Origin of the sequence: Pseudomonas medicaginis (assembly GCF_965119365.1) — a bacterium.
Lineage (GTDB): Bacteria > Pseudomonadota > Gammaproteobacteria > Pseudomonadales > Pseudomonadaceae > Aquipseudomonas.
This window is the reverse complement of record NZ_OZ221631.1, coordinates 1,883,454-1,941,124: the sequence shown is the minus strand read 5'-3', so window position 1 is coordinate 1,941,124 and position 57,671 is coordinate 1,883,454. Positions and strand designations below refer to the sequence as shown.

34 protein-coding genes (2 of these 34 cut by a window edge) are annotated in these 57,671 nt (G+C 60.5%); 10 read left to right on the top strand and 24 right to left on the bottom strand.

What is annotated here, in order from left to right:
• The 5 genes from ACMTA2_RS08600 to ACMTA2_RS08580 form a co-directional block, all read right to left on the bottom strand.
• On the bottom strand, nucleotides 1-6,021 hold the beginning of the coding sequence (locus ACMTA2_RS08600) for a two-partner secretion domain-containing protein (RefSeq protein ID WP_413794515.1). Its footprint begins 7,299 nt before the window's first position; the window shows 6,021 of its 13,320 coding nt (coding positions 1-6,021); the start codon lies at nucleotides 6,019-6,021; its stop codon lies beyond the left edge, outside the window.
• A gap of 449 nt (nucleotides 6,022-6,470) precedes the next feature.
• Nucleotides 6,471-7,031, bottom strand: coding sequence for a hypothetical protein (locus tag ACMTA2_RS08595; protein ID WP_413795611.1), 561 nt, complete (start codon nucleotides 7,029-7,031; stop codon nucleotides 6,471-6,473).
• A gap of 488 nt (nucleotides 7,032-7,519) precedes the next feature.
• Complete coding sequence (locus tag ACMTA2_RS08590) at nucleotides 7,520-8,098, bottom strand: hypothetical protein (protein ID WP_413794514.1); 579 nt, start codon at nucleotides 8,096-8,098, stop codon at nucleotides 7,520-7,522.
• A complete protein-coding gene (locus tag ACMTA2_RS08585) occupies nucleotides 8,098-21,120 on the bottom strand; it encodes a two-partner secretion domain-containing protein (protein ID WP_413794513.1) in 13,023 nt (4,340 codons plus the stop codon). The genes ACMTA2_RS08590 and ACMTA2_RS08585 overlap by 1 nt, the downstream gene beginning before the upstream one ends.
• Before the next feature lie 25 nt (nucleotides 21,121-21,145).
• Nucleotides 21,146-22,852 carry a ShlB/FhaC/HecB family hemolysin secretion/activation protein gene (locus ACMTA2_RS08580; RefSeq protein ID WP_413794512.1) on the bottom strand — a complete coding sequence of 569 codons (1,707 nt, stop codon included), beginning with the start codon at nucleotides 22,850-22,852 and terminating at the stop codon, nucleotides 21,146-21,148.
• Between the two features lie 278 nt (nucleotides 22,853-23,130).
• Between ACMTA2_RS08580 and ACMTA2_RS08575 the strand changes: the two genes are divergently transcribed.
• Nucleotides 23,131-23,406, top strand: a complete 276-nt coding sequence (locus tag ACMTA2_RS08575; protein ID WP_413794511.1) for a hypothetical protein — start codon at nucleotides 23,131-23,133, stop codon at nucleotides 23,404-23,406.
• A 146-nt stretch (nucleotides 23,407-23,552) separates the two neighbouring features.
• Here the strand turns inward: ACMTA2_RS08575 and ACMTA2_RS08570 are convergent, their stop codons facing one another.
• Nucleotides 23,553-24,899 carry a DEAD/DEAH box helicase gene (locus tag ACMTA2_RS08570; RefSeq protein WP_413794510.1) on the bottom strand — a complete coding sequence of 449 codons (1,347 nt, stop codon included), beginning with the start codon at nucleotides 24,897-24,899 and terminating at the stop codon, nucleotides 23,553-23,555.
• A 193-nt stretch (nucleotides 24,900-25,092) separates the two neighbouring features.
• Here ACMTA2_RS08570 and ACMTA2_RS08565 point away from each other — a divergent pair, with 193 nt between their 5' ends.
• Nucleotides 25,093-26,391, top strand: coding sequence for a mechanosensitive ion channel family protein (locus ACMTA2_RS08565; protein ID WP_413794509.1), 1,299 nt, complete (start codon nucleotides 25,093-25,095; stop codon nucleotides 26,389-26,391).
• A 111-nt stretch (nucleotides 26,392-26,502) separates the two neighbouring features.
• On the opposite strand, the gene ACMTA2_RS08560 is transcribed toward ACMTA2_RS08565, so the two are convergent.
• The 4 genes from ACMTA2_RS08560 to ACMTA2_RS08545 all read right to left on the bottom strand — a co-directional run bounded on the left by ACMTA2_RS08560 (nucleotide 26,503) and on the right by ACMTA2_RS08545 (nucleotide 30,715).
• A complete protein-coding gene (locus tag ACMTA2_RS08560) occupies nucleotides 26,503-27,369 on the bottom strand; it encodes a carboxylate/amino acid/amine transporter (protein WP_413794508.1) in 867 nt (288 codons plus the stop codon).
• Nucleotides 27,370-27,490: 121 nt separating this feature from the next.
• On the bottom strand, nucleotides 27,491-29,344 hold the full coding sequence (locus ACMTA2_RS08555; protein WP_413794507.1) for an ATP-binding protein: 1,854 nt from the start codon (nucleotides 29,342-29,344) through the stop codon (nucleotides 27,491-27,493).
• 299 nt (nucleotides 29,345-29,643) lie between these two features.
• The gene (locus ACMTA2_RS08550; protein ID WP_413794506.1) at nucleotides 29,644-30,243 is read right to left on the bottom strand and encodes an FMN-dependent NADH-azoreductase; all 600 of its coding nucleotides are present in this window, start codon (nucleotides 30,241-30,243) and stop codon (nucleotides 29,644-29,646) included.
• Nucleotides 30,244-30,397: 154 nt separating this feature from the next.
• Complete coding sequence (locus ACMTA2_RS08545) at nucleotides 30,398-30,715, bottom strand: 3-phosphoglycerate kinase (protein WP_413794505.1); 318 nt, start codon at nucleotides 30,713-30,715, stop codon at nucleotides 30,398-30,400.
• 50 nt (nucleotides 30,716-30,765) lie between these two features.
• On the opposite strand from ACMTA2_RS08545, the gene ACMTA2_RS08540 reads away from it, so the two are divergent.
• The 4 genes from ACMTA2_RS08540 to ACMTA2_RS08525 all read left to right on the top strand — a co-directional run bounded on the left by ACMTA2_RS08540 (nucleotide 30,766) and on the right by ACMTA2_RS08525 (nucleotide 34,992).
• Entirely contained in the window at nucleotides 30,766-31,689 is a 924-nt protein-coding gene (locus ACMTA2_RS08540) for a PA3225 family LysR-type transcriptional regulator (protein ID WP_413794504.1), read from the top strand.
• Nucleotides 31,690-31,703: 14 nt separating this feature from the next.
• Nucleotides 31,704-32,507 carry an alpha/beta fold hydrolase gene (locus ACMTA2_RS08535; protein ID WP_413794503.1) on the top strand — a complete coding sequence of 268 codons (804 nt, stop codon included), beginning with the start codon at nucleotides 31,704-31,706 and terminating at the stop codon, nucleotides 32,505-32,507.
• A 4-nt stretch (nucleotides 32,508-32,511) separates the two neighbouring features.
• Complete coding sequence (locus ACMTA2_RS08530) at nucleotides 32,512-33,075, top strand: peptidylprolyl isomerase (protein WP_413794502.1); 564 nt, start codon at nucleotides 32,512-32,514, stop codon at nucleotides 33,073-33,075.
• An 84-nt stretch (nucleotides 33,076-33,159) separates the two neighbouring features.
• Entirely contained in the window at nucleotides 33,160-34,992 is a 1,833-nt protein-coding gene (locus ACMTA2_RS08525; protein WP_413794501.1) for an ABC transporter ATP-binding protein, read from the top strand.
• A gap of 225 nt (nucleotides 34,993-35,217) precedes the next feature.
• On the opposite strand, the gene ACMTA2_RS08520 is transcribed toward ACMTA2_RS08525, so the two are convergent.
• From ACMTA2_RS08520 to aceK, 8 genes are all read right to left on the bottom strand, one after another.
• Entirely contained in the window at nucleotides 35,218-36,354 is a 1,137-nt protein-coding gene (locus ACMTA2_RS08520) for a GNAT family N-acetyltransferase (RefSeq protein ID WP_413794500.1), read from the bottom strand.
• A 472-nt stretch (nucleotides 36,355-36,826) separates the two neighbouring features.
• Nucleotides 36,827-37,474: an RHS repeat-associated core domain-containing protein gene (locus ACMTA2_RS08515; RefSeq protein ID WP_413794499.1), complete on the bottom strand. Its 648-nt coding sequence runs from the start codon at nucleotides 37,472-37,474 to the stop codon at nucleotides 36,827-36,829.
• A 189-nt stretch (nucleotides 37,475-37,663) separates the two neighbouring features.
• Nucleotides 37,664-38,974: an OprO/OprP family phosphate-selective porin gene (locus ACMTA2_RS08510; protein ID WP_413794498.1), complete on the bottom strand. Its 1,311-nt coding sequence runs from the start codon at nucleotides 38,972-38,974 to the stop codon at nucleotides 37,664-37,666.
• A gap of 279 nt (nucleotides 38,975-39,253) precedes the next feature.
• Nucleotides 39,254-39,490 (bottom strand): anti-sigma factor family protein, encoded by a 237-nt coding sequence (locus ACMTA2_RS08505; RefSeq protein ID WP_003198910.1) that lies wholly within the window; start codon nucleotides 39,488-39,490, stop codon nucleotides 39,254-39,256.
• Complete coding sequence (locus ACMTA2_RS08500; RefSeq protein WP_413794497.1) at nucleotides 39,484-40,095, bottom strand: RNA polymerase sigma factor; 612 nt, start codon at nucleotides 40,093-40,095, stop codon at nucleotides 39,484-39,486. Before ACMTA2_RS08500 ends, ACMTA2_RS08505 begins: the two co-directional genes overlap by 7 nt.
• A gap of 188 nt (nucleotides 40,096-40,283) precedes the next feature.
• Entirely contained in the window at nucleotides 40,284-41,405 is a 1,122-nt protein-coding gene (locus ACMTA2_RS08495) for a beta-ketoacyl-ACP synthase III (protein ID WP_413794496.1), read from the bottom strand.
• A gap of 328 nt (nucleotides 41,406-41,733) precedes the next feature.
• Nucleotides 41,734-45,645, bottom strand: coding sequence for an ATP-dependent RNA helicase HrpA (gene hrpA, locus ACMTA2_RS08490; RefSeq protein ID WP_413794495.1), 3,912 nt, complete (start codon nucleotides 45,643-45,645; stop codon nucleotides 41,734-41,736).
• 216 nt (nucleotides 45,646-45,861) lie between these two features.
• Nucleotides 45,862-47,583 carry a bifunctional isocitrate dehydrogenase kinase/phosphatase gene (gene aceK, locus ACMTA2_RS08485; RefSeq protein ID WP_413794494.1) on the bottom strand — a complete coding sequence of 574 codons (1,722 nt, stop codon included), beginning with the start codon at nucleotides 47,581-47,583 and terminating at the stop codon, nucleotides 45,862-45,864.
• 130 nt (nucleotides 47,584-47,713) lie between these two features.
• Here aceK and ACMTA2_RS08480 point away from each other — a divergent pair, with 130 nt between their 5' ends.
• A complete protein-coding gene (locus ACMTA2_RS08480) occupies nucleotides 47,714-48,622 on the top strand; it encodes a DMT family transporter (RefSeq protein WP_413794493.1) in 909 nt (302 codons plus the stop codon).
• A gap of 121 nt (nucleotides 48,623-48,743) precedes the next feature.
• Here ACMTA2_RS08480 and ACMTA2_RS08475 read toward each other — a convergent pair whose 3' ends face one another.
• The 3 genes from ACMTA2_RS08475 to cysK form a co-directional block, all read right to left on the bottom strand.
• A complete protein-coding gene (locus ACMTA2_RS08475; RefSeq protein ID WP_413794492.1) occupies nucleotides 48,744-49,607 on the bottom strand; it encodes a DMT family transporter in 864 nt (287 codons plus the stop codon).
• A 341-nt stretch (nucleotides 49,608-49,948) separates the two neighbouring features.
• On the bottom strand, nucleotides 49,949-50,887 hold the full coding sequence (locus ACMTA2_RS08470; RefSeq protein ID WP_413794491.1) for an aspartyl/asparaginyl beta-hydroxylase domain-containing protein: 939 nt from the start codon (nucleotides 50,885-50,887) through the stop codon (nucleotides 49,949-49,951).
• Between the two features lie 349 nt (nucleotides 50,888-51,236).
• On the bottom strand, nucleotides 51,237-52,211 hold the full coding sequence (gene cysK / locus ACMTA2_RS08465; RefSeq protein ID WP_413794490.1) for a cysteine synthase A: 975 nt from the start codon (nucleotides 52,209-52,211) through the stop codon (nucleotides 51,237-51,239).
• 146 nt (nucleotides 52,212-52,357) lie between these two features.
• On the opposite strand from cysK, the gene ACMTA2_RS08460 reads away from it, so the two are divergent.
• The 3 genes from ACMTA2_RS08460 (at nucleotide 52,358) to ACMTA2_RS08450 (ending at nucleotide 55,691) form a co-directional block, all read left to right on the top strand.
• Nucleotides 52,358-53,434 carry a DUF748 domain-containing protein gene (locus ACMTA2_RS08460; RefSeq protein ID WP_413794489.1) on the top strand — a complete coding sequence of 359 codons (1,077 nt, stop codon included), beginning with the start codon at nucleotides 52,358-52,360 and terminating at the stop codon, nucleotides 53,432-53,434.
• 198 nt (nucleotides 53,435-53,632) lie between these two features.
• Nucleotides 53,633-54,478 (top strand): AAA family ATPase, encoded by an 846-nt coding sequence (locus tag ACMTA2_RS08455; protein WP_304550908.1) that lies wholly within the window; start codon nucleotides 53,633-53,635, stop codon nucleotides 54,476-54,478.
• A gap of 34 nt (nucleotides 54,479-54,512) precedes the next feature.
• On the top strand, nucleotides 54,513-55,691 hold the full coding sequence (locus tag ACMTA2_RS08450; protein ID WP_003198888.1) for a vWA domain-containing protein: 1,179 nt from the start codon (nucleotides 54,513-54,515) through the stop codon (nucleotides 55,689-55,691).
• Between the two features lie 105 nt (nucleotides 55,692-55,796).
• Here ACMTA2_RS08450 and ACMTA2_RS08445 read toward each other — a convergent pair whose 3' ends face one another.
• The 3 genes in view from ACMTA2_RS08445 to ACMTA2_RS08435 are tightly spaced (each overlapping or abutting the next) and all read right to left on the bottom strand, a layout consistent with a single transcriptional unit that may run on beyond the window.
• Nucleotides 55,797-56,717, bottom strand: a complete 921-nt coding sequence (locus tag ACMTA2_RS08445) for a 5-oxoprolinase subunit C family protein (RefSeq protein WP_413794488.1) — start codon at nucleotides 56,715-56,717, stop codon at nucleotides 55,797-55,799.
• Nucleotides 56,714-57,418: a 5-oxoprolinase subunit PxpB gene (gene pxpB, locus ACMTA2_RS08440; RefSeq protein ID WP_413794487.1), complete on the bottom strand. Its 705-nt coding sequence runs from the start codon at nucleotides 57,416-57,418 to the stop codon at nucleotides 56,714-56,716. Before pxpB ends, ACMTA2_RS08445 begins: the two co-directional genes overlap by 4 nt.
• Nucleotides 57,415-57,671: the 3' end of a 5-oxoprolinase subunit PxpA gene (locus ACMTA2_RS08435; protein ID WP_413794486.1), read on the bottom strand. 496 nt of this gene lie beyond the right edge of the window; the window shows 257 of its 753 coding nt (coding positions 497-753); the start codon falls outside the window, past its right edge — the gene reads right to left on this strand; its stop codon occupies nucleotides 57,415-57,417. Before ACMTA2_RS08435 ends, pxpB begins: the two co-directional genes overlap by 4 nt.

Here is a 57,671-nt window from a genome sequence, read left to right as displayed (position 1 = left end):
AATTTCGCCGCCCTGGTTGTTCAGGTTGCGCAAGCCGTTAAAGATCAGCGGGCCTTTGGCGGTGATCAGGCCATTGCGGTTATTCAGGTCACTGTTGCCCAGGTTCAGCGTGACCGCTTGCTCACCCAGCAGTCGACCGCCGTTTTGCGTCAGCGCCGCCAGGGTCAGGTTCATGTCGCCCTTGGCCGACACTTCACCGCCGTCGCTGGAGTCCAGGGAGTCAGCACCCAAAGTGAGACCACCTTGGGCATTGATCAGGCCGTTGGCGCTGTTGTTCAGCGCCATGGCATTGAGGAGCAGAGCGCCGCCTGCCAGCACGCTGCCGCCCTGGTTGTTCAGATCGCCGCTGTTGAGCGTGAGCAACTGCGCGGCGCTGATAAGGCCTTGGGCTTGGTTATCCAGCTGTTGATCGATCGCCAGGACGAGGTTACTGCGACTGGTGAACGTACCGCCGTTGTTATTGAGGCTTTGCGCCTGGGTATCCAGGGAGGCCGCGCCGATCAGGCCTTTGACGTTGTTCAGCGCCTGGGCGATGCGCAGGGTCAGGCCCTGGTTGCTGAGCAGCCGGCCGCCGTCGTTGTTGAAGTTTTTAGCCGCCAGGGTGAGCGCTTGGGCGCTGGAGATTTCGCCACCCTGGTTGTTCACGCCGTTAAGGTTTTTCAACAGCAACGAGCCGGGGGCGTTGATCAGGCCGCCTTGGTTGTTGAGCTGGCCGTTGTTCAGGTCCAGGCTCAGCGAGGTGTTGCTGAACAACTGGCCGCCCTGTTGATCCAGGCCGGAAACCGAGGCCGTCAGCGCGCCCTGGCTGCCGATGCGGCCGCCGTCCTGGTTGGTGACCTGGGCCGCGTTGAGGCTCAGGGTGCTGCCGCTGTTGAGGCGTCCGTTCTGGCTGTTGTTGAACGCACCGGTGGTGACGTTCACCGCACCTTTGCCGCTGATGCTGCCCTGCTGACGGTTGTCCAGCGCCGCGCTGGTGAGCAGCAACGCGCCGTCGGTCACCAGTTCGCCGCCCTGGTTGTCGAGGCGGCCCAGGCTTTTAACGGTGAGGTTGGCGGCGCTGGACAGGCTGCCGTCGGTGTTGGTCAGGTTGGCGGCGCTGACGTCGAGGGTACCTTCGCTACTGATTTGCCCCTGGGTGTTGATCAGGTCGCCACTGAGGTCGATGCGCTGGTTCTGCTGGCTGACCAGATAGCCGCCGCTGTTGTCCAGCGAATCGCCGTCAAGGCTCAATTGCGTCTTGGCACTGAGCAGGCCTTTGGTCCGGTTGAGCAGCTTGTCCACGGTGAGCTTCAACGCCTGCCCAGCGAATATTTGACCGCCATCGCTGTTGTCGAGGTTTTTGCTCACCAGTGCGACGCCGGTGTTACCGCTCAGCTCGCCGCCACGGTTGTCGAGGTCGTCAACGTTGATATCCAGCGCTTTTGTAGCGCCGATCAAACCGGCCTGGCGGTTGTCCAGGCTGGATGCCTTCAAGGTCAGGTCCGTGGTGCTGACCAGCGTGCCCTGACGGTTGTCCAGCGCGGTGACGGTAGCGTTGAGCCCCGCTTTGCCGGCGATGCTGGCGGCACGGTTGTCCAGGCGATCAGCGTTCAATGTCAGCGCGCCATCGGCGACCAGCGAACCGCGCTGGTTGTCGAGCAGGGTATCTACGTTCAAATCGAGCTGATCGAGACTGCTGATCAAGCCATCGCTGTTATCCAGGCTGGCGCTGTGGCTGTCCACGGACGCGGCCGAGATGATCCCTTTGGCGTTGTTCAGGGCCTGGACTGTCCTCAGGACCAGACCTTGATTGCTGAGCAGCTTGCCGCCGCTGTTATCGAGGTTCCGCGCCGCCAGGGTGAACGCTAGCTGGCTGGAAATTTCACCGCCCTGGTTGTTGACGTCCTTGAGGTTGCTCAGCAGCAACAGGCCCGGGGCGTTGATCAGTCCGCCCTGGTTGTTCAACTGGCCTTGGTTCATGTCCAGGCTGACGCTGGTGTTGCTGAACAACTCTCCTTGCTGTTGATCCAGCCCGGTGACCGATGCAGTCAGAGCCTGACTGCTGGCAATACGGCCGGCGGCGTTATTCACTTGGGTGGCAGTGAGCTCGAGGGTGTTGCCCGAGGTCAGGCGCCCGCCCTGGCTGTTGTTGAGAGCGCCGGTGCTGACATGGGTGGCGGCGCTGCCCGAGATCAGGCCTTTCTGGCTATTGTCCAGGCTGGCGCTTTTGAGGCTCAGGCCAGCGTCGGTGCTGATGGAGCCGCCCTGGTTGATCAACCCAGACAGGCTGACAATCGACAACGTGCCGGCACTGCCGAGGCTGCCGGCAGTGTTATCGAGGCTGCCAGCGTCGACGGTCAGTTCACCTTCGCTGCTGATCAGGCCTTTGTTATTCGACAATGCGTTGTCGAGTGTGATCACCAAAGCATTAAGGCTGCTGAGTGCGCCACCGCTGTTGTCCAGCGTACTGCCTGTGAGCGTAAGGCGGCCTTGGCCGTGAATCAGCCCCTTGGTCTGGTTGATCAGTTGCGCAACTTTCAATTCAAGAGCGCTGCCGGCAATCAGTTTGCCGCCGTCGCTGTTGTCCAGGCGTTGACCGCCAACCTTAACGCCAAGCCCTGCGGACAATTCGCCCGCCCGGTTATCGACCTGCTTAACCTGCAAGTCCAGCGCTTTTGTGGTGCCGACCAAGCCGCCGTTGCGGTTATCCAGAACGCTGCCGGTCAGGCTCAGGTTGCCTTGTGATACCAGCGCGCCGCCCTGCTGTTGCAGGGTATCGATCAGCGCGGTGAGGTCGGTTTGGCTGGAGATGCGGCCAAGGGCGTTTTGCACCTCATTGGCCTTCAAGTTCAGCGGGCCGACGCTGCTCAGCAGGCCACCGCTGTTGTCCAGCCGCGTGACTTCGACACCGACGCCGGCCTTGCCGGTGATGATCCCGTTGTTACGGTTGTCCAGTTGATCGACCGTCAATTGCAACGCCTTGTCGGCGCGGATGTTCCCGCCACGGTTGTCGAGCGAATCGCTGTGCACGGTCAGCAGGTCGACCCCTGTGAGGCGACCGCCGCGGTTGTCGAGGCTACCGGTTTGCAGGTCAAGTGCGCCCTTGGCGATCACTTCGCCCTGGCTCTGGTTGTCCAGCAGGCCGCTGATGCGTGCGGTCAGGCTGCCGTCACTGACCACCTGGCCAGCGTTGCCGTTGTTCAGGCTCACGGCCTGGATGTCCACGACCTTGCCCGAACCGAGCACGCCCTCGCGGTTGTCCAGCGCACCGCCCAGGCTGATGGTCAAGGCGTTATCGCCCAGCACCTGACCGTTGCGGTTATTCAGGGTCATCGCGTTGAGCCGGGTCAGACCGGCACTGGACACTTCGCCCTCCAGGTTGGTCAGCGTTGCGTCGACGTCCACGCTCAGGTCGGCGTCGCTGCTCAAGGTGCCGCCGCTGTTGTCCAGGCTGGCGGCGCGCACGGCAAGGCCATTGGCCGAGACCAATCCTTGGGCGTTGTTCAACGCCTGGGCGATGGTCAGGTTGAGGCCCTGCTTGCTGACGACCTTGCCGGCGCTGTTGTCCAGGCTGTTTGCATTCAGGCTGAAGGCCTTGTCGCTGGAGATCTCGCCGTCACGGTTGTTCACGGCGGCGAGGTTGTTCAACAGCAGCGCGCCGGGGGTGCTGATCAGCCCGCCCTGGTTGTTCAATTGCCCATGGTTGAGGTCGAGGGAAAGGCTGGTGTTGCTGACCAATTGGCCGTTCTGTTGCTCCAGCCCGGTGACGCTGGCATTCAGGGCTTTGCCACTGGCGATGCGGCCAGAGGTGTTGTTCACCTGACCGGCCTTCAGTGCCAGCGTGTCGCCGCTGATCACGCTACCGCCGAGGTTGCTCAGGGTCGCGGCGCTGTCGATGTTCAACGCACCGACGCTGGTCAACTGGCCCGCATCGTTATTGATACCGGCGGCTTTGACGCTGGCGCTGGTGTCGCTTTTGAGGCTGCCTTGGGCATTGAGCAGTTGCCCGCGCAGGTCCAGGTTCATCCCTTGCCGGGCGTAAAGCGAACCCTGGCGGTTATCCAGTTGCCCGGCATTGACGGCCAGGGCGCCTCGGGTGGAGATCAACCCTTGGCTCTGGTTGGTCAGGCGTTCCAGGGTCAGGCGCAGGTCGTCGTAGGCGATCAGTTTGCCGCTGTTGCCGTTGCTCAGCTCGGTGCCGGTCAGCGCCAGGGCACCCTGGCTCGACAGCTCACCGCCGCGGTTATCCAACGTGCCAACGGTGAGGCTGGCAGCCTGGCTTGTGGTGACGATGCCGCTCTGACGGTTGTCCAGGCTCGCCGCGTTGAGGGTCAGCAGTCCGGCCGAAGACAGCAATCCCGCCTGATTCAGCAACTGCGCCGACATGCTGGCGGTGAGCGCACCGTCACTGAGCAAGCGGCCTGCGGTGTTATCCATCGACGCAGCGCTGAGCTGCACGCTCTTGCTTGAAGTGATCCGGCCGCTGCGGTTGTTCACCTGGCTGCTGGCGTTGATAACCAACCCCTGCCCCGCCGCGACCAGACCCGCTACGTTGTCCAGCGAAGCAACGCGCAACGTAACGCCGTTCAAGCCGGTGAATTCGCCACTGGTGTTATTCAACTGCCCGACATTGGCCGTCAGGTTGCCGTTGCTGCTGACTGTGCCCTGGGTATTGAGCAGTGTGTTGGCGGTGACGTTCAGCGTATTGCTGCTGAGCACCCGTCCTTTACTTTGATTGTCCAGGGTCGCGGCGTTGACCGTGGTGGTCTGCCCGCCGCTCAGGGTTCCGCCCTGGTTACTCAGCGTCTGCGCCACGTTGGCGGTGAGGTTACGACTGGCAACAACGCTCTGACCATTGTTATTCAGGCTCTGCGCCGTCAGGCTCACATCCCCCGCCGCGTTACGGGTGTTATCCGCGTTGACCCCGGCCTCGATAATGCCGTTGTTGGTCAACTGCCCACCCGCGTTCAGCGTAATGCTGTCTCGCGCCGCAAGACTCTGCTGGTTGCTCAGGTTGCCCTGGGCCCGGGCGTTCAACGTGGTGCCGGCGTAGATCGGACCTTGGGCATCGAGGCTCGCGGCTTTGACGTTGATCGTGCCGGTGGCCGAGGTCTGCGCCAGGCTCAGGTGGCCGTTGGCATCGAGCTGAATATCACCGCCACTGGCGATCAGCTTGCCATCCAGCTTCACCCCAACACCGGCCTCGGTGCCCACCAGTTTGATCGCGCCGGCGTACATGCCGCCCAGGGCCGAGGAGTCGATAGCCAGTTGCGGCTTGGCGCTGCCGTCGTCGGCGCGGGCCGTGGCGCTCAAGGTGTCGGCGTTGACGTCGTTGCGCCCGGCGACGATGGTCAGGTTCTTGGCCTGAATCTCAGCGTTGATCTTGGCGCTGCGAGTGATGATTTCGAAACTGTCGACGTTGTTGGCGTTGAGGCCCGCGCCTTCGATCGCGACACTGCCCTGGTCGACCTGATAGCGACTCACCTGGCCGTTCTCGATGATTGGCTTGCCGGTGGTCAGGGTCGCCTTCGGGGTATTGATGAAGCCGCAGCCGTTGCAGGTAATGCCGTAGGGGTTGGCCACGATCACGCGGGCCGATTGCCCGGCCACTTCGGTGTAGCCGCGCAACTGGCTGGGGTTGCCGCCGTTGACTTCGTTGAGGATGGTGGTGGCGGCCGTGCCGTTGAGGTTCGGGTTGCCGATAATGATCCCGCCCAGTTGCGTGGACTGGGTGCGGGCGGTGGCGTTGTTGAGGATCACGCCGTTGCTGCCGACGTTGTAGTCGCTGAACTGGTTGTGGGACAGGCCGCTGCCGTTGGGCTTGGCGATGTTGACGATGGGCACGCCGTTGCCTGCCTGACTGAGGCCGGTACCCGGGGCGCTGACGACAATGCCGTCGGCCTGGGCCCACATCGGTTGCCAGAACATGACGTTGGCCAGCAGGAACGCCAGGCCACGCTTGGGCATGCCGAGAAACCGCTCGCGGTTTTTCAGGGCAGCAGAAGGTTGGCGGGCCAGGAAGGCGTATTGGCGGTCGTCCATGATCAGGTCTCGTTACAGCAGAAATTTGAAGGAATACGTCCGTGCGGAAGTCCCTAGGCAGCAAAGCCAGGCGCGACTTCGTTACCGAGGAGGCAGTATTTGCCCCCGGCCGAAAGCGACATCAAAATAGTGGCACGATATTAGATAGCCATTATTCTGGCGTCAATGAATGAAGACGGAAAAAAGGGCGTTTTCCAGGCCATTTGTTTGGGAATATAGGTTGGCTGTCAGGCCGTCACCGTGAGTAAGCTCACTCCAAAAGGGAGTCTTCGTCTTTCGGCAATTATGGCGGCTGTGCGCGGGAAACCTTCGGGTCTGCCGGCTCTCTATTACCTGTTCGCCAACCTGCGTACAGCTGTCCCCCATTCGTTTGGGTTGCGGGCGCAGGCTGCAGAGTAATGAAAGCGGGCGACTTGAAGATCGCCCGTTCCTCAATCCTTAAATCGAATTCAGAGGCCCGATACGCTCGCGACAGGGATACGTTCCTGTGGCTGAGTAACATCGTAGACATGCTGTTCACAGCGGCTGCCGACAAACTGAAACTCCACCAGATAGACTTTGCTTCTTTCCGGCGTGAAAGTGCTTCTGAGCGGGCCACAACGATAGCCACTGTTGATGCTGCTACCACTGGCGTAACCCGACACCTCGAACGGCTGATCAGGATCAGCTTGCACCTCTAACTGCGGAAAGTGTTTCAAGGTTGCGCTATGGACCGTTTCATTGAGCTTGGCAATCCAGCCGGACACCTTGCCCCGGCCGGTATCCACTACGGTTCCCTGCACATTCATGCGCTGGTCAGGATCCGCTGCACGTCTGATCGAAAACTCCACCGGATAGGTTGCACCCGACGCTTTCATGATGACCTTGGCGTGTTGGGGATCAGCGGTCACTTTGTTTTGGTGCAGTTGGATACCGTCTTTGGCCAAGGTTGGAGATGAGTCTCTGACGTTGGATTTACAGCCCGTCAATATCAGAATTAAGCCCAGCATTAGCAGTGATGTTTTTTTCATAAAAAACTCCAATTGAATAATTAAAAAAACCATTTCCTGCCTCTCTAACGCCCCGAGAAGACTTTCTTCATACAGGGCATCAAAACGCTAGCGCGAGAGGGAATTCAAGTGAGTTACTCAAGACTCATCCATGAAAAAACCATATTAATATATCATTACGGATACCATTATTTATGGCTGCGCATTTGAACATCTGCACCAGCTAACTTTTCGTCCCTACTAGACGATAACATCCCAAGAACCGGCTCTGGGATAAGTCGAGACAAGGAAAAATATCAGCATTGACTTACTTACAAAAAGGGGACTACAAAAAGGGGACAGATTTATTTTCCCGACTCAACTTTCGGCCTCCCCGGTAAAGCATTCTGGTCATATAAGGACCCTCCATCCGTGGAAGCTTTCAGCGTAGCAGAGCATTTAAAAATAAATCTGTCCCCTTTTTCCTTTTTCTCTTTTTCTTATGGGATAAATCGAGACAAGGAAAAATGTCAGCGTTGATTTACTGGTATCTCTTCCAGATCATCCACTTTAATCTGCGACTCTTCTAATACTGAAAAATCGTCAGAATTATCATGCAGGCCATGGGAAACCACGAAACTCTTGCCACTTGAAAAACGGAAACGCAGTCCCACTTCGCTGGGACACTGACGCTCTTTCGCACTCATCTCCCTGTGCTTTAGTATAGTTAAATCACTTACATAATCACCAACAATTTCCTCCCAGAAAACAGTAGCAAATCGTCCAGCTACAAAAATAGCGAACAAGTCATCATCGCTCTCCAATGAGTGGGATTCCGCCGAGCTCCTCGCAGCCTCATCCCAAACAATGACGCTATTAAGAGAGGGATCACTCGAAAACCCCAGAACTATACCATCTTCAAAATAAATGACTAACGGCCCAGCCGTTAAGGAGAAGGCCATTTCGTCCTGAATACCACAATTAACAGAAACTTCTGACGCGGCCCACCAACTGTACCTAACAAGCTTATCAACCCGCCTACCATTAGTATTACGCAGTAACTCATTCGCCATTGACGGCACCATAGAAGCCGTATTTTTAGCACTCATTATAGCGATCCATTCTTGTGTGCCGATTGAATTAACAAATCAATCATCCGAAGATTATTTTTTGACGGCGAAGTATTAAAATTTACAGCAAGAGGATCAGCAACCACAACACGCCCCTCTTTGCTAATCAAAAACTGCAGATCATTGATTTGAATGTTGCCATTTATTAATGCATTTCGAATTCCTTGAAGATCTGAAATGCTTCGTTCATTGAGGAGCGGCGAGTCGCCGACAATACGAACCTTCCCATCCACAAGCCTTACGATATCTTTCGACCCTTGAGCAAAAAGATCCATTAACATACCCGGGATGCCGTCAACACTCACCGCTTGAGGATTCACTGTAGGAACTCCTGCGTCACGCAGCTTGCCAAGCATTGCGATTTCTTCGGAAATCGTCTGCGAATCCGTACCATTACGCAAGACGCCCACAGCTTGATTATCTCCATAAGCATAGACATCCTTATTACCGCCGCGACCTAGCAAGTCTCCTAGATCAGAACGACCAAGATTTGAACCTGTATTGGCCGCAGTGCTTTTTGCCCCACTCCCAACTACACCCCCTTTCACCCCCCCAGCAGCCCCAGAACCAACAACATTCAGAGCTCCCATCACAATATTGCCAGCGGCCGCCCATGCATCTCCTTGATAGGCCTGTACCCCACCGTACGCGATCTGAAGCGCTCCGCTTTCAGCAGCGAGCAGACGAATGCCCGCGCCCAGGCTGCCGCTCATCAGGTACAGTGCCGGGGTCCCTACATCGGCAAGCGCTTGGTAATCCTGATTGATACGCAGAGTGCCGAGCGAATCAAGATAAAGCTGCTCGTTTTGGCTTAATGGGCGCCCCATCTGATCGATGATTCCGCCCGGATACAGCCTATCCAATGAGGCCTGCTTATCCGCACCGTAGCTGGCATAGGCAACGGTATCGCTTTGCTTTAACGGCCCGCTCCGTGTCATCGCATTGATTTTTGCTTGCGCCGCTTCCGGGCCATAAGCATTTATCAGTGCGTAGGTGTACTCCTGTAAGTAGGCGTTGAGCTGCGCCTTGTCAGCATCGGACATCGTGTCGCTGTGCAGACGATAACGTTCCAGCAATGCGTTGGAAATATGATCCAACCTATCCAGCTCGACCAGTTTCTTGGCAACCGAGACGCGGGTATCGCCGCTCAACCTTTGCTGCCGTAATTTGTCCAGTAACGTCTGATCAGCAGGGCTGAGGAAATTGTTTTCTACCGCATTCTTCCCGACTTGAGCCGCCGCCACGGCGGACAAAGCGTCCTTGCCTGTGACAGCTCCCCCAATCCCCGCAGCCAATGTAGCTAACGCAGAAATGGTTTGTTTTTGCTCCTGCGTCAGCGCTTCGTCGCTAAGTCCACCATAGAGTTCTTCCTTGATCAGGCGTGCTGTTAGCTCGGCAGCGACCGCGCCGGTTGCGCCCGCCAAGGCCGAATTGCCGCCCGCTCTCGCGATCACAGCTCCCAAAACCGCATGGGCCATCAAGTTGGCTGTTGCGTCCCCTTCGGTCATGTCCTTGACCGTCTGCGCCAGATAAGGCGCCGCAGCACCCCCTATGGCGCCGCCAATATTTCCACCGATCAATCCTTGAACGATTGCGGATACCGCCTGGCTGGCTTTTTGGAAACTACTGCCAACGCCATAGTCACTCTGAACCTGTTTGGCGACTTGTTCGCTGCTCGGATCAGCGACTCCGTTGTCGAGTAACTTCTGGCGTGCAGCCTTATAGCCCTCGCTATTCTGATCTTTAGCCTCGTTGATCTTCGCCGCCGCAACCGCATCCCCAACCCCTTTCACCAATTCGATCGAGCTTTTCACCAGCTCAATTCGATCCTTCATGGCGTCTTCATCAGGCTTGTCCAGATGCTCGTTGGCATTCGCCGTATCGCGATTCAGCCCAACAAGGTCCTGGGATCCCTCAGGATTACGAACGATGATCGTGCCTTCACTCACCGCACTGCGTGTATGGCTCTTGTCGGACTCGCTCAGGGAGATCCCGTACAACCCACCCACCGAGGCCCCTGCCCCAGCACCGCCGTAACTGGCCGAGACGCTTACACCTGCGGACTGGGCGTGGATTTCGCTGACGTTCTTGATGTCGGTGGCGATGAGCCGGTCAGTGACCAGCAGGTTTTTGTTCGCCGAGGCATCGCTGGCGATCCCACCGCCTTCGAGGGTGGTGGTTTTGCCCACATCAACGGTGTAACCACCCGCTCCGGCGAAGAGACCGGTCTGGTCCGTGACGCCTTTGTACTCACTGTTCATGTTGCCGGCCGCCAGATTGGCGGAAGCGGCGACAGGTGTGCCGTAGCAGAACGGTGGAATGCAAATGCTGGCACCGAAACCGCCGCTGCTTTGTTTGCTCTTCTGGTCCTGGGTGTCCTGGCGGGAAATGATGTTGAGGTTACCGTCGATCAGCGCTTTGATTTCATCGGCGTGAACCTGGGCGCCCGCCAGCGCGGTGTCTCCGCCGCTGCGCAGCAAGAGCGAACCGGTGTCTACTGTGCTGTTGACCTGCGTAACAGAACTGCCGGTACCCATGCCTTTTGCGAGCTGCGCGCCCAGGTCCAGAGTGAAGCCGTTTTGCTGGCCGATGTTGAAGCTGGCGCCGATAGCAGTTTTGTTGTTGCTGTTGTGGTTGGACCAGTCAGCGGTGTTTTGCGCGCTCTCCAGGATGATGTTGTTGCTGGCAAGCAAGGACGTGTTACCCGCCTTGATGCTGCTGCCGATTACGTGGAGATCACCATCGTTTTCCGCTGCATTGCCATTGGCAATAATGGATAACGTGGTGCCCGCGTTGAGCGTGCTTTGCTTCGCGGTTTGGCTGGCGTAGTCGCTGGTACTTTTGCTGTGGGTATTGGCGAGCTCGGTGCCGATTTTGATCAGCGAACCATTGCTGGCGGTGCCGCCCTGTTTGTTGGCGAAGCCGGTTTTCTGGGCGTTGGCGTCCGAAGCCATTCCGCCGAGGTTGTAGGCCGCGAGCGCAGCCTGGGCCAGTTTCACAGCTTTGAGGCGAGGATCATCCGTATCTTTCGCGGCTTTGACCGACGAGCGAATGGTATTGACCGTGTCGATGATTGCACCACCGACAACACGGCCGACGGCCAGGCTGTTGGATTTGTCGACGGTGCTTTGTGTTGCCGTTTCCATGCCCGCTGCGATGGTCACGTTCGAGCCACGCAGGCTCATGTCCTTGGTGCTGACCAGGTCGCTGGCGATGACGTTGAGGTCTCCACCCGCCACGAGGCTGACGTTGCCTTTGCTGGAACCGATGGTGCTGCCGGTCAGGGTTGTTTGCGCAGCGGTGCCATTGTGTTTCTGGCCGCTGATCGACAAGTGCTGGTTACCGGTGATGTCGTCGATGCCCAGCTTGTTGCCCGTCAAGATTCCGGTGAAGTCGTGATTTTTTTCCTTATGCATCTGCTCGCGCGAGAACGTGTTCTCTGCCGCGTCGATGGTCAGGTCACGTCCCGCGCGGACCGTGAGGTCATCGGTACTGACCAACGCTGAACCGGTGACGGTGGCATCGCGTTTGGCGATGACGGCGATGGTGTCGCCGGAGATCATGCTGCCGACGGCGGTGGTCTGAGTTTCGGCCAACTTGTCCTGGACCTTGCTCGACTTCAAACCACCCCAGCTGCTTTTACTTTGCTTGCGCTCGTGGCGTGCGCTGTTGGAATCGGTAACGGCGAGGATTTCCACGTCGTTGCCGGCGCTCAAGCCGACGCTGCCTTTTTCGGAGATGACATTGCTGCCTTTGATCATCAGATCGTTGCCGGCAGTCAGTACGTTATTGCCCCCGGAAGTGACCGAGCTGGCAACGTTGGTGACAGAGCTGGTCTCATCAAGCCGAAATTTCTTCCCGGAAGAAGACTTCTTGGTCTTGCTATAGAAGCTGTAATCCGAATCCTCAGCCGATTGCAGTATCAGGTTCGCGCCGGCCACCAGGTAAGCCTCATCCCCGGCATTGACCTTGCTGGCAATCAACCCCAGATCCTTACCGGCACTGAGCACCACATTCCCACCCGCCGTCACGCTGGTGGACACTTGGCTCACATGATCTTCCTGGGCTGTGACCTTCTTGCTCTTGCCGTAGGAATGCTGCTCATCAGCCGCCGACGCCAACGTCAGATCACCGATGGCGCTCAGGCTGACATCGCGCTTGGCATCGATCTGGCTGGCGACGACGGTGAGGTCGCGGCCGGCTTTGGCGGTCAGGTCGCGGCCTATGTCCAGGCTGGAGCCGTATTGGGTGATGGTTTCGTCGCGATGCAGGCCACGGGTGCCGCCGGCGATGCGTTCGGCGGCGGTGAGGTTGATGTCGTTCGCGGCGTTGAGGGAGGTATCGGCACCGCTTTTCAAAACACCGCCTACGTTATTGATATCGCGCCCGGCGTTGATGGCCAGGTTGTTGGCGGCTTCGATGCGGGCGGCGCTGTCGATGAAGTCGGTGCGTTCGCTGCGGTAGCCGCTGTCGCTTTCGTGGGTGGTGACGGTGCGTTCGTTGATCACGACGCCGTTGGTGGCGGTGAGGGTGACGTCGCGTCCAGCGATGATGCCGCCGGCCTTGTTGACGAGGTTGTTGCCCGCCAGCAGGTCGAGGCGGTTGCCGGCTTCCACCAGGCCGCTGTTGACCAGGTCGTTGGTGGCGGAGGCGGACAGGTTGTTGCTGGCGCGCAGGGTGCCGGCGTTGTTCAGGTCCTTGCCGGCGATCAGGGTCACGTCGGCGCCCTGAATCAACGCGCCGTTGGCGGCCAGGCGGTTGTTGGCGTTGGCCAGGTACAGCACCGGCACCAGCACTTGCTCGCCGTTGACCTCGACGTTTTCCATCCAGACGATGTCGTGGGTCAGGGCCGCGACTTGTTCGGAAGTGAGGCTGACACCCAGGGCCAGGTTAAGCTCCTGCTTGCTGGCGATGGCGTTGTTCATCAGGTACTTGAACATGTCCTCGTTGGAGGTCTGGCCGTCGATGAAGCGTTGCCCGGTGCGGGCGACCACGGCTTGCTGGATCAGGGTTTGCTCGTACAAACCATCGCCCAGGCGCTTGGCGCTTTGGTCCGGGTCGTAGCCGAGGTTATCGAGCAAGTAGTCCGAACTCATGAACTGCTTGAGGTCGGTAAGCACTGGGTTGGTTTCGATCAGGTATTTGTGTGGGTTGGCCGCCACGGTGCTGGTGGGCAGGCCTTGGACGCGATTGACCGTGAACGCGCTGGTACGGTTCGGCAAAATGCCGGCCATGGGGGCGCCCGAAGTGCTGGTGTCGAAACTGCTGGCCTGGTCGCCGACGCTGGTTGCCTGGCGCGCTGCGATGCTCAGATCAACGTTGCTGGCGGTGGGTTGAAGGATGTTGCCCAGTTGCAAATCTCTGGCTTGGCCAGCGGGCAGTCCTTGTTGGCGCTGGATCGTGCTCAGGCTTGCGCTGCCCATGCTCCAGCTTTGCGGCCCACTGACAGCCAGCGTGCTACTGCCCTGCCCACTCAGGCGGAACAGGCCGTTCTGGCCGGTGGGCAGGCTGAAACCGGGCAAGGCGACCGGGTTGACCTGCTGTTGCGCCAAGTTAGGGGGCAGTTGCTGGTTGAGGGTGATGCGGGTGGAATATTGACTGCCTGCCGCCGCCGTGCCGGTACGTGGACCACTGCCGACATAGCTGTAGCCCGGACGCACGACGCTGTTGTCGATGTTGTTCTGGGTCGAGATGTTGACGGCGCCGCCGGCCTGGATCACGGCTGCGTAACTCTGGTCACCGCCGGCAAGTTTGCGGGTGGCGCCTAAATTCGTGTACTCCATTTCGGTCATGCCGATGAAGTTGGCAATACCCGCTTCCAGACCGCTCAGGTTGTTGACATCGTAACCGGCACTTTCGAACCAGTATTCGTTGGTGAAGTTACTGGCCGCGTTGTACCAGCCACCCGCATTACGGGTCCGCTCGGACCGAAACACACGCGTGGTTTCCGTCTCGCCGGTTTCGACGCCGCTGTTGGTCAGGTTGACCAACGAGGCCGTCAGGTTGCCACCGCTGGCGATGCTGCTGCTCTGGTTCAACAGATCGCCGCCACGCAGGCTCAGGTTGCCACCTGCCGTGATGCTGGAGGCCGCGGTGGCCGCGGTGACTTCGGTTTTCTCGCGCTGCAGCAGCTCCCAAACGTGGTTCTGCTTACCGCTGCAGTCGCCAGCGTTATAACCCTCGATGCAGGCGATTTCGTAGATTTTGGCCGTGTAGATTCCGCTGCTGCCCATGGTCAGCAGCGTGCGAATGTTTTGGATCGTGCTGGCAGCCAGGCTCATGCTGCCGTCGCTTTGAATCGAACTCGAGCTGTTGACGATACTGCTCGCCAGCGCGCCTTGGCCGTTACGGTCAACAGTGAGGTTGCCCAAGCTGTAGATGTTGGCGCTGATATTATTCAGCGTATCGACTCGCAGGCCCATATCTTCGCCACTGAAGACCAAGCCTTGATTGTTTGTCAGCAAACCGGTCGTGACCGTCAGCGCTTGACCGCTGCCTAACGTCCCCAGGTTATTGACCCCACCAGCATCAACCGTCAGGTTGGTGGCCGAGGTCAAACGACCAGCATTGTCCAACTGACCGCCGACATTGAGCGTGGTGTTACCACCGCCAGCAATACTGGAATTAGCACTGTCAAGGCTCACTTGCGCGGCGCTCAGCCCAAGGGTTCCCTGGCTGCTGAGTCGTCCAGCGCCCCAGTAAGTGCCGCTCAGACCTACGCTCAGACTGCCGTTACTGGCAAGCAGGCCTTCGTTGAACCAGTTGACGCCACTGCCTATGAAACTGTCTGAGGCCAATAGTTGACCACTGGCGGTTTGGGTGAAGTTGTTGACGTTGACGTTCAGACGCCCGGCCTGGATGACGCCGCTGTTGGTCCAGGTGTCGGTGCTGATGGTCAGGCCACCACGCGTCACGACCGTGCCACCAGCACCGATGACGTTGGCGGTGGAGATGTCGAACGTTCCAGTGCCGACGTGCAGCAAGCTGCCGCCGGTATTGAGAAAACTGGAGGCGCCAAGTGTCAGGTCGGTATTGGCACTTTCCAGAACACCACTGCGGTTATCAAACAATCCACCGATTTGGAAGTTGGTCTTGCCGCTCCCACCCAAGGCACGCAACTGCCCGGTCTGGTTATCCAGGCTCGCCGCCTTGATCGCCAGGGTGCTGTCACTCTCGATAATCCCCAGGCGGTTGTTCAACGCGCCGGTGAGGTTCAGGTCGATCTGGCTGCCGGCGATCTGGCCGTCGTTGTCGCCACTGTTGTCAAAATCGTTGCCGCTGACGTTAACCTTGCCTTTGGCATAAAGCCCGCCGTTGCGGTTGTCGAAGTTGCGGGTGGTGACGGTCGCGTCGCCGGTCTGCGCGGAGATGCGCCCGCCGTAGTTGTCGAGGCCGCCGAGGGCGATCAGGTTCAGGCGCTGGGCCTGGGTGATGCCGCCCTGGCGGTTGTTGTTCAGGTCGTAGCCGTTTTTCAGCACGCCGGTCAGTTGGGTGGTGAGCAGGCCTTGCAGGCTGGCGAGGACGCCGCCACGGTTGTCCAGGTTGCGCCCGACGACAGTCACGTCCCCGGCCTTGGCCTGGATTCGACCGCTCTGGTTATCGATGTCCGCATCGACCGTGAGGTTCAACCCTCCTTGGCTTTGCACCACACCCTTGCCGTTGGTAAGGCTGGCCGCGTCGATCTGCACGCCGCCGTTCTGGCTGTAGATCAAGCCATCGGCATCGTTCTGGACGACGCCGGAGGTATTCAGGACCAACAAATCATTGGCCGCGACGGTGCCGCGATTGCGGTTGTCCAGGCCACTGGTGAGCAAGGTCAACAGACCTTGGCTGGCGATCTGGCCGCCCTGGTTGTTGATTTGCGTGGCGCGCTCGACCCGCAGTGGGCCGACGCTGGCGATCTTGCCATTGGTGTTGGTCAGGGCGCCGAGCAAGTCCAGGGTCACCGCGGCGTTGCCGATCAGGTTGCCGCCGCTGTTGTCCAGGGAGGTGCCGATGAAGCTCAAGGCGTTTTGTGCGTTGACAGTACCGCCGGCATTGCCCAGGGACATGGCCTTCATGACCAGAGTCGCGCCGCTGTCGATCAAGCCGCCTTGGGCGTTGTTCAGCGAACCGCCAGTGACGGTCAGGGTCTGGTCGCCACCGCTGGACAGAATCCCGCCTCGGTTGTCCAGGCTGGCGGCGCTGACGGTCAGCTGTTTTTTACCGACCAGCGCGCCGGCATTGCTGTTGAGCAACGCCCCGCTGAGGCTGACGCCGACGTCTTCGTCGCGGCTCGATAGGGTGCCGCTGTTGCGGTTGTCCAGGCTCGTGGCGGTCAGGTCCAGGCCTTTGAAGCCGGAGACCAAACCACCTTGGTTGAGAACGTCACGGGCGCCTACGGTCAGCAGACCGTTACTGATGAGCTTGCCGGCGCTGTTGTCGAGATCGCGAGCGGTCAGGTTGAGGCTCTGGCTGCTGGAGATTTCGCCATTCTGGTTGTTCAGGTCCCGCAGGTGCTTGAGGCTGAGTTCACCCGTGGTGGTAATCAGGCCAGCGTTGTTGTTCAGGTCGCCGGTGGCGGCGCCGAAATCAATGGCGATGGCGCTGCCCAACAGCGAACCATGTTGGTTGTTCAGGTCGCTGGTGGCAATGGTCAGGCCGTTGGTGGCGTTGATCAACCCCTGGTTCTGGTTGTTCAGTGCGCCGCTGAGCTTCAGGTCGAGGTTCGCGCGACTGGTCAGGGTACCGCCGCTGTTGTCCAGGCTCGCGGCCTCGACATCCAGCGCAGCGGCGGCGATCAACCCCTTGAGGTTGGTCAGGGCGTTATCGACCCGCAGGGTCAGGGCCTGGTTGCTGAGCAGTTTGCCGTTGTCGTTGTTCAGGCTTTGCGCGGCCAGGGTGAATGCCTGGGCGCTGGAGATTTCACCGCTGGCGTTGTTGACGCCCTTGAGGTTCTTGAGCACCAGCAGCGGCGCGTTGATCAGGCCGTTCTGGTTGTTCAACTGGCCCTGGTTCAGGTCCAGGGTCAGCGCCGTGTTGCTGAAAAGTTGGCCGCCCTGCTGGTCGAGGTCGGTGATGTTGGCGGTCAATGCACCGCCACTGGCGATGCGACCGCCGTCCTGGTTGGTCAGTTTTTTCGTGGTCAGGTCGAGGCTGGCAGCGCTGCTCAGGCGTCCGGACTGGCTGTTGTCGAACGCGCCGGTTTCGACAACCACGGCGCCCTTGCCACTGATACTGCCTTTGTTGCGGTTGTCGAGGCTGGCGCTTTTGACGGTGAGGCCGGCGTCAGTGACGATTTCGCCACCCTGGTTGAGCAAGGCGTCGCCGAGGGTGAGGCCCAGCGCCTCGGCACTGGAAACGCTGCCCAGGGTGTTGGTCAGGCTCGCCGCTGTCATCGTCAGTGTGCCTTCGGCACTCACGACACCCTGGCTGTTATTCAACGCGCCGGAGAGAACGGCGGTGAGGTTCTTCTGGCTCAGCAGCGAGCCGCCCGTGTTATCGAGTGTCTTGCCGATCAAGGTCAGGTCGCTCTTGCCTGACAACAGGCCCTTGGTACGGTTGAGAACGTCCTTCACCGTCAAGGCCAATGCGCCGTTGGCGAGCACTTGTCCGCCGTCGCTGTTGTCCAGGGCATCACCCGCGACGGAAATGTCGGCCTGGCTCGAAAGTTCACCGCCACGGTTATCCACTGCGGCGACATTGAGCTTCAGCGCATCGGTCGCGCCGACCAGCCCGGCATTGCGGTTATCCAATGAGGCGCCGGTGAGGGTTAGGCCACCCAGGGCGATCATCTGGCCGCCCTGGTTGTTCACGCTGGACACATCGGCCGTCACGGCGGTTTTGCCGGCGATCTGGCCGGCCGTGTTGTCCAGGCTCGCCGCGTCGATGCGCAGGTCGCCGTCGGCGATCACCGCAGCGTTCCGGTTGAGCAGTTGATCGTCCACGCTCAGGGTCAGCGCGCCACGGCTGCTGATCAGGCCATCAGTGTTGTCCAGACTCGCGCTGTGACTGTCGAGGGTTTGAGCGGAGATCAGCCCCTTGACGCTGTTGAGCGCCTGCTCGATACGCAGGGTCAGCGCCTGGTTGCTGATCAACTTGCCGTTGCCGTTATCCAGGTTTTGCGCCGCGAGCGTGAACGCCTGGGCACTGGAGATTTCGCCGCCCCGGTTGTCAACGTCCTTAAGGTTTTTCAGCACCAGGACCGGCGCGTTGATCACGCCCTTGAGGTTGTTCAACTGGCCGTGATTCAGGTCCAGGCTCAAGGCGGTCTTGCTGAACAGCTCGCCCCCACGTTGATCGAAACCGCTGACGCTGGCAGTCAGCGTCTTGTCGCTGGCGATGCGGCTGGCGGCGCCGTTGCTGACCTGGGTGGCGGTCAGGTCCAGGGTGTCGCCACTGACCAGATACCCGCCCTGGGTATTGTCGAAGGTGCCGGTGGTGATGCGGGTCGCGCCCTTGGCGCTGAGCAAGCCGTTCTGCTGGTTGTCCAGGCTTTGGCTGCTGACGACCAAGCCGGCGTCGGTGGTGATGGCGCCGCCACGGTTAACCAGCACGCCCGAGGCCGTGAGTGCCAGCGCACCGACACTGGTGAGGCTGCCGTCGGTGTTGTCGAGCGTGCCGACGTTGACGCTTAGTGTGCCGTCGCTGCTGATCAGGCCCGCGACGTTGGTCAGAGCGTTGTCCAGTCGAATATCCAAGCCCTGGCGAGCGACCAGGCTCCCGCCGCTGTTGTCCAGGCTCTGTCCCTTGATCGCGGTAGCGCCCGTGCTGAACAGCAGGCCTTTGTTCTGGTTGATGATCGCCGCGACTTTCAGGCCCAGGTCGGTGCCGGCCAGGATCTTGCCGTCGTCGCTGTTGTTCAGGCGCTGGCCGTCGATGGCGATGTCGACCGTACTGGAGATTTCACCGCCACGGTTGTCCAGGGCATCTACGTTGAGTTTCAGCGCTTTTGTCGCACCTACCAGGCCGCCGTTGCGGTTATCCAGGCTCTGGCCGCTGACGATCAGCAGGCCTTGGGCAACCAGCTCGCCGCCCTGATTGTTCAGTTGCGCGACGTTGGCGGTGAGGTCGCTCTTGCTGGAGATGCGTCCGCTGCTGTTATCAACGCCATTGGTTTGCAGATGAACCGGGCCAACGGCACTGAGCAGGCCGCTGCGGTTATCCAGTTGCGAGCCATCGACACGCAACGCCGCCTGGCTGCTGAACAAGCCTTGTTGACGATTGTCGAGCTGGGCGACGGTCAGTTGCAGATCCTTCACGGACCGGACCTTGCCGGCGCGGTTGTCCAGGCGCCCCGCCTGGACATCAGCGATGCCCTTGACGCCAAGGCTGCCTTGCCGGTTGTCGAACAGATCGCTGATACGCGCGGTCAGGCCGCCGTCGCTGACAAGGCTGCCTTCAAGGGTGTTATCCAGGCTGGCGGCGGTGATTGTCAGGCTCTTGCCGGAGCCCAACACACCGTTCCGGTTGTTCAGGGCACCGATCAGACCAATGTTCAGGGCCAGGTCACCGGTAAGCAGGCCGTCGCTGTTGTCCAGCGCAGTGCCGATGACTGTCGTGACGGCGGCGCTGGAGACCTCACCGTCGTGGTTATTCAACTGCCCGACATTGGCCGTCAGGTTGCCGTTGCTGCTGACTGTGCCCTGGGTATTGAGCAGTGTGTTGGCGGTGACGTTCAGCGTATTGCTGCTGAGCACCCGTCCTTTACTTTGATTGTCCAGGGTCGCGGCGTTTACCGTGGTGGTCTGCCCGCCGCTCAGGGTTCCGCCCTGGTTACTCAGCGTCTGCGCCACGTTGGCGGTGAGGTTACGACTGGCAACAACGCTCTGACCATTGTTATTCAGGCTCTGCGCCGTCAGGCTCACATCCCCCGCCGCGTTACGGGTGTTATCCGCGTTGACCCCGGCCTCGATAATGCCGTTGTTGGTCAACTGCCCACCCGCGTTCAGCGTAATGCTGTCTCGCGCCGCAAGACTCTGCTGGTTGCTCAGGTTGCCCTGGGCCCGGGCGTTCAACGTGGCGCCGGCGTAGATCGGACCTTGGGCATCAAGGCTCGCGGCCTTGACGTTGACCGCGCCGGTGGCCGAGGTCTGCGCCAGGCTCAAGTGGCCGTTGGCATCGAGCTGAATGTCCCCACCACTGGCAATCAACTGCCCGTCCAGCTTCACCCCAACACCGGCCTCGGTGCCCACCAGCTTGATCGCCCCAGCGTACATGCCGCCCAGGGCCGAAGAGTCGATGGCCAGCTGCGGCTTGGCGCTGCCGTCGTCGGCGCGGGCCGTGGCGTTGAGGGTGCCTGCGTTAACGTCATTGCGCCCGGCCACGATGGTCAGGTTCTTCGCCTGGATCTCGGCGTTGATCTTGGCGCTGCGGGTGATGATTTCGAAGCGGTCGACGTTGTTCGCGTTCAGGCCCGCGCCTTCGATGGAGACGCTGCCCTGGTCCACCTGATAGCGACCCACTTGGCCGTTTTCGATGATCGGCTTGCCCGTGGTCAGGGTCGCCCTGGGCGTATTGATAAACCCGCAGCCATTGCAGGTGATGCCGTAGGGGTTGGCGACGATGACATGGGCCGACTGCCCCGCCACTTCGGTGTAGCCGCGCAATTGGCTGGGGTTGCCGCCGTTGACTTCATTGAGAATGACGTTGGCGGCCGTACCGTTGAGGTTCGGGTTGCCAAGGATGATCCCCCCCAGTTGTGTGGACTGGGTGCGCGAGGTGGCGTTGTTGAGGATCACGCCGTTGCTGCCGACGTTGTAGTCCTTGAACTGGTTGTGGGACAGGCCGCTGCCGTTGGGCTTGGCGATGTTGACGATGGGCACTCCATTCCCCGCGCGGTCCAGGCCAGTGCCCGGCGCGCTGACCACGATGCCGTCGGCCTGGGCCCACAGCGGCTGCCAGAACATGACGTTGGCCAGCAGGAACGCCAGGCCACGCTTGGGCATGCCCCAGAACTGCTCGCGGGGTTGCAGGGCGGCGGCAGGTTGGCGGGCCAGGAAAGTGTATTGGCGATCGTCCATGCTCAGGTCTCGTTGCAGCAAAATTTTAAAGAAGTACGTCCACGCGGAAGTAGATCGGCGCTTCGCGCTCGGTCAGGACATCCGGGCGTTCCAGGGAATGGGCGAAGGTGACGCTGGCGTTCAGGTGCTCACCGCGGGCGAACAACTCCACCGAGTTGCTCGACATGCGCCCGTGCTGATTGCCGTTGTAGCGATTGCCGCGAATCACGCCCTGGTCATAACCGAGGCTGGTGCCGTATTCGGCGAACACCGGGCGCAGCCACTCCACCGCTATCGGGCGGCTCCAGCGCAGATCGTTGCGCCAGTAACCGCCGCTGTCGCCGGACAGGGATTGATCCTTGTAGCCGCGGATGGAAGATTGTCCGCCCAGGCTCATGCGCTGCGGGCTGAACAGCACGTCTTCGCTGCGCTGGCCGGTCATCAGGCTGCTGAAGCTGAAGGACTCGTCCCACAACTTGAAAGGCTGCAGGTAGCTGAGGGTGGCGGTGTACTTGCGGTAGCGCGCATCCGGCAGCCCAGGCCCAGGGTCGTGATCACCCTGGGCATCGAAGGCACCGATACCTTGTTGCAGGCCCAGGTCGAGGTTGACGAAGGCATTGCCGACCCGCCGCCCATGGTTGATGCCGAACTGCGCCTCGCTGATGCGATTGCTGCTTTCGGCGAGTTTGCTGCCTTCAATGAAGTTTTGGGTGCGCAGGTACGAAAGGCCCGTGTTGAGGGAGGTCTTGCTCAGCGCATCGCGATGGATCACCCGCTCGACCCGCAACTGATGGTTCTGGCTGTCGCCGGTCTGCTTGAAGTTGAAGCCGTTGGCCGGGATCTGCGAGCGGTATTCGCTCTGGCTGTAGGTGTAACTGACGTTCCACCAGCCAAACGGCAGGTTGTAATAGAGCATGGCGTTGCGGGAGGTGTGCTGGTGGTCGGTCATCGCGTCGTGACCGCCGCGCAACATCAATTGGTCGGCCAGGCCCAACGGGCTGTCCCATTCGAAACTGCTGCCCCATTGTTGCTCACCGGTGCTGCGCTGGCCGTCGTTGCTGCGCGACAGTCCGGCGCGCCAAGGTTTTTTCGGTTCGTTGGTGACCCGCACTTCACTGCCACCGACTTCCTGGCCGGGGGTCAGCTCCATTTTGGCCTGGTTCGATGGCAGGCGATTGAGCTGATCCACCATCTGTTCGATCTCCCGCAGGTTGACCAACTCGCCGGTCTGTCCGGGAAACGCCATCGCCAATTCGCGATCCGACAGCTTGCTGTTTTCGGCCCCCTTCAACCCTTCGAGCCGCCCTTCCACCACCAGCACACTCAAATGTCCGCCCGACAAATCCTGTTGCGGCAGATAGGCACGACTGGTGACCAGGCCCTTTTCGATGTAAAGGTCGGTGATGACCTTGAGCAGCTCGTTAAGCTGCGGCACGCCCAGGCATCGGCCGATGTAGGGCGCCAGCAGGCGCTCGCGCTCGCTGGCGGAAAGGCTGTCGGCGCCCTTGAGCTCAATGGTCTGGATGGCGAAGCAACGGGTATCGGCAGGGGCTGTCGGCTGGATCGGCTTCGCCTCTTTGCCGGGCAGCTCCTTGAGCTCCTCCAAACGACGGCGTTGCTCTTCGAGCAAACGGTTCTGGCGCTCGCGGATCAGGTCCGTGTCGCCAGGCGTCGGGGCGGCGTGAGCCAGGGTAAGTGGAGAAAGGCACAGCAAAGCTACGCACAACCTCGCCCAAAAGGCGGGTGAGGACATGTTCGATCCCTCGATCAGAAGTGACATCAAAATAGTGGCGCGATATTAATTAGCCATCTTTTTGGCGTCAACTAAATGAATTCGGCTTTGAGGCTATTACTGAAACCATTCATCTGAAATCAGATGGGTCCGGTACGGAGGTACGAAAGCTCCAGAGCTAAGATGGATACCTCCTACAAAACAAACACACAGGCCCTCACAGCCCCTAACGAATGAACTTTCCGACCAACACTGGCCTCCACCCATTACCTGCCCAACAAGGAATACGAGGCCCTGTCATGAAAAACTTTCTCAAACTCACCCTCGCCGCCGCCCTCACCTGCGCCCTGCCCGCCTGGGCTACTTGCACGCCTGACGAAGCCACCCTCAAGCGTGAACAACTGGCCCAGGAAGTGACCAAGCTCACCGAACAGAACCCAACCAAGGCCAAGGAAATCAATGATGAGTTGCAGGCCATGGACCTGGAGACGGCCAGCAAGGATTTGCCGGATAAGTGCCAGTTGATCGATAAGCGCCTGGAAGAGTTGAAGGAGGCGGAGAAGAAAGCGCAGTGATTGCCCACATCTCGAGCACAGCCAGCTTTTGTGGCGAGGGGATTTATCCCCTCGCCACAGGGTCTCTGCATGGCAGGTAGTTTTGTGTTTATCCATAAAAAAACCGGACCCAAGGTCCGGTTTTTTCATGAAGCGCTACCGCCGTTTCACTCAGCCGCAGGCGCCTCTGGCTTGCGGCGCTTGAGCGGGGCCATGCCGTCCTTGCTGACCAGCGACGGGGTGTCGCTTTTCGGGCGGTTGGCGGTCTTGCGCTTGGTCGGAGCCTTGGCGGCGGCTTTCTTCTTGTCGCCCTTGCCATCGACCTTTTTCTTCTTCACGCCAACGGCCTTGCCCGACGCCTTGACCTTTTTCGGCCCGCCGTAGGTGCCTTTGACTTCCTTGATGGTGCGGCGCTCGAAGCTCTGCTTGAGGTAGCGCTCGATGCTCGACATCAGGTTCCAGTCGCCGTGGCAGATCAGCGAGATCGCCAGGCCATCGTTGCCGGCACGACCGGTACGGCCGATGCGGTGCACGTATTCGTCGCCGCTGCGGGGCATGTCGAAGTTGATGACCATGTCCAGGCCATCCACGTCCAGGCCACGGGCGGCGACGTCGGTGGCGACGAGGATTTTCACGCCGCCCTGCTTGAGGCGGTCGATGGCCAGCTTGCGATCCTTCTGGTCTTTCTCGCCGTGCAGCACGAACGCCTTGTATTCCTGGGCCACCAGGCGACCGTAGATGCGGTCGGCCATGGCGCGGGTGTTGGTGAACACAATGGCTTTTTCGTAGGTTTCGTTGGCCAGCAGCCAGTTCACGATCTGTTCTTTGTGGACGTTGTGATCAGCTGTGATGATCTGCTGCCGGGTCGTGGAGTTCAGTTGGCTGACCGCGTTGAGCTGCAAGTGCTCGGGGTTGTTCAGCACCTTGGCGATCATCTCGCGCAGGCCCGAGCCGCCCGTGGTGGCGGAGAACAGCATGGTCTGCTGGCGATTGACGCATTCGTCCACCAGGCGCTGCACGTCTTCGGCAAACCCCATGTCCAGCATGCGGTCGGCTTCGTCCAGCACCAGTACTTCGACTTCCTTGAGATCCAGGTTGCCGGCGTTCAACTGCTCGATCATCCGCCCCGGCGTGCCGATCAGGATGTCAGGCACCTTGCGCAGCATGGCGGCCTGGACCTTGAAGTCCTCGCCACCGGTGATCAGGCCGGACTTGATGAAGGTGAATTGCGAGAAGCGCTCCACTTCCTTCAAGGTCTGCTGGGCCAGTTCGCGGGTCGGCAGCAGGATCAGGGTCTTGATGCTGACGCGGACCTTGGCCGGGCCGATCAGGCGATTGAGGATCGGCAGCACGAACGCGGCGGTCTTGCCGCTGCCGGTCTGCGCCGTCACCCGCAGGTCACGCCCCTGGAGCGCGAGCGGAATAGCCGCTGCCTGCACCGGCGTTGGCTCGACAAATTTAAGCTCGGCCACGGCTTTGAGCAGGCGTTCGTGCAGGGCGAATTGGGAAAACACGGGTGCTACCTCGAAGAAATGCAAAAAAACAGCTGCATAGGGTAACGGTTTCGAGCGCGAAGGCCGAGTTTCTTTATACAAACGGCGGTAAATCAGTGCATTTTTATCAGCCAATATTGCATCGACGGTCACTTGACCGGGCTTAAATGCTCTAATCGTCCCGTCGCGTCTTTATAGAAGAATCGTTTCGTCCATGGACATCAAACAACTCTGGGTCAACCTCCAAGACCTCTGGGGTGCCCTTGACCAGCACCCGTTCCTGCATTCCAGCCTCGCCCTGATGTTGCTGCTGGTCATCGCCCTGGTGCTGGGGCGGGTAGCGCGCTACTTGATCCTGCACGCTGCCAAGTTGCTGGGACGCCAACCGGCCCTGCACTGGGTCAATGACCTGCGCCAGAACAAGGTCTTTCACCGCCTGGCGCAGATGACGCCGTCACTGATCATCCAGTCCGGCCTGCATCTGGTGCCGGAACTGAGCAAGACCAGCCTGGTTTTCCTGGGCAATGTCGCCCTGGCGTTCACCATCCTGTTCATGATGCTGAGCCTCAGTGCCCTGCTCAGCGCCCTGCTGGACGTGTACGCCCGCACCGAACACGCGCGTACCCGCTCGATCAAGGGCTACGTGCAACTGACGAAGATGGTGCTGTATGTGTTTGGCGCGATCATCATTGTCGCCACGTTGATCGACCGCTCGCCGCTGTTGCTGCTGTCGGGCCTGGGTGCGATGTCGGCAGTGATCCTGTTGGTCTACAAGGACACCCTGCTGTCGTTCGTCGCCAGCGTGCAGCTGACCAGCAACGACATGCTGCGGGTCGGCGACTGGATCGAGATGCCTCAGGTCGGCGCCGACGGCGATGTGGTGGACATCACCCTGCACACGGTGAAGGTGCAGAACTTCGACAAGACCATCGTCTCGATCCCGACCTGGCGCCTGATGTCCGAGTCGTTCAAGAACTGGCGCGGCATGCAGCAGTCCGGTGGTCGCCGGATCAAGCGCAGCCTGTTCATCGACGCCAGCGGCGTGCGCTTCCTGCATGACGACGAAGAACAACGCCTGACCCAAGTCCGCCTGTTGACCGACTACATCAGCCGCAAGCAGGCTGAACTCAAGGCCTGGAACGAAGCCCAGGGCAACGTCGCGGCGATGTCGGCCAACCGTCGACGGATGACCAACCAGGGTACTTTCCGGGCCTATGCCCTGGCCTATTTGAAGAGCCACCCGGAGATCCAGCCGAACATGACCTGCATGGTGCGCCAGATGCAGACCACCGCCCAGGGCATCCCCCTGGAAATCTACTGCTTCACCCGCACCACCGCGTGGACGGACTACGAGCGCATCCAGGGGGATATCTTCGATTACCTGCTGGCGGTGATGCCGGAATTCGGCTTGAACCTGTATCAGCAGCCGAGCGGCACGGACTTGCGTTCGGGGCTGCTGCCGGGGGTGTTGGGGGCGAGTCATCTGCCCGAGCCGCAGAAGCAGGTGGTCTAAAGCCAACCACCATCCCCCTGTGGGAGCGAGCTTGCTCGCGATAGCGATCTGTCAGAAACATAGATGCTGACTGATGCTCGGCTATCGCGAGCAAGCTCGCTCCCACAGTGTTCAGGGTGCAGGTTGCGGCTGGCGTACCCCCAACCGGCTGATCCACACCGCCGCCAATATCACCGACCCACCCAGCAGCAACCGCCCCAACGCCTCGTGCTGGTTCCAGATCAGCAGGTTCACCAGCAGCCCCACCGGCACGTGCAGGTTGTTCATCACCGCCAGCGTCCCACCGTTGACCAGGCACGCGCCCTTGTTCCACCAGTACAGCCCCAGCGCGGTGGAAACCAGGCCTAGGAACACCAGCACGCCCCATTGCAGCGGGGCGTCGGGCCAGAAGTCGGCCTTGCCGAACAGCAGGAAGGCCGGCAACGCCACCATCAGCGCACCGAGATAGAAATAACCGAAACGCCGGTAATGCGGCAGGTCACTCGGATGACGGGCCACCAAGTGTTTGTAGAGCACCTGCCCGGCGGCATAGGTGAAGTTGGCCAGTTGCAGCAACAAAAAGCCCATGAAGAAGTCCGGGTTGATCCGGTCATAGCGAATCACCGCCGCGCCGGCCACGGCCACCAGCGCCGCGATCAGGGCCCAGGGATTGAAGCGACGATTGAGCGCATCTTCGATCAGGGTCACATGCAGCGGCGTCAGGATGGTGAAAAGCAGAACCTCGGGCACCGTCAGCACACGGAAGCTCAGGTACAGGCACACGTAGGTCACGCCGAACTGCAAGGCGCCGATCAACAGCATGCCGCGCATGAACGACGGCTCCACCTGGCGCCAACGGGTCAGTGGAATGAACACCAGTCCCGCCAGTACCACGCGCACCAGCACCGCGAAATAGCTGTCCACATGCCCGGCCAGGTACTCGCCGATCAGGCTGAAGGAAAACGCCTGGATCAATGTCACAAAAAGTAGATAGCCCATACCACCCCTCATTTCGAATGGCGGCGAAGATAGCGGTTTTGCTCGGTGGGAGCGAGCTTGCTCGCGGCGATCGAGTACCGGTTGCCAACGATGTGGGTCTGAATCACTGATTTGAAAGGCTTTACAGCACCGCAACGCCAGTGTGGCGCTGAAGCCGGCCACTGGCCGCCCGCTGAAGCACACGGGTCAACGCCTGGAAGTTCGCCGGTTTGGTTAAAACGTCATCGGCACCCGCCGCCCTGAAACGCTCTATCTCGCTGGAAAAGGCGCTCGCGGTGAAGGCCACGATATAGCAGGTAACCCCCCCCGGGAGTTCACGGATTCTATGGATGGCCTCCAGCCCGTCCATGACAGGCATCTCGATGTCCATGAAAACGATCTCTGGAATCGAAGTCATGCACTGTTCGACTGCCTCCCGCCCATTTGATGCAAGACCGGGGGCATAACCCAACTCTTGCAGCATCGCCATGGCAACTTTCTGGCTCACGGGATGATTTTCCACCAGCAGGATGTCCAGCGGGTACTCTTCGGCAAAAGATACGTTGACACTCACCGCGGCGTGATCGTTGGCGTAGGGGATTTCCGAGACTGAAAAAAGCGCCATGGGAAGCGAGAAGCAAAACGTCGACCCGACCCCGGGCTGGCTGGTAAAGGACAAGGTCCCCCGTTGCGCCTCGATCAGACTCTTGCAAATGGAAAGCCCCAGTCCACTCCCTGTAAAACCTTGGCTGACCGGCTCTTTGAATTGGGCAAAGGGCTTGAACAGGCTGTCCTGCCGCTCCAGTGGGATGCCAATGCCGGTATCGCGTATGGAAAAGTCGAGTCGGGCTTGAGGGCCATGACCACTGGTAGTCACGGTGAGCGAAACCTCTCCGCTTTCGGTGAACTTGACGGCGTTGCCCAGCAAGTTGATCAATACCTGGCGAAGACAATCGATATCGGTCTTGACCAAGGGCGGTACGTCCGACGAAACCTTGGCTTCAAGGGCAATTGGCTTACCCTGGATATTTTGTCGGATCATTTCAAGGCTGGAAGAAACCAGTGCTCGTACGTCAAACACGCAAGGCTTCAACTCAAGCTTGCCTGCTTCGATTTTTGCAAGATCGAGTACGTTATCAATAAGCGACAACAGCGTTCGCCCACTGCCATGAATTGTTTTCAGCAGACGGCGCTGCTCGGGATTCAGTTCGGACTGGGCCAGCAGCTCGGTCGCGCCAATGACGCCGTACATAGGGGTGCGGATTTCATGACTCATGGTGGCCAGAAATCTGGTTTTCGAACGATCGGCGTCTTCGGCGGCATTTTTTGCCTGATTCAGTACGTGTTCATTGACTCGCAATTGCTGGAGATGCGCACGCATGCGTAAAAGGATAAAAGCGAGAAATACCAGAAGGGCCACGATGACATGGTAAAGGGAGTCATGATTAAGTTGTTGGTAGTAGTCGGCCAGGGTAATTTCCGCCCCGACAACATACACCGTACCGTCTTGTGATTTCAGTGGGACAAAGACCGCGCGAAAATCCCCCCAATGATCCGAGTAATCGATCCAGGTTGGCTTGGTACGCTCGAAACTGTCGAGTAAAGCCTGGCTCGCATCGGGATACGGATCGAAAAACCGTACGAAATTCCCCTCTTGAATTTCTTGCTTCGATGCGCTGGAGCTGACCAGGTAAGCGACGCCACCTCGCTTGATCACACTGTAGACAAACGCAGTGCCCATGGACTCGTTGAAGCTGGAAAGCCGCTCAATGCTATCCCAGTCTTGCGCCTGCGATTTGGAATGTTTATCGACCAGATTGTCATGGTAACGGTCGCCGAGAATGGCCGAAGCGCCCAGTGCGGCATGCAGCAATTTATTATTGATATTGTCAGTGAGGACGCTTTGCGTCTCGACATAGAGGTAGTAGATGTAGCCACTCGCCCCTATGAAATAGGCCAAGAACAAAGCCCATGTTTTGCGTTTGAATTTGAACATATCACAGTCTCCCTACTGCAATTGCGCGCATAAACTACCACAGCAGGCATCGAGAGACTTGCCAAATCCGAGTGAAGCCATGGCCTGCACATCTTCCAGCCCTCCTGACGAGAGGGTCGTCCATGTCAAAGAGTCGTTGTTTCCATTTCCCCAAAAAAAAGCCCGATCTCGCTAATAGCGTTCAATCGGGCTGATGCACTCAGGAGCAATAAGTGCAAAGGGAGGTTCGATGCGCAAAACGGTTTGAAGGGAAGCGCCAGGTCACTAGACCACCTGGCGATTACCTGAGGATTAACGGATCAGGCGACCTGGGACAGTTTGGCGTTGGCCTGATTCAGCCCCTTCTCCTGGAAGTCGCCGCCCAGGTTCATGCCTTCGGCATGGATGAAGGTCACGTCGTGGATACCGATGAAGCCCATGACCTGGCGCAGGTAGGGTTCCTGGTGGTCAGTGCTGCCACCGGCGTGAATGCCGCCCCGGGCGGTGAGCACGAAGGCGCGCTTGTCGGCCAGCAGGCCTTGGGGACCGGTGGGGGTGTATTTGAACGTCACGCCGGCACGCAGCACGTGGTCGAGCCAGGCTTTCAAGGTGCTGGGAATGGCGAAGTTGTACATCGGCGCAGCCATTACCAGGACGTCGGCGGCCAGCAACTCATCGGTCAGTTGGTTGGAGCGCTCCAGCGAGGCGTTTTCAATGTCGTTGCGCTGCTCGACAGGCTTCATCCAACCGCCCAGTAAATTGGCATCCAGGTGTGGCACCGGGTTGATGGCCAGGTCGCGAACGCTGATTTCGTCGGCCGGGTGTGCGGCTTTCCACTGGTTGATGAAGGTCTGGGTCAGTTGGCGGGAAACCGAGTCTTGCTGGCGGGCACTGCTTTCGATGATCAGAACGCGGGACATGGCTTGTAGGCTCCATCTGAGAATGTTGTAAGTCGATGGAGTGAAGGTTAAACGTGAGCATATCGATGAAAAAGCGCAAATAACTGCTGTAATGCATCGATAAATTCGTTTATAAGCGAAGCAAGCAATATGGCCTGCCCCACTGCCAGGCGCGCTACTTCGGCTGACAGGTCAGCTTGATGCGCAGCTTGATGATGTTGCGGTTGAACTTGGCCGTGGCGTTCTTGAACTTGCCGGCGGCGACTTCGATCTTGCGGGTGCGAGGTGCTTCCGGGCCATTGCTGAAGACGACGGTACAAGCCGCGTCGGTGCTGCCGTAGTTGTTGACCTGTATAGAGCCGATGTCGGCATCGGTGTCATAGGCGTTGTAGTCGATGCTCAGGCCGTTGAGGTGTTTTTCCACATCGATCGGGTAGGCAAATGCAGTCAGCGGCAGCAAGGCCAGCACCACTGCACAACAGATTTTCTTCATTCGGCAGTCTCCACCAAGGGACCGCCAGCTTAGGACAAGAGGAGCCCGATATGAAAGCGCCCCGTGTGACCCTTGATCAATGGCGCACCCTGCAGGCGGTGGTCGACCACGGCGGTTTCGCCCAGGCCGCCGATGTGCTGCATCGCTCCCAGTCGTCAGTGAGCTACACCGTGGCACGCATGCAGGATCAACTCGGCGTACCCTTGCTGCGCATCGACGGGCGCAAGGCCGTACTGACCGAAGCCGGCGGCGTCCTGCTGCGCCGCTCGCGGCAACTGGTGAAACAGGCCAGCCAATTGGAAGACCTGGCCCACCACATGGAGCAAGGCTGGGAAGCGGAAGTGCGCCTAGTGGTCGACGCGGCCTACCCCAACGCCCGTCTGGTTCGCGCCTTGACCGCGTTCATGCCGCAGAGCCGTGGCTGCCGGGTGCGGCTGCGCGAAGAAGTGTTGTCGGGTGTCGAAGAAGTGTTGCTCGAAGGCGTGGCCGACCTGGCCATCAGCGGCTTCAGCATTCCCGGTTACCTGGGCGCGGAATTGAGCGATGTGGAGTTCATCGCGGTGGCCCACCCCGAGCATGCCCTGCACCGCCTCAATCGCGAGCTGAACTTCCAGGACCTGGAAAGCCAGTTGCAAGTGGTCATCCGCGACTCCGGGCGCCAGCAGCCCCGGGACGTCGGTTGGCTCGGCGCCGAACAGCGCTGGACCGTGGGCAGCCTGGCCACCGCCGCGAATTTTGTCGGCAGCGGCCTGGGATTCGCCTGGCTGCCCCGGCACATGATCGAGCGGGAGCTCAAGGAAGGCGTGCTCAAGCGTCTACCCTTGGAACAGGGAGGCAGCCGCAACTCGACCTTCTATCTTTTTTCAAACAAGGAAAAACCCCTGGGCCCGGCCACGCAAATCCTGATCGAATTGCTGCGCACCTTTGACACCGCGCCACTGGATGCGCCGTTCGCCGCCCCTGAACAAGCCTGACAAGGATTTCGCCGATGGCCTATTTCGAGCACGAAGGTTGCAACCTGCACTACGAGGAATACGGCCATGGCGCGCCCTTGGTGCTGGTCCATGGGCTGGGCTCCAGCACCCGCGACTGGGAAAAGCAGATCCCGGAACTGTCCGCCCGCTACCGTCTGATCGTGATGGATGTGCGCGGCCACGGTCGTTCCGACAAACCTCGCGAGCGCTACAGCATCGCCGGCTTCAGCGCCGACCTGAGCGCGCTGATCGAACACCTGGACCTCGGCCCGGTGCACTTGGTGGGCTGGTCCATGGGCGGCATGATCTGCTTCCAACTGGCGGTGGATGAACCCGAACGGGTCAAGAGCCTGTGCATCGTCAACAGTGCGCCGCAGGTCAAGGTCCGCACGCTCGACGATTGCTGGCAATGGTTCAAGCGTTGGAGCCTGATGCGCCTGCTCAGCCTGGAAACCATCGGCAAGGCCCTGGGCGCCAAATTGTTTCCCAAGCCCGAGCAAACCGAGTTACGCCTGGAAATGGCTCGACGCTGGGCAAAGAACGACAAACGTGCTTATCTCGCCAGCTTCGATGCGATCGTAGGCTGGGGGGTTCAGGAACGACTTTCGCAGGTCGTCTGTCCAACCCTCGTCATCTGCGCCGACCACGACTACACCCCGGTGGCGCTGAAAGAAGCCTATGTAAAACTGCTGCCCGACGCACGGCTGGTGGTCATCGCCGATTCACGGCACGCTACCCCGCTGGATCAACCCGAACGCTTCAACCAAACCCTGCTCGACTTTTTGACCGCAACCGACTCCACCACTCAGGATCTCTGACCCCATGCTGAAGAAAATCGCCCTTGCCGCTGGCACCGTACTGTTTGCCGCCAACCTGATGGCCGCTACCCCCGCCAAGGCGCCCCATGTATTGCTGGAAACCACCAACGGCCAGATCGAAATCGAACTGGACCCGGTCAAGGCCCCCATCAGCACCAAGAATTTCCTTGAGTACGTGGACAGTGGTTTCTACAACAACACGATTTTCCACCGTGTGATCCCGGGCTTCATGGCCCAGGGCGGCGGCTTCACTCAAGCCATGCAACAAAAAGACACCAAGGCACCGATCAAGAACGAAGCCAGCAATGGCCTGCACAACGTTCGCGGTACCTTGTCGATGGCCCGCACGTCCAACCCGGACTCGGCCACCAGCCAGTTCTTCATCAACGTGGCCGACAACGCCTTCCTCGACCCGGGCCGTGACGCCGGCTACGCGGTGTTCGCCAAGGTGGTCAAGGGCATGGACGTGGTGGACATCATCGTCAACTCCCAGACCACGACCAAACAAGGCATGCAAAACGTGCCGGTCGATCCTGTGATCATTAAGTCGGCCAAGCGCCTCGACTGAAGAGGCACATGGCAAGCCTGGGCGGCGCGGCGATCCCGCACCGCCCATTAGCAAAAAGGAGAGCCCCCGCCAGGGCATTTACCCATGGTTTTTCGCCGTTTCGAAACACTGATCGATATCTTCCGCGACGCCCCGAGCTCGGCCCCGCCGAACCGCGTCCTGCCCTTCTACACCTATTACTTGAAACAGGTCTGGCCCAGCTTCGCCGTGCTGCTGGTGGTCGGCCTGATCGGCGCGCTGATCGAAGTGGCGCTGTTCAGCTACCTGAGCCGCATCATCGACCTGACCCAGGGCACGCCCAATGTGGACTTCTTCAAGGTCCATGGCTTGGAGCTGGCCTGGATGGCCGTGGTGGCACTGGTCTTGCGGCCCATCTTCGTGGCCCTGCATGACCTGCTGGTGCACCAGACCCTGAGCCCCGGCATGACCAGCCTGATCCGCTGGCAGAACCACAGCTACGTGCTCAAGCAGAGCCTGAATTTCTTCCAGAACGACTTCGCCGGACGCATCGCCCAGCGCATCATGCAGACCGGCAACTCCCTGCGCGACTCGGCGGTACAAGCGGTGGATGCCCTCTGGCACGTGCTGATCTACGCCGTCAGCTCCCTGGTGCTGTTCGCCGAAGCCGACTGGCGCCTGATGATCCCGCTGCTGATGTGGATCGCCGCCTACATCGGCGCGCTCTGCTATTTCGTGCCGCGGGTCAAGGAGCGCTCGGTGGTATCGTCCGACGCCCGCTCCAAGCTCATGGGCCGGATCGTCGACGGCTACACCAACATCACCACCCTCAAGCTGTTCGCCCACACCAACTTCGAACAGCAATACGCCCGCGAGGCCATCCAGGAACAGACCGAAAAAGCCCAGCTGGCCGGCCGCGTGGTCACCAGCATGGACGTGGTCATCACCAGCATGAACGGGCTGCTGATCGTCGGCACCACGGCGCTGGCCCTGTGGCTGTGGACCCAGTCGCTGATCAGTGTGGGCGCCATTGCCCTGGCGACCGGGCTGGTGATCCGCATTGTCAACATGTCCGGCTGGATCATGTGGGTGGTCAACGGCATCTTCGAAAACATCGGCATGGTCCAGGACGGCCTGCAGACCATCGCCCAGCCGGTCAGCGTCACCGACCGCGACCAGGCCAAGCCCCTGGCGGTCGCTCGGGGCGAAGTGCGCTTCGAGCATGTGGATTTCCACTATGGCAAGAAGAGCGGGGTGATCGGCGACCTGAACCTGATCATCAAGCCCGGCGAAAAAATCGGCTTGATCGGCCCGTCCGGTGCGGGCAAGTCCACCTTGGTGAACCTGCTGCTGCGCCTTTATGACGTACAAGGCGGGCGCATCCTCATCGACGGCCAGGACATTGCCGAAGTCGGCCAGGAAAGCCTGCGCGAGCGGATCGGCATGATTACCCAGGACACCTCGCTGCTGCATCGCTCGATTCGCGACAACCTGCTCTACGGCAAGCCCGACGCCACCGATGCACAACTCTGGGAAGCCGTGCACAAGGCCCGGGCCGATGAGTTCATCCCACTGCTGTCGGATGCCGAAGGCCGCACGGGGTTCGATGCCCATGTGGGTGAGCGCGGGGTAAAGCTGTCCGGTGGCCAGCGCCAGCGCATCGCTATCGCGCGGGTGCTGCTCAAGGATGCGCCGATCCTGATCATGGACGAAGCGACCTCAGCGCTGGACTCGGAAGTCGAGGCGGCCATCCAGGAAAGCCTCGAAACGCTGATGCAGGGCAAGACCGTGATCGCCATCGCCCACCGCCTCTCCACCATCGCCCGGATGGACCGCTTGGTGGTACTGGAAAATGGCCGCATCGCCGAAACCGGCAGCCATGCCGAACTGTTGGCCCATGGCGGGTTGTACGCGCGGCTGTGGCATCACCAGACGGGTGGGTTTGTGGGGATTGACTGACCTCAGAGTTGCTTTGGCATAAGGCCTTTGAGCCTGGCTCACTGCAAGAACTGGTTTGGCACAAGGCCTTTGAGCCTGGCTCACTGTGGCGAGGGGATTTATCCCCGCTGGGCTGCGAAGCAGACCTGAAGCCAGAAAACGCGGTGTGTCAGGCTGATTGAGTGACTGCAGTGGGGCTGCTTCGCAGCCCAGCGGGGATAAATCCCCTCGCCACAGGTAGATGTGTCAGCCCCCGGAGTCAACCTGCCGATAAGGCAGGGCTGCCCTCGCCTCTTCGGCATACGCCAGTACCCCCTCGTGCTCGCGCGCCAGGAAGTCCGCCACCGCCGCCTTCAATCCCGGATGACGCAAGTAATGCCATGACCGGGTGATCACCGGCTCGAACCCGCGAATCAATTTGTGCTCGCCCTGGGCGCCGGCGTCAAAACGCTGCAAGCCATGGGCAATCGCGTAGTCCATGCCTTGATAGAAACAGGTCTCGAAGTGCAACCGGTCGAACTCCGCCAGGCAGCCCCAGTACCGTCCATAGAAACTGTCGCCGCCCACCAGGCTGAATGCCATCGCCACCGGCCGTGAACCTTGCTTGGCAAGCACCACGCGAATCGCCTCGGGCATGCGTTCGGCCAGCAGGCTGAAAAACGCCCGCGTCAGGTACGGCGCCTGCCGACGCACCGCATAAGTGTTGGCGTAACAGGCGTAGACAAAATCCCACTGGGCCTCATCCAGTTGATGGCCATCGAGCCATTCGAACTCGATACCCTGCCCCGCCACCTGCTCCCGCTCCTTGCGCATCTGCTTGCGCTTGCGGGAACTGAGGGCGTCGAGAAAGTCCTGGAAATCCCGATAACCGCGATTGCGCCAGTGATACTGGCAGCCGATCCGCTGCAACCAGCCATCCTGCCCGGCCAGCGCCGTGTCGGTGAACGCATCGGTAAAGTTGATATGGGCGCTGGACAGCCCCTCGACCTCCAGATACCCCGGCACGCTGCCCAGCAACGCCAGCCCATCCTCCCCCCGCGCCGCCAGCAAACGCGGGCCACTGACCGGACTGAACGGCACCGCCGTCAGCAACTTGGGGTAATAGTCGATCCCGGCCCGGGCACAGGCATCGGCCCAGCCGTGGTCGAACACGTACTCACCGTAGGAATGCCACTTGCGGTAACTGGGCAAGGCTGCCAACAAGTGACCGTCTTCTATATGTAGCAAATGCTCGGCCTGCCAGCCGGATTGCGGGCCCAGGCTGGCGCTGTCTTCCAGGGTGGCGAGGAACGCGTGGCGCAGGAACGGTTGATTGGCGGGCACCAGCGCGTCCCATTCCTGGGGCACGATGGCAGAAAGGGTGTCCAGTATTTGAAGCGGCATTGGGGGTACCAGGGTCCAAGCGATAGGATCAGTATCGCCGATCCGGGAATAAGGAAGGAGGGATATTCGATGTTTTACATACGGAGCCCGCGGATGTTTTTCATCTCCTCCTCTCCGAGATTCAATCCTTTGAAGTATTTTTCCAGATCACTTCTCGGTGAGATTTTCTGATCGTATGCCGCTGCAATTATTTTAAAGTCTCTTGTACTGTGCCGGGTCCTGCCTAGGCGGCCTATATTATTCTTAGCATGTCGATAGCCCGTATTGGCCGACGTAAACACCTTAAGACTACTTTCCACTTGACTCTCCAGAGTCGCAATATGAGCGCTCCCCTCGACCTCTGCCGTGATGAGATCCGCTTTACGCGCCAGTACCACGTCCGAATAAAAATTTCTCCTTTTCTTCAGGTATTCCACATCTTTAGGCCTAATGGTTTTGATTGACGCCGCTTCCGATTTACCAGGATTAGTTCTCAGAGATCCCGCGGTATACCTGAAACATCTTCGAGATAATCCGCCGAGCTAGTCGTTTTCCTGAGGGCTCTGAGGAGCCAGCCTAAAGGGGTATGCCCTGTCGGGTCTAGATGATTGATCGGATCCCCCATGCAATACATATATGCATTTAAGCCACCCTCTCCAAACGGGCTCAAGTTGTCCGGACCGTGGAACCTCATCATTAACGGATTGAAGACTCGGTAGCCCTTGCCTAGCAAATACCATCCGGTTTGCCCTTCACGCCGCTCGCCGTTGTAACCCAGCAGGCTGTTCGCTGATGCGGCATCAGTGAGATGACCGTAGGGCGAGTAGGCATGACGCGTGATGCCCTGCCGACTGACCTCCCCCAACACACTGTTCTTGTCATCGCCCACCAGCAACCGGGCGCCAGAGCTACCGCCGGCCAGGAGTTGAGCGAGCACAACGTCTTCCGCTCGGACAAAAGTCGTACTGTCAGCTCCGTTGATCTCGGTCACCAGTTCATTGTTTCGGTAAAAGCGTTGTTCCAGGTCGCCCGTAGCGCTACGTCCGATCAGCCTGTCCAGTGCGTCATAGTGAAAACGAGTAACCGTTATGACACTAAGGTCATTGGACCCAAGCTGGCCTGTCCTATCTGAACCCGCCATGCTGCCCTCCCGGTACGCCGGTGCGCCTGGACAAAGTAGGCACGCTTTCGGGATAGGGCGAAACTGTCAGGGTTTACAGGTGCATGCCCGTACAGTGCCTGCCGGAAAAAAGGCCAAAAAAAACCCCGCCAGAGGCGGGGTTCAAAGGAGCTTAACGGATGAAGCGAGAGCGGTGCAGCCGTACGTGGCTTAGAACACGTACTGGGCGCGCATGACAAAACCGTCGCCATCGTCGTCGCCATTGGCGTTGGTGACTTTGTCGGTCTTGGCCTTGACGTACGTGGCGGAGATTTTCACCGCTTCGTTGGCGTACCAGTTCACGCCCAGGTTGTGCACCTTGGCTTCGGCATCACCCACTTCACGGGTGGCCGAGGCCGTAGTGATGTTGTCGTCTTCGACGGTCATGCTGTCGAAGCGGTAGAACACTTCCCAGGCGCCGATGGATTTGTTCTGAGGCTTGATCGCGTCAAACTTGCCGACCTTGTAACCACGGGACTCACCGGTGAGGGTGTAGGCACCCTGGACGTAGAAGCCGTGGCCTTTGAGGTCTTCGAACGCGTCGCTGTCAGCCTTGGTCTTGCGGGAGATGTATTCACCCTGGATCGACGCTGGCCCCATGGCGAATGCGGCTTCCAGGCCGAAGGCGGTGTCAGTGTCGTAGGAACCGGCCGGCGAGTTGTTGGCGCCGCCCAGGACCGGACGGTTGCCGTTAGGGCCAGCATCGTTGCCGCCCAGGGTTTCAACGCCGCGCATGCCCAAGCGGGAGCGATAACGAGCGTCGAACGCGGTGTCCGAAACGTCACGGGAGGCGACGTTCAAACCGAAGTGCAACACGTTGCCCGCGTCGTGCATCGGGGCGAAGACGAAACGACCGTTGACTTGCTTGACGCTGTCGCCGTCGGTGTCGTTGTTGTCCTTGGCGAATACGCCAGCGGAGGCATAGAACGAATCGGCGAAGGTGCTGGAGGCCTGCAGACCCAGACCGTTCTGGTGGCCGTTGGCCCAGTCGATCAAGTCATAAGCAGCGTTGCGCTCAGGTGCGGTGACCCACTTGGAGCTGGTGGCTTTTTCCAGACCGAAATCCGGGTCGAAACGACCGAATTTGATCGAGACTGGCTTGAAGCCGTTGTAGGCCATGGACGCTTCGTCGAAGTAACCGTCGTCCGAGCTGCCGGCGTTGTGAGAGAAGTCGTAGCTGATGACGTAGGCCCAATCCGTGTACAGCACGCCGGACAGCTCCAGGAAGGCGCGACGGAAGTAAGCGGCATCAGCCGAATTGCCGTTATCGGTGTAGATACCGTCGAACTGGCTGTAGTCAGCCTGCAAACGACCACCGAGCTTGAAGCTGAACTCTTTGTCAGTGGTAGCGACCTCAAGGCCGCCCTTGGTCTTGACCACGATATCGGCGCCATCGGTGGTGACGGTGCCGGCGAAAGCCTGGGCGGTTACTGCCATTGCCAGTGCGCTGGCGGCAACACCTGCGAAGTGCTTACGGATCATCGAAGAATTCCCCTAGTTGGTAGTCTATGCGTTAGAAAACACGCGGAACTGGGCCCGCTGGTGTTGGGAGGGGATCTTGGCGATGGGTTGTGTCAGGCGAGTTGCTATCACATAAAGATTTTATGACAGCGGAACTTTTTACTTCGAATAGGAATAACCCAAAAGCCCTGTGGGAGCGAGCTTGCTCGCGATGGGGGTCTTTCAGTCAACATTGATGTTGGCTGGTCTACCGCTATCGCGAGCAAGCTCGCTCCCACAGGGGGGGGTGTGTATCGCGGTTTAGCGGATGTTTCTGCGGCGCTCGGCGGCGAGTTTCTCGGCGAGGTGATCCAGGTCGGGAATCGGCGGTTGCGGCAGTTTCCTGAGGGTCGCCTGCATCAGGCGCATCTGGCGGATAAACCGCCGGCAGTTGGGGCAGAACATCAGGTGATGACGCACCATCAGGCGTTCACGAAAACTTAACTGGCCGTCGAGATAATCGCTGGAGCGCGCCACTTGTTCCTTGCAGGTCAGCATTCGCCGGTTTCCTCGAAATGTTCCACGGTCGCGAAGACCTTCAGCCTGGCGCGATGCAACAGCACTCGGACATTGGAGAGCGAGATGTCGAGAAGATTACAAATTTCTTCCAGCTCCAGGCCCTGGCGTTCACGCAGGGTCAACACGCTGCCCTGCAGTTCTGACAGGCTGAGCAACGTGTGCTCCAGGCAATCACGCAGCTCGCTTTCCGTGAGCAGGGCTTCGGGTGTGTCCTGGTGCCAGGCGAATGGCGCCAGCAGCCAATGGCCGTCAGCGGCGAAACGATCATCGCCGAGGGTGCCGTGGGGCGCCGGAAGGTCATCGAGCAATACTTCCCGACGGTTCTGTTTGTAGCGGCCCTTGGCGGCATTGGAGGTGATGGTCAGCAACCAGGTCTTGAGGCTGGAGCGCCCCTGGAAACCACTGAGATTGCGCACCACCGACAGCCAGGCGTCCTGCACCACTTCGTCGGCATGGCGACTGCCGACGATGGCATAGGCCACCGCGCGCATCGGGCTCTGGTAGGTGCTGACCAGTTCTTTGTAGGCCTGCTGCTCACCGGCCAGGAGGCGTTGGAGCAGGAGGGTGTCATCGGTGACCGTCATTCAAACCCCATTACCTTGCAAGACTGGCGATGTTTTTGTGGCGAGGGGATTCATCCCCGCTGGGTTGCGAAGCGACCCTGATATCTGCCATTGCGGTGCATCAGGATGCATGCCTTGCCTGCCTTGGGGCTGCTACGCAGCCCAGCGGGGATGAATCCCCTCGCCACAATACATCCCATAGCCAGTCTTCAGTGCTTACGCAAAATCACACTGCCAATCGAATAACCGGCGCCGAACGAGCTGAGGACGGCAACCGAGCCGCTGGGCAGGTCATCCTGGTATTTGTGAAAGGCAATCACCGAACCGGCCGAACTGGTGTTGGCGTAGCGGTCGAGGATCACCGGGGCTTCTTCTTCGGTGGCTTCGCGTCCGAGCAGTTTGCGTACGATCAGGTGGTTCATGCTCAGGTTGGCCTGGTGCAGCCAGAAGCGCTTCACCTCGCCAACGCTCAACTGGTTCTCTTCCAGATGGGCACCGATCAACTCGGCCACCATCGGACAGACGTCGCGGAACACCTTGCGGCCTTCCTGGACGAACAGCTTGTCACGGCTGCCGACACCTTCTTCGGCGGCGCGGTTGAGGAAGCCGAAGTTGTTGCGGATGTTGTTGGAGAACTTGGTCAGCAGCTTGGTGCTGACCACGTCGAACTGGTACGGCGAGGTCGCCAGGTCCGCCCGTTCGATGACCACGGCGGTAGCCGCATCGCCGAAGATGAAGTGGCTGTCGCGGTCGCGGAAATTCAAGTGGCCGGTGCACACTTCCGGGTTGACCATCAAAATCGCCCGGGCCTGGCCCAGTTGCACGCTGTTGGCCGCGGCCTGGATGCCGAAGGTGGCCGACGAACAGGCCACGTTCATGTCGAAACCGAAACCTTCGATGCCCAGGGCTTCCTGGACTTCGATGGCGATGGCCGGGTAGGCACGCTGCAGGTTGGAACAGGCGACGATGACCCCGTCGATGTCGGCGACGGTGCGGCCGGCGCGCTCCAGGGCCTGTTTCGCGGCACCAATGGCCATTTCACAGAGCACCGACCACTCGTCGTTGGAGCGCTCGGGCAGGCGGGGGGTCATGCGTTGCGGATCGAGAATACCGTCCTTGTCCATGACAAAGCGGCTTTTGATGCCGGACGCCTTTTCGATGAACGCGGCGTTGGATTCGGTCAATGCCTCGACGTCACCGCGCTCGATGGCGTCGGCGTTGTCGGCATTGAATTGCGCGACATAGGTATTGAAAGATTGCACCAGCTCTTCGTTGGAGATGCTGTTGGCCGGGGTGTACAGGCCGGTGCCGCTGATGACGACATTATGCATGGTCGTGTCTCTGATCTGTTCAGGCAGAAAGCATTGGCACCGACGTACCAATACACAAACGGACTTTTTCCATCCGGGGAAGCAGCCCTGGCATCGCTTTATTCCGATCCGCCCGGGGCATTGAAGCTCAAAACCACGGAACCGGCATTTATAGGCGCGAAGTTTGCCATAAACGCTGGCGTTTGGCCCATGCTCCCTTCACTACAACACCATACCCTGTGGGAGCGAGCTTGCTCGCGATAGCGGTGTATCAGTCAACATCAATGCAGGCCGAACCACCGCTATCGCGAGCAAGCTCGCTCCCACAGGGGTTAGAGGGGCTTTGCGATCACCCCTCCACCTGCCCCCACTGCTTGCCCAGGCGCTTGTCCGAGATCGGCACCTTGGTCCCCAGTTGCTGGGCGAACAGCGACACCCGGTATTCCTCCAGCCACCAGCGGTACAGCTCCAGTTGCGGATCGCGCTTGCCCTCCTGGGCGTGTTTGCCGGCGCGGGCCTGGTATTGGGCCCAGAGGTTCGACAGTTCGCCGCTCCAGACCCGGTCTTTCTGCACCTGGCTGCCCAGCTTTTCGAAGCGTTGCTCGATGGCCTTGAGGTAGCGCGGCAGCTCCTTGAGCCACTGATGCGGGGTTTCCCGCACGAAGCCCGGGTACACCAGTTGGCTGAGTTGCTGCTTGATATCGTTCAGCGCCACGGCTTGGGCCAGGTCGATCTTGCCCTTGAAGCGTTTTTGCAGGCCGTGCCAGAGCTTGAGGATGTCCAGGGTCAGCTTCGCCAGGCGTTCGGCGTGTTCGGTCCAGCCGCCGCGCTTGCGCTCGGCCAGGGCGGCCAGGGCGGCGCCGTCGCGGGGCAGGCTCGCTTCACCTTCAAGCACGCAACTGTCGAGGCTGGCCAGCAGGATGTCTTCCACCAGGCTGTCGATGCGGCCCAGGTCGCGGTACAGCAGGCCCAGCTCCGTCAACCCTGGTAACTTGCCACGCAGGAACTTCGCCGATTCGGCCAACTGCTGCATCAACAAGCGCTGCAAGGCGCGGCGATGCTGGAACTCGGCTTCGGCCGGCGTCGGGAATCGCCCTTCCTTGACCACGCCGCCCTCTTCCACCAACGCCGGATAGACCGTCATCGATAGCCCGGCGATCTTCTGCTGGGTTTTCTCGGCCACCGGCGCGAAGACCTTCGCCTCCACCGGCGCCTGGCTTTTCGCCGTTTGTGGCACGGCCAGGGCCGCCTGGCTGGCTTCGGCAAAACGCGCCGTCAACTCGGCCAGGTCGCGGCCTTCGCCGAGGAACTTGCCTTGGCCATCGACGATTTCCAGGTTCATGCGCAAGTGGCTTTCCACCTGCTGGGCCGCTTCAGCCCAGGCTTCGTCACTGACCCGCGCCCCGGTCATGCGCAGCAGCTCACGGCCCAGGGCCAGGGGCAACGAGCCCTCGGCGAAGGTGATGCGCTGCAGCGCCGCCTTGACGAAGTCCGGCACCGGGACGAAGTTCTTGCGCAGGGCCTTGGGCAGGTTGCGCACCAGGGCGATGCACTTGGCCTCGATCATCCCCGGCACCAGCCATTCCAGGCGCTCCGGCGGCAGCATCGGCAGCAGTGGCGCCGGCACTCGCAGGGTCACGCCGTCGCGCGGGTGATTGGGCTCGAAGTGATAGCTCAGCGGCAAGGTCAGGTCGCCGACGCGCAAAGTGTCCGGGTAATGCGTTGCGGTGACCTCGCTGGCCTCGCGGGCCAGCACGTCTTCCTCGCGCATGATCAGCAATTGCGGGTCTTTCTGGCTGTTGATCCGGTACCAGCTGTCGAACGTCGCGGTCTGGTGGATCTCGGCTGGCAAACGTGCGTCGTAGAACGCGAACAGGGTTTCCTCGTCCGCCAAAATATCGCGGCGACGGGCCTTGGCTTCCAGCTCGTCGAGTTGCTCCAGCAGCCGGGTATTGGCCCCCAGGCACTTGGCCTTGGACTGGATCTCGCCGCGCACCAGCGCCTCGCGGATGAACAGTTCCCTCGACACCACTGGGTCCACCGGCCCGTAATGCACTGGCCGCCGACCAACCACGATGAGCCCGAACAAGGTGATCTGCTCATAGGCCACCACTTGCCCGCGCTTCTTCTCCCAATGGGGTTCGAAGTGGTTTTTCTTGATCAGGTGCCCGGCCAGCGGTTCGATCCAGTCCGGTTCGATCTTGGCCACCATGCGCGCATACAGCTTGGTGGTTTCCACCAGTTCGGCCGTCATCAGCCACTGCGGACGCTTCTTGCCCAGGCCCGACGAGGGGTGGACCCAGAACCGCCGCTGGCGAGCGCCCAGGTAATCGCCGTCTTCGGTTTTCTGGCCGATCTGGCTCAACAGGCCCGAGAGCACCGCTTTATGCAGTTTCGGGTAGTCGGCCGGGTCTTTGTTAAGGCTCAACTGCATGTCGCGGCAGATCAAACTCAACTGGCGATGGGAGTCCCGCCACTCGCGCAGGCGCAGGTAATTGAGGAAGTTCTTGCGGCACCAATTGCGCAGCGGGCTGGCGGTCAAGGCCTGGCGCTGCTCTTCGAAACCGCGCCACAGGTTGACCAGCCCGGCGAAGTCCGAATCCGCGTCCTTCCACTGGGCGTGGGCCTGGTCCGCCGCCTGTTGGCGCTCCGGCGGACGCTCGCGGGGGTCCTGGATCGACATGGCACTGGCGACGATCAGCACCTCCTGCAAACTGCCCAATTTCGCCGCTTCCAGCAGCATGCGGCCCATGCGCGGGTCCACCGGCAGGCGCGCCAACTGCCGTCCCAACGGGGTCAGCTGACTATTGCGGTCCACCGCCGAGAGTTCTTGCAGCAGGTTGAAACCGTCGCTGATGGCCTTGCCATCCGGCGGTTCGATGAACGGGAAATCGGTGATCTCGCCGAGACGCAGGTGCAGCATCTGCAGAATCACCGCCGCCAGGTTGGTGCGCAGGATTTCCGGGTCAGTGAACTCCGGCCGTCCTAGAAAATCTTCTTCGCTGTACAGCCTCACGCAGATCCCCGGCTCGACCCGCCCGCAGCGACCCTTGCGCTGGTTGGCACTGGCCTGGGAAATGGCCTCAATGGGCAGGCGCTGGACCTTGGCCCGATAGCTGTAGCGGCTGATGCGCGCGGTGCCGCTGTCGATCACGTAGCGGATGCCCGGCACGGTCAGCGAGGTTTCGGCGACGTTGGTCGCCAGCACCACGCGACGGCCCGGGTGGGACTGGAAGATCCGCTGCTGTTCGGCCGGCGACAGTCGCGCATACAGCGGCAGAATCTCGGTGTGCTTGAGCTGGGCCTTGCGCAGCATTTCCGCGGCGTCGCGAATCTCCCGCTCGCCCGGCAGAAACACCAGCACGTCCCCAGGGCTGCGCCGCTCACTGCGCTCGTAGGCGGCGATTTCATCGAGGGTGGCGAGGATCGCCTGGTCGACGGTCAAGTCGTCCTCGACCCGGTTGCCCTCCTCGTCCTGCTCCAGGGTCAGCGGGCGATACCAGGTTTCCACCGGGAAGGTGCGGCCCGAGACTTCCACGATCGGCGCGTCATCGAAATGCTTGGAGAAGCGCTCCAGGTCGATGGTCGCCGAGGTGATGATGACTTTCAGGTCCGGGCGGCGCGGCAGCAGGGTCTTGAGGTAGCCGAGCAGGAAGTCGATGTTCAGGCTACGTTCGTGGGCCTCGTCGACGATGATCGTGTCGTAGCGCTCGAGGTAGCGGTCATTCTGGGTCTCGGCCAGCAGGATGCCGTCGGTCATCAGCTTGATCAGCGTGTTGGCGTCGCTCTGGTCCTCGAACCGCACCTGATACCCCACCAGCGCCCCCAACGGCGTCGCCAGCTCTTCAGCCACGCGGCTTGCGACGCTACGGGCGGCGATCCGGCGCGGCTGGGTGTGGCCGATCAAGCCATGCTGGCCGCGACCGATTTCCAGGCAGATCTTCGGCAACTGCGTGGTTTTCCCCGAGCCGGTTTCGCCGGCAATGATCAGCACCTGGTGCTTGAGCAGCGCGTCCTTGATTTCGTCGCGCTTGGCGGCAATCGGCAGATTGTCGTCATAGCGGATCACCGGCAGGCTCGCCTTGCGCGCCAGCACCTGGTCGCACGACGCCTGCATGCGCGTCACCCACTGGGCCAGCTTGGCCTCGTCGGGTTTCTTGCGCAGCTCGAGCAACTGGCGACGCAACCGGTGACGGTCGGCGAGCATGGCGTGGTCGAGGTTTTTCAGCAGCTTGTCGATAGCGGGGGCTTGGTCAGTCATCAGATACGCAAGGGTCGTCGGTTTTGTGCAGGGGGCGATTGTCGCAGATTTGTCCGTACCCCGCTGTTGTGGCGAGGGGATTTATCCCCGCTGGGCTGCGAAGCAGCCCTATCAAGGCGACGCCAATGAGCGGATTAAACTCGGCCCTCTTTGTGGCCGCTGCGCGCCCAAGCGGGGATAAATCCCCTCGCCACAGGGGCCTCGTTGCCTGCCGGGTTATTCGTTGTCCAGGTCCTTGCGCCGATACGGGAACACATCGATCACCTTCCCCGCCCGGATCGCCTCCTGCAGGCTTTTCCAGTAATCGGCGTTGTACAGCTCGCCGTGCAACTGGTCGAACAGCTTGCGCTGGCCCGCGTCGGCAAACAGGAACGGCGGGAACTCTTCGGGGAAGACGTCCAGCGGGCCGATGGAATACCAGGGCTCGGAGGCCATTTCGTCTTCCGGGGTGCGGGGCTGGGGGATGTGGCGGAAGTTGGCTTCAGTCAGGAAGCAGATTTCATCGTAGTCGTAGAACACCACGCGGCCATGACGGGTCACGCCGAAGTTCTTGAGCAGCATGTCGCCGGGGAAGATATTGGCCGCCGCCAGTTGCTTGATTGCCAGGCCATAGTCTTCAAGGGCCTCGCGCACCTGGTCCGGGTTGGCATTTTCCAGATAGAGGTTCAGGGGCGTCATCCGGCGCTCGGTCCAGCAGTGGCGAATCAGCACCGTCTCGCCTTCCACCGACACCGTGGACGGCGCCACTTCCAGCAGTTCTTCCAGGCAGGCCGGCTCGAACTTGCTCAGGGGAAAGCGGAAATCGGCGAACTCCTGGGTATCGGCCATGCGTCCGACCCGGTCGACGCTTTTCACCAGGCGATACTTCTCGATCACCGTGGCCCGGTCGACGTTTTTCGACGGTGAGAAACGGTCCTTGATGATCTTGAACACCGTGTTGAAGCCCGGCAGGGTGAACACGCTCATGACCATGCCGCGCACGCCGGGCGCCATGATGAACTGGTCGTCGGTGTTGGCCAGGTGGTTGATCAGCGCCCGATAGAACTCGGACTTGCCGTGCTTGTAGAAACCAATGGAGGTGTACAGCTCGGCGACGTGCTTGCCCGGCAGGATGCGCTTGAGAAAACCGATGAATTCCGCCGGCACCGGCACGTCCACCATGAAGTACGAGCGGGTGAACGAGAAAATGATCGACACCTGCGCCTCGTCAGTGATCAGCGCGTCGATCTGGATGCCCCGGCCTTCACGGTGCAGCAGCGGTATCACCAGCGGCCATTGGTCGTCCTGGGTGTAGATCCGGCCCACCAGGTAGGCGCCCTTGTTGCGATAGAGCACCGAGGAAAACAACTCCACCGTCAGTTCCGGGTCCTTGCAGACCCAGTCCGGCAGGTTCTCGCGCAACTGCGCTTCGAGACGCTGCAGGTCCCCCGGCAGATCGGCGTAGTTCTCGCTGAAACGGTAGTCGGCGAACACGCTCGCCAGCATCCGGTCCAACTGCCCCTGGGGCTTGTAGGTGCGGGTCTGGGCGGAACGGGCCCGGCGCAGGCTGGGCCGGGTGGTGTGGATGAACATGGTGCCGTCGCTGATCAGGTCATGGCTGAACAGGCCGCAGAAAATCGAGTTGTACCAGGTTTCAGACAGCTCATCGTCGAAGCGCAGGTCGATCAGGCTGATGTAGGCGCTTTTGACCAGTGGCCAGCAGCTCACGTCCATCAGGGTTTCGTCATCGAAGGCCTTGTGCAGCCTGGCGACGGTTTCGAAGACTTTTTCTTCATACAAGTTGATGCGCGCCGCCGAAGCCGCTTGGGCTTCCAGCCACTGGGCCTGCTCGAACCGGGCGCGGGCACCATCGGTGATCTGCCGGAAATGCTCACGATAATCGTCGAAGCCGTCGAGAATCGAACGGGCGATTTCGAGGGCGGGCCATGGCTGCGGCATAAGGTAAACCTCGGCGGGTCATGCTTGTTATTGGCGACTGAGCTTAGAGGCCAATCACGCGGCAACGCAACCATTGCCATCGGTATGCAGGGCGGCGACACTTGCCGCCCAATCAAGGAAGGAATGACTCGTGAACCTCGTCGATATCCTGCGTTTACTGTCACTGGCCGCTATCTGGGGCGCCAGTTTCCTGTTCATGCGCATTATCGCCCCCGTCATTGGCACCCTCCCCACTGCCTTTTTTCGCGTGTCCATCGCCTTCGTCGGGCTGCTGGTGATCCTGGCCCTGATGCGCGTCGACTGGAATTTTCGCGGCAAGCTCAAAGTCGTGATGGGGCTGGGCCTGATCAACTCGGGCATTCCGGCCACGTTCTATTCGCTGGCGGCCCAGGTGCTGCCGGCCGGTTATTCGGCGATCTTCAACGCAACCACGCCGTTGATGGGGGTGCTGATCGGCGGCTTGTTCTTCAGCGAAAAACTCACCCCGGCCAAGGTCAGTGGTGTCTTCCTGGGGCTGCTCGGCGTTGGCATCCTGACCCGCGCAGGCCCGGTGGCGTTCGACCTGCAATTGTTGATGGGCGCCCTCGCCTGCCTACTGGCCACGACCTGCTATGGCTTTGCCGGTTTCCTCACCCGGCGCTGGCTCGATCACCAAGGTGGCCTGGACAGCCGCCTCTCGGCCCTGGGCAGCATGTTTGGCGCCACGGTGTTCTTGCTGCCGCTGTTTGGCTACAGCGTCATCAGCCAACCACCGGCCAGCTGGGGGGGCTGGAGCGTGTGGTTGTCGCTGCTGGGGCTGGGCCTGGTGTGCACCGCACTGGCATACATCCTTTATTTTCGCTTGCTCAGTTCCATCGGCCCGGTCAAATCCATGACCGTGACCTTCCTGATTCCGCCGTTCGGCGTGCTGTGGGGGGCGTTGCTGCTGGATGAGCCGTTGGGGATGGCGCATCTGTATGGTGGGGTGTTGATTGCGGCGGCGTTGTGGTTGGTGTTGAAGCCTTCGGTAGCGAAACCGGCTGAGGTGTCTGCCCGGTAGTTCATCGGCGCTGTTAAAAATGCTATCGCGAGCAAGCTCGCTCCCACAAAGGGCTGTGCATAACCTTGTGGGAGCGAGCTTGCTCGCGATAGCGGTGGTACAACCAGCCAATAGCTAAGGGCTAGCGACTTTTACGAAACACAAACACCAACCCCACGATGATCAGCACCATCCCCAGCAAGCTCAACAACGCCAACCGGTTGCCAAACACCAGGTAGTCCATGATCGCCGTCACCGCAGGCACCAGGTAGAACAGGCTCGTGACATTGACCAGGTTGCCGCGGGCGATCAGTCGGTACAGCAGCAACGTCGCCAAAACCGACACCACCAGCCCCATCCACAACACCGGCCCCCAGAACCCCACGCTGTATTCGAAATGAAACGGCTGGAACGGCACGAACACCGCGCACAGCACCAGCCCGGCCAGGTACTGCACCGGCAGCGTGCCCAGTGGGTTGTCGGTAATGCGCTTCTGCATGATCGACCCGGCCGTCATGCTCACCAGTGCCAGCAACCCGCATAGCATCCCGGCCAGGGACATGCCGGCCAGGCCGATGCCCTGGTACACCACCATGACCAACCCGACCAACCCGAGCATCAGGCCGAACAGCCGCGACCAGGAACGCTGACGTTCCATGAGCACCACGGTCAGGATCGGTTGCACGCCCATCAGGGTTGCCATGACCCCCGGCGTGACACTCAGTTGCAGCGCCAGCAGATAAAAAATCTGATAGGCGCCCAGCAGCACCAACCCGGTGGTCGCCGCGTACAGCATCGGCTTGCCAGTCCTGGGCAGCTTGAGCTTGAGCAACGGAATCAACAGCACCAGCGCCGACAGCGCGATGGCAAAACGGATCAGTAAAAAGGCGAAGGGGGAAGCATGGGCCAGGCCCAGCTTGGAAAAGATCGCCCCACTGCTCCACAGCAAAACGAACAGGCTCGTGGAAGCCGCCGCCAACAAGGCGTTTTTGGAAAGGGAAAACATGGATACCACCTGTAGTCAGGCAAAAAGCCAACTCAGCCGAGGCTGAAGTCCAGTAGTTTTTTCAGGCGGGCACAGGGGATGGCAACCGTTGCCGATCAGCCCTGAATGCCAACGCCCGGCGGTGATACGACGGCGTACACCGATGAGCTACGGACAGGTGGGGGGTATTGACCGATCTGCACAGGCTGCTGTTTCCCACACGGCACGACGCCAGCGTTGAACGCTGGAACCACGACCGCGATGACAGGGGATGCAGGCATGAGCCGATCTCTGGGAAGGTGGGGTTCGAAAAGCCCCGAAGAGCGCTGACTATAACCAGCGCTCCATGGACTACGCAATGTTTAAACGAATAACCAATAACCAAGCGCCGTCAGCACCGTCACCGCCAACACCGGCCGCATCACCCGGTAGGCCTTGGGATGCTTGCGCTTGAACTGCTTGACCCGGCCGCTGATGCCGTCGCTGAACGACTTGCTCCAGGCATAGGCCCGGTTGATGCCGCCGACGTGTTCATCGTCCAGGTTCTGTGGCGCGGTGGCGCGGCCGAGGAACGCACTGATGGTGCGGTTGAGGCGAGTCATCAATCGGCTTTTCAAGGGCCGCTCGACATCGCAGAACAGGATCACACGGGTCTGTGGGGTTTCGTTCTTGACCCAATGCACATAGGTCTCATCGAACATGACGTCTTCACCGTCGCGCCAGGCGTAGATCTGACCGTCGACGAAGATGCGGCAGTCCTCGGAATTGGGCGTGGACAACCCCAGGTGATAACGCAACGAACCGGCGAAGGGGTCTCGATGAGGATTCAGATGGCTGCCACCGGGAAGCAGGGCAAACATGGCACCGCGCACGTTCGGAATCCGGTTGACCAGCTCGACGGTGCGCGGACACAACAGCTCGGCTGACGGCAGCGGTTTGTCGTACCACTTGAGGTAGAAGCGCTTCCACCCCTTCTTGAAGAACGAACCGAAACCGGCGTCGTTGTTCTTCTCGGCAGCACGAATGTAGCCCTCGTCGAACAGATGCATGGCCTCGTCGCGAATGACTTGCCAGTTGTCCTTGAGTACATCCAGCTCGGGAAACTTGCTGCGATCCAGGTAAGGCTTCGAGGGCACGCCGGAGAACAGGTACATCAAGGCGTTATAGGGGGCGAACAACGCCGAGTGATTGACGAATTGCCGCAATACCGGCAAACGCGCCTTGCCCCGTAGATGCACATAAAGCGTACTGCCCAGAAACAGCAGCAACACCGAGGCCTTGGCGACAAACGATACGGTCATTTTTACAACTCCTTGTCCAAAAACAACTGACGCGACGCCTACTGCCCGACGTAGCCGAGGGCCATGTTAACCACTAAGGACCCGGGTAAAAACCGTCTGACGCAACATTCTCTGTTGAGTAAAACGCAATAAACACTTTTAACAGGCGCCAGCTGAACCTTGGCTGACGCTTATCAACATCCTGCTCCCCCCTGTGGCGAGGGGATTTATCCCCGCTGGACTGCGCAGCAGCCCACTCAACAATTCAGCCGACTCGATAGCGGGGCCGTTGGGTTTCAGGGTCGCTTCGCAACCCGACGGGGATAAATCCCCTCGCCACAAGAGCCTCACTATCACATCCGGCGCAAAGTTACTGCTGAGTCTCCTGCTCGGTAAACAAGTCACTGAACAACATGCTCGACAAGTACCGCTCGCCCGAGTCCGGCAGGATCACGACGATGGTCTTGCCCTGCATTTCCGGTTTTTCCGCCAGGCGCACGGCCACCGCCATCGCCGCGCCACAAGAGATCCCGCAGAGGATGCCCTCCTCCTGCATCAAGCGCAGGGCCATGGCCTTGGACTCTTCGTCAGAGACCCGCTCGACCAGGTCGACGATCGACAGGTCGAGGTTCTTCGGCACGAACCCGGCGCCGATCCCTTGGATCTTGTGGGGGCTGGGCTTGATCTCATGACCCGCCATCGCTTGGGTAATCACCGGCGAAACCTCGGGCTCGACCGCCACCGACAGGATCGGTTTGCCACAGGTGTTCTTGATATACCGCGAAACCCCGGTAATGGTTCCGCCGGTGCCCACGCCCGCGACCAGCACGTCCACCGCGCCGTCGGTATCGCTCCAGATCTCCGGGCCGGTGGTCTTTTCATGGATCGCCGGGTTCGCCGGGTTATCGAACTGCTGCGGCATGAAGTATTTGGACGGATCGCTGGCCAGGATTTCGGCGGCTTTCTCGATGGCCCCCTTCATGCCCTTCGCCGGCTCGGTGAGCACCAGCTCCGCCCCCAAGGCCTTGAGCACCTTGCGTCGCTCGATGCTCATGGAGGCGGGCATGGTCAGCATCAGTTTGTAACCACGGGCGGCGGCCACGAATGCCAGGCCGATCCCAGTGTTGCCCGAGGTCGGTTCGACAATGGTCATGCCAGCCTTGAGTCTGCCCGAGCTTTCAGCGTCCCAGATCATGTTCGCGCCGATCCGGCACTTGACCGAATAACCTGGGTTGCGGCCCTCGATCTTGGCCAGGATGGTCACGCCCCGCGGCGCAATGCGATTGATCTGTACCAGTGGCGTATTGCCGATGGAATGGGCGTTATCCGCGAATATACGGCTCATGGCTGGGTCCTTGATGCGGCGCAATTGAAGCCCTTAAAGGTATGCCTGTTGCTCATGGGCGTCCAGTTGCACCGAACGTTCCCGTTGCTGCGACAGTCAATGGCATAAGGAGGCGCTCCCCCAATAATCGCTGGAGACTGACTGACATGAAGCGTCGATACCGCTGGCCCCTGTGGGTTTTCGCCACCCTCGTCGCGGTGCTGGTGGCCCTGCATTTCGCCCTGCCCTACCTGGTGCGCGACTACCTGAACGATAAGCTGGCCGACATGGGTGACTATCGCGGCCAGATCACCGACGTGGACCTGGCCCTGTGGCGCGGTGCCTACCGGATCAACGGCCTGAAAATCGTCAAGGTCGACGGCAAGGTCCCGGTGCCGTTCGTCGACGCGCCACTGGTGGACTTGTCGGTGAGCTGGCACTCACTGTGGTACGACCACGCGGTGGTGGCCGAAGTGGAATTCGCCCGCCCCGAAGTGAACTTCGTCGACGGCGGCGCCAACCGGCAGAACTCCCAGACGGGTCAGGGCACCAACTGGCGCGAGCAACTGAGCAAACTGTTGCCCATCACCTTCAACGAAGTGCGCATCAGGGAAGGCAAGGTCACCTTTCGCAATTTCAACTCCAAGCCACCGGTCAACCTGCGGGCCACCGACGTCAACGCCAGCTTCTATAACCTGACCAACGTGGTCGACACCAAAGGCAAGCGCGACGCCCGTTTCGAAGGCAAGGCCCTGGTGGCCGAACATGCGCCCCTGGAGATGCAGGCCACCTTCGACCCCTTGAGCAACTTCGAAGATTTCGATTTCCGCCTGCGGGCCAGGAATATCGAACTCAAGCGCCTGAACGATTTTGCCGCAGCCTATGGCAAGTTCGATTTCAATGCCGGCCATGGTGACCTGGTGATCGAGGCTGAAGCGAATAACGCCAGGCTCAGCGGCTATATCAAGCCATTGCTGCGTGATGTCGACGTGTTCGACTGGCAGCAGGACGTGGAGAACCAGAACAAGAACATCTTCCGCTCGATCTGGGAAGCGCTGGTCGGCACGGGCGAAACGGCCCTCAAGAACCAGCGCAAGAACCAGTTCGCCACCCGGGTGGAACTCAGTGGCAATGTCCACCAGCAGGACATCAGCGCCTTCGAAGCCTTCCTGCAGATCCTGCGCAACGGATTCGTCCAGGCCTTCAATGCCCGCTATGAGCAGCCACCGCCGTCGGCCGATTAGGGCTTGCGTCTTCTTTGTGGCGAGGGGGTAGTCCCCATGGAAATACGCCCAGACTGAGTCAACATGTGACGCCCCATTCAGAGACTGAATACAGCGTCTGCGTTCACAGTCGGCGGGGCCTCGCGGTATAGTCGGGCACGATATTTATTTCGCGCGCCCCGCCTCGCCAGGCCGGCGACACCGTTCGAGGAGTTGCAGATGAAGTTCGAAGGCACCCGCGCCTACGTGGCCACCGATGACCTGAAACTGGCCGTGAACGCCGCCATCACCCTGGAGCGGCCGTTGCTGGTCAAGGGCGAACCGGGCACCGGCAAGACCATGCTGGCCGAACAACTGGCCGAGTCCTTCGGTGCGCGCCTGATCACTTGGCACATCAAGTCCACCACCAAGGCTCACCAGGGCTTGTACGAGTACGACGCGGTCAGCCGCCTGCGGGACTCGCAACTGGGCGTGGACAAGGTCCACGACGTGCGCAACTACCTGAAGAAGGGCAAGCTCTGGGAAGCGTTCGAGTCCGAGGAACGGGTGATCCTGCTGATCGACGAAATCGACAAGGCCGACATCGAGTTCCCCAACGACCTGCTGCAGGAACTCGACAAGATGGAGTTCTACGTCTACGAGACCGACGAAACCATCAAGGCCAAGCAGCGCCCGATCATCATCATTACCTCCAACAACGAAAAGGAACTGCCGGACGCCTTCCTGCGCCGCTGCTTCTTCCACTACATCGCCTTCCCCGACCGCGCGACGCTGCAGAAAATCGTCGATGTGCATTACCCGGACATCAAGAAGGACCTGGTCAGTGAAGCGCTGGACGTGTTCTTCGACGTGCGCAAGGTGCCGGGCCTGAAGAAAAAGCCTTCCACGTCCGAACTGGTGGACTGGCTCAAGCTGCTGATGGCCGACAACATTGGCGAAGCGGTGCTGCGCGAACGTGATCCGACCAAGGCCATTCCGCCGCTGGCCGGTGCCCTGGTCAAGAACGAGCAGGACGTGCAACTGCTCGAGCGCCTGGCGTTCATGAGCCGTCGCGGCACTCGCTGATCCTCTTCGTTTAACAAGAGCGAGGGCGATTGCCATGCTGCTTAACCTGTTCAATGAGATGCGCGCCGCCAAGGTGCCCGTGTCGGTGCGTGAACTGCTGGACCTGATCAACGCGCTGAAACAGCGGGTGATCTTCGCCGACATGGACGAGTTCTATTACCTGTCCCGGGCGATCCTGGTGAAGGACGAACGGCATTTCGACAAATTCGACCGGGCGTTCGCCGCGTACTTCAATGGTCTGGAGAAACTCGACGATCACCTTCAGGCGCTGATTCCCGAAGACTGGTTGCGCAAGGAATTCGAACGCTCGCTGACCGATGAGGAACGGGCACAGATCCAATCCCTGGGCGGCCTGGACAAGCTGATCGAAGAATTCAAGAAACGCCTCGAGGAACAGAAGGAACGCCATGCCGGCGGCAACAAGTGGATCGGCACCGGCGGCACCAGCCCGTTCGGCTCCGGTGGCTTCAACCCCGAAGGCATCCGGGTCGGCGACGCCGGCAAGCGACAGGGCAAGGCGGTTAAGGTCTGGGACCAACGCGAGTACAAAAACCTCGACGACCAAGTGGAACTGGGCACCCGCAACATCAAGATCGCCCTGCGCCGCCTGCGCAAGTTCGCCCGCCAGGGTGCGGCCGAAGAGCTGGACATCGATGGCACCATCGACCACACCGCGCGGGACGCCGGCCTGCTGAACATCCAGATGCGCCCGGAGCGACGCAACACCGTCAAGCTGTTGCTGCTGTTCGACATCGGTGGCTCGATGGATGCCCACGTGAAGATCTGCGAAGAACTGTTCTCGGCCTGCAAGACCGAGTTCAAGCACCTGGAGTACTTCTACTTCCACAACTTCGTCTACGAATCGGTGTGGAAAAACAACCTGCGCCGCACCTCGGAGCGCACCTCGACCCAGGACTTGCTGCACAAGTACGGCGCCGACTACAAAGTGATCTTCATCGGCGACGCCGCCATGGCACCCTATGAAATCACCCAGGCTGGCGGCAGCGTCGAACACTGGAACGAAGAAGCGGGTTATGTGTGGATGCAGCGCTTCATGGAGAAGTACAAGAAGCTCATCTGGATCAACCCGTACCCCAAGGACACCTGGGGCTACACCGCCTCCACCAACATCGTGCGCGAGCTGGTGGAAGACCGGATGTACCCGCTGACCTTGCGGGGGTTGGAAGAAGGGATGCGGTTTCTGTCCAAGTAGATTCTTTGGTGCCCTTTAGGGCCTCATCGCGAGCAAGCTCGCTCCCACACTGGATCTTCGTCGCACATGAGATCCCCTGTGGGAGCGAGCTTGCTCGCGATGCTTTTAGCGGTCGAGAAAACTGCGCAAGCACTCCACCTGCTGCCGATGCGCAACCTCCTGCACCACCGGCCGCAACCGCACCTGCGCCCCCGGCAGGCATTGCGCCAGCCGGGCCAGGGCCAAGGGGGTCAAGGCGCCCAAGCGTGGATAACCACCGATGGTCTGCCGGTCGTTGAGCAGCACGATCGGCTGGCCGTCCGGCGGCACCTGCACGGCGCCCAGGGGAATGCCTTCGGAAATCATCGCCGGCCCCTGATACTCCAGCGCCGCGCCCAGCAAGCGCATGCCCATGCGGTCGGCGCGACTGTCCAGCGTCCACGGGGTGTTGAACGCATCGAACAGGCTCCGCCCACTGAATGCGCCATTCTGCGCGCCCAGGATCAGGTCCAACGGTTGCGCTTGCTGGAAATCCGGAATCCGCGTGTGGGGCATGGGCCGAGGCGTCGGCGTGCCTGAATAGCTCAAATGCGCGCCGCGACTCAACGCCCTCCCGCGTCCATCCGGGCCACCGAGTTCTTCGCGGACCACCGTCGCCCGGCTGCCCAGCACCGTCGGTGCATTGAAACCGCCAGGGGCTGCCAGGTAGGCCCGGGCACCGAGCACCGGCTGGGTGAGCGCCAGCACCTGGCCTTTGCGCAAGCTGAAGAAACGCCACGACGCCACGCCCTGGCCGTCCAACCGCGCGCCCAGGTCCGCCCCGGCCAGCGCCAGCACGCAATCCTCTTCAGCCACCACGGTGAAACCGCCGAGAGTAACCTCCACCACGGCGGCCCCCAGGGGATTGCCGAGCATCCAGTTGGCCCAGGCCATCGACAACCAGTCCGCCGCGCCACCCTGGGTCACGCCCAGGTGCCTCACACCGAAACGGCCGGCGTCCTGCAACAGGCACAGCGGCGTGCTGGCCTCGATCAACAACCGGCTCATGCCTGGGCCTCCAACGGCGTGTCATCGCCACCCAGCGCGATGAATTCGGCGTGGTCCACGGGGGTAAAGCGCACCGTGTCCCCCGGCTGCATCAGGCTGTAGCCATCGCGCTCGCGATCAAACAGTTTGGTCGGGGTGCGACCGATCAGGTTCCAGCCCCCGGGCGATACCACCGGATACGCCGCGGTCTGGCGCTCAGCGATACCAACGCTGCCCGCTGCCACGCGTTTGCGCGGCGTGTCGAGGCGCGGTGCGGCCAGCTCCTCGTCCACCAGCCCCATGAAGGCGAAGCCAGGAGCGAAGCCCAGGGCAAACACCTGGTACTCGCGTTCGCTGTGGCGGCGGATCACCTGGGCGATTGACAGCCCGCTGCGGCTCGCCAGCAGCTCCAGCTCCGGCCCGACACTGAGGTCGTACCACACCGGCAGCACGTGGCCTTGGCCGGCGGACCGGGCATCCGGTGAAAGGTTATTCAACGCTTCGTCGATCAATTCACGAGCCTGCACCGGGTTCAGGGCGAGCAAATCGTAATGCACCATCAACGTGGTATAGGACGGCACCAGGTCGATCAGGTGCTCGGCAAACACCGCTCGCAGACGCTCGCTGGCCGCGAGCATCCAGGGCATGTTGGCCTCGGCGATCTCATCGAACAGGCGCACCATCAGGCAGTCCACCGCCACCACTTCCAAGCGTGGTTTCATGGCGCGCTCTGCCGATCCAGGGCTTCACGGATGCGTTGCACGGCCGCCACGGAGCTGGCGTTGTCACCGTGCACGCACAAAGTATTGGCCTCCAGGTGCAAGGCGCTGCCGTCACTGGCGGTCAACGCATCGCCACGGGCGATGGTCAGCGCCTGCCCGATAATGACGTCGGGATCGTGGTGCACCGCGCCCGGCGCTTGCCGCGAGACCAGGTGACCGGCGCTGTCGTAGGCGCGGTCGGCGAAGGCTTCGA

Coding starts and splice junctions, on each gene's coding strand:
- ACMTA2_RS08560 (WP_413794508.1), bottom strand. CDS start 27,369: ATGGGCTATCTACTTTTTGTGACATTGATCCAGGCGTTTTCCTTCAGC.
- ACMTA2_RS08535 (WP_413794503.1), top strand. CDS start 31,704: ATGGCCTATTTCGAGCACGAAGGTTGCAACCTGCACTACGAGGAATAC.
- ACMTA2_RS08545 (WP_413794505.1), bottom strand. CDS start 30,715: ATGAAGAAAATCTGTTGTGCAGTGGTGCTGGCCTTGCTGCCGCTGACT.
- ACMTA2_RS08475 (WP_413794492.1), bottom strand. CDS start 49,607: ATGTTTTCCCTTTCCAAAAACGCCTTGTTGGCGGCGGCTTCCACGAGC.
- ACMTA2_RS08520 (WP_413794500.1), bottom strand. CDS start 36,354: ATGCCGCTTCAAATACTGGACACCCTTTCTGCCATCGTGCCCCAGGAA.
- ACMTA2_RS08565 (WP_413794509.1), top strand. CDS start 25,093: ATGGACATCAAACAACTCTGGGTCAACCTCCAAGACCTCTGGGGTGCC.
- cysK (WP_413794490.1), bottom strand. CDS start 52,211: ATGAGCCGTATATTCGCGGATAACGCCCATTCCATCGGCAATACGCCA.
- ACMTA2_RS08500 (WP_413794497.1), bottom strand. CDS start 40,095: ATGACGGTCACCGATGACACCCTCCTGCTCCAACGCCTCCTGGCCGGT.
- ACMTA2_RS08445 (WP_413794488.1), bottom strand. CDS start 56,717: ATGAGCCGGTTGTTGATCGAGGCCAGCACGCCGCTGTGCCTGTTGCAG.
- ACMTA2_RS08470 (WP_413794491.1), bottom strand. CDS start 50,887: ATGACCGTATCGTTTGTCGCCAAGGCCTCGGTGTTGCTGCTGTTTCTG.
- ACMTA2_RS08515 (WP_413794499.1), bottom strand. CDS start 37,474: ATGGCGGGTTCAGATAGGACAGGCCAGCTTGGGTCCAATGACCTTAGT.
- ACMTA2_RS08555 (WP_413794507.1), bottom strand. CDS start 29,344: ATGTTCAAATTCAAACGCAAAACATGGGCTTTGTTCTTGGCCTATTTC.
- pxpB (WP_413794487.1), bottom strand. CDS start 57,418: ATGAAACCACGCTTGGAAGTGGTGGCGGTGGACTGCCTGATGGTGCGC.
- ACMTA2_RS08450 (WP_003198888.1), top strand. CDS start 54,513: ATGCTGCTTAACCTGTTCAATGAGATGCGCGCCGCCAAGGTGCCCGTG.
- ACMTA2_RS08585 (WP_413794513.1), bottom strand. CDS start 21,120: ATGGACGATCGCCAATACACTTTCCTGGCCCGCCAACCTGCCGCCGCC.
- ACMTA2_RS08505 (WP_003198910.1), bottom strand. CDS start 39,490: ATGCTGACCTGCAAGGAACAAGTGGCGCGCTCCAGCGATTATCTCGAC.
- ACMTA2_RS08590 (WP_413794514.1), bottom strand. CDS start 8,098: ATGAGTGCTAAAAATACGGCTTCTATGGTGCCGTCAATGGCGAATGAG.
- hrpA (WP_413794495.1), bottom strand. CDS start 45,645: ATGACTGACCAAGCCCCCGCTATCGACAAGCTGCTGAAAAACCTCGAC.
- ACMTA2_RS08495 (WP_413794496.1), bottom strand. CDS start 41,405: ATGCATAATGTCGTCATCAGCGGCACCGGCCTGTACACCCCGGCCAAC.
- ACMTA2_RS08530 (WP_413794502.1), top strand. CDS start 32,512: ATGCTGAAGAAAATCGCCCTTGCCGCTGGCACCGTACTGTTTGCCGCC.
- ACMTA2_RS08525 (WP_413794501.1), top strand. CDS start 33,160: ATGGTTTTTCGCCGTTTCGAAACACTGATCGATATCTTCCGCGACGCC.
- ACMTA2_RS08575 (WP_413794511.1), top strand. CDS start 23,131: ATGAAAAACTTTCTCAAACTCACCCTCGCCGCCGCCCTCACCTGCGCC.
- ACMTA2_RS08455 (WP_304550908.1), top strand. CDS start 53,633: ATGAAGTTCGAAGGCACCCGCGCCTACGTGGCCACCGATGACCTGAAA.
- ACMTA2_RS08580 (WP_413794512.1), bottom strand. CDS start 22,852: ATGTCCTCACCCGCCTTTTGGGCGAGGTTGTGCGTAGCTTTGCTGTGC.
- ACMTA2_RS08510 (WP_413794498.1), bottom strand. CDS start 38,974: ATGATCCGTAAGCACTTCGCAGGTGTTGCCGCCAGCGCACTGGCAATG.
- ACMTA2_RS08595 (WP_413795611.1), bottom strand. CDS start 7,031: ATGAAAAAAACATCACTGCTAATGCTGGGCTTAATTCTGATATTGACG.
- ACMTA2_RS08460 (WP_413794489.1), top strand. CDS start 52,358: ATGAAGCGTCGATACCGCTGGCCCCTGTGGGTTTTCGCCACCCTCGTC.
- ACMTA2_RS08550 (WP_413794506.1), bottom strand. CDS start 30,243: ATGTCCCGCGTTCTGATCATCGAAAGCAGTGCCCGCCAGCAAGACTCG.
- ACMTA2_RS08540 (WP_413794504.1), top strand. CDS start 30,766: ATGAAAGCGCCCCGTGTGACCCTTGATCAATGGCGCACCCTGCAGGCG.
- aceK (WP_413794494.1), bottom strand. CDS start 47,583: ATGCCGCAGCCATGGCCCGCCCTCGAAATCGCCCGTTCGATTCTCGAC.